This window comes from Verrucomicrobiia bacterium, assembly GCA_036268055.1.
Lineage (GTDB): Bacteria > Verrucomicrobiota > Verrucomicrobiia > Limisphaerales > Pedosphaeraceae > DATAUW01.
Genome location: DATAUW010000034.1, coordinates 57,672 through 115,342, shown reverse-complemented (window position 1 = coordinate 115,342; position 57,671 = coordinate 57,672). Strand labels below are relative to the sequence as shown.

At 55.1% G+C, this 57,671-nt stretch carries 50 protein-coding genes (1 of these 50 only partly in view); 12 read left to right on the top strand and 38 right to left on the bottom strand.

The window, feature by feature from the left end:
* Window positions 1–182 precede the first annotated feature (182 nt).
* From msrB to VH413_17960, 6 genes are all read right to left on the bottom strand, one after another.
* On the bottom strand, window positions 183–758 hold the full coding sequence (gene msrB, locus VH413_17985) for a peptide-methionine (R)-S-oxide reductase MsrB (protein HEX3800588.1): 576 nt from the start codon (window positions 756–758) through the stop codon (window positions 183–185).
* Between the two features lie 39 nt (window positions 759–797).
* Complete coding sequence (gene msrA, locus VH413_17980) at window positions 798–1,439, bottom strand: peptide-methionine (S)-S-oxide reductase MsrA (GenBank protein HEX3800587.1); 642 nt, start codon at window positions 1,437–1,439, stop codon at window positions 798–800.
* Window positions 1,440–1,895: 456 nt separating this feature from the next.
* Window positions 1,896–2,750, bottom strand: coding sequence for a methyltransferase (locus tag VH413_17975; protein ID HEX3800586.1), 855 nt, complete (start codon window positions 2,748–2,750; stop codon window positions 1,896–1,898).
* A gap of 3 nt (window positions 2,751–2,753) precedes the next feature.
* Window positions 2,754–4,364 carry a Na+/H+ antiporter gene (locus tag VH413_17970; protein ID HEX3800585.1) on the bottom strand — a complete coding sequence of 537 codons (1,611 nt, stop codon included), beginning with the start codon at window positions 4,362–4,364 and terminating at the stop codon, window positions 2,754–2,756.
* A 78-nt stretch (window positions 4,365–4,442) separates the two neighbouring features.
* A complete protein-coding gene (locus tag VH413_17965; GenBank protein ID HEX3800584.1) occupies window positions 4,443–5,609 on the bottom strand; it encodes an NAD(P)/FAD-dependent oxidoreductase in 1,167 nt (388 codons plus the stop codon).
* Window positions 5,610–5,628: 19 nt separating this feature from the next.
* Entirely contained in the window at window positions 5,629–5,946 is a 318-nt protein-coding gene (locus VH413_17960; GenBank protein ID HEX3800583.1) for a hypothetical protein, read from the bottom strand.
* 182 nt (window positions 5,947–6,128) lie between these two features.
* On the opposite strand from VH413_17960, the gene VH413_17955 reads away from it, so the two are divergent.
* The gene (locus VH413_17955) at window positions 6,129–7,040 is read left to right on the top strand and encodes a serine hydrolase (GenBank protein ID HEX3800582.1); all 912 of its coding nucleotides are present in this window, start codon (window positions 6,129–6,131) and stop codon (window positions 7,038–7,040) included.
* On the opposite strand, the gene VH413_17950 is transcribed toward VH413_17955, so the two are convergent.
* Window positions 7,037–7,483: a hypothetical protein gene (locus tag VH413_17950; protein ID HEX3800581.1), complete on the bottom strand. Its 447-nt coding sequence runs from the start codon at window positions 7,481–7,483 to the stop codon at window positions 7,037–7,039. The genes VH413_17955 and VH413_17950 overlap by 4 nt on opposite strands.
* 19 nt (window positions 7,484–7,502) lie before the next feature.
* On the opposite strand from VH413_17950, the gene VH413_17945 reads away from it, so the two are divergent.
* The 3 genes from VH413_17945 to VH413_17935 all read left to right on the top strand — a co-directional run bounded on the left by VH413_17945 (window position 7,503) and on the right by VH413_17935 (window position 12,880).
* Window positions 7,503–8,720: a PQQ-dependent sugar dehydrogenase gene (locus tag VH413_17945; protein HEX3800580.1), complete on the top strand. Its 1,218-nt coding sequence runs from the start codon at window positions 7,503–7,505 to the stop codon at window positions 8,718–8,720.
* 206 nt (window positions 8,721–8,926) lie between these two features.
* The gene (locus VH413_17940) at window positions 8,927–11,464 is read left to right on the top strand and encodes a DUF1592 domain-containing protein (protein ID HEX3800579.1); all 2,538 of its coding nucleotides are present in this window, start codon (window positions 8,927–8,929) and stop codon (window positions 11,462–11,464) included.
* A 15-nt stretch (window positions 11,465–11,479) separates the two neighbouring features.
* Entirely contained in the window at window positions 11,480–12,880 is a 1,401-nt protein-coding gene (locus VH413_17935; protein ID HEX3800578.1) for a DUF1552 domain-containing protein, read from the top strand.
* Between the two features lie 5 nt (window positions 12,881–12,885).
* Here VH413_17935 and VH413_17930 read toward each other — a convergent pair whose 3' ends face one another.
* The gene (locus VH413_17930) at window positions 12,886–14,172 is read right to left on the bottom strand and encodes a hypothetical protein (GenBank protein HEX3800577.1); all 1,287 of its coding nucleotides are present in this window, start codon (window positions 14,170–14,172) and stop codon (window positions 12,886–12,888) included.
* Window positions 14,173–14,363: 191 nt separating this feature from the next.
* Here VH413_17930 and VH413_17925 point away from each other — a divergent pair, with 191 nt between their 5' ends.
* Complete coding sequence (locus VH413_17925; GenBank protein ID HEX3800576.1) at window positions 14,364–15,338, top strand: glycosyltransferase family 2 protein; 975 nt, start codon at window positions 14,364–14,366, stop codon at window positions 15,336–15,338.
* A 23-nt stretch (window positions 15,339–15,361) separates the two neighbouring features.
* Here the strand turns inward: VH413_17925 and VH413_17920 are convergent, their stop codons facing one another.
* The gene (locus VH413_17920; GenBank protein ID HEX3800575.1) at window positions 15,362–16,186 is read right to left on the bottom strand and encodes an MBL fold metallo-hydrolase; all 825 of its coding nucleotides are present in this window, start codon (window positions 16,184–16,186) and stop codon (window positions 15,362–15,364) included.
* A 202-nt stretch (window positions 16,187–16,388) separates the two neighbouring features.
* Here VH413_17920 and rpoN point away from each other — a divergent pair, with 202 nt between their 5' ends.
* Window positions 16,389–17,912, top strand: coding sequence for an RNA polymerase factor sigma-54 (gene rpoN / locus VH413_17915; GenBank protein ID HEX3800574.1), 1,524 nt, complete (start codon window positions 16,389–16,391; stop codon window positions 17,910–17,912).
* A gap of 12 nt (window positions 17,913–17,924) precedes the next feature.
* On the opposite strand, the gene def is transcribed toward rpoN, so the two are convergent.
* The 3 genes from def to VH413_17900 are packed head-to-tail and all read right to left on the bottom strand — an operon-like array spanning window position 17,925 to window position 20,604.
* Entirely contained in the window at window positions 17,925–18,509 is a 585-nt protein-coding gene (gene def / locus VH413_17910) for a peptide deformylase (GenBank protein HEX3800573.1), read from the bottom strand.
* Between the two features lie 5 nt (window positions 18,510–18,514).
* Window positions 18,515–19,642: a PfkB family carbohydrate kinase gene (locus VH413_17905; GenBank protein ID HEX3800572.1), complete on the bottom strand. Its 1,128-nt coding sequence runs from the start codon at window positions 19,640–19,642 to the stop codon at window positions 18,515–18,517.
* Window positions 19,643–19,680: 38 nt separating this feature from the next.
* Entirely contained in the window at window positions 19,681–20,604 is a 924-nt protein-coding gene (locus tag VH413_17900) for a ParB/RepB/Spo0J family partition protein (GenBank protein HEX3800571.1), read from the bottom strand.
* A gap of 452 nt (window positions 20,605–21,056) precedes the next feature.
* On the opposite strand from VH413_17900, the gene VH413_17895 reads away from it, so the two are divergent.
* Entirely contained in the window at window positions 21,057–22,175 is a 1,119-nt protein-coding gene (locus VH413_17895) for a non-canonical purine NTP pyrophosphatase (protein ID HEX3800570.1), read from the top strand.
* A gap of 21 nt (window positions 22,176–22,196) precedes the next feature.
* Here the strand turns inward: VH413_17895 and VH413_17890 are convergent, their stop codons facing one another.
* From VH413_17890 to cimA, 5 genes are read right to left on the bottom strand one after another with little or no spacing between them, the layout of a single operon-like run.
* Window positions 22,197–23,069 carry a peptidylprolyl isomerase gene (locus VH413_17890; GenBank protein HEX3800569.1) on the bottom strand — a complete coding sequence of 291 codons (873 nt, stop codon included), beginning with the start codon at window positions 23,067–23,069 and terminating at the stop codon, window positions 22,197–22,199.
* A 29-nt stretch (window positions 23,070–23,098) separates the two neighbouring features.
* Window positions 23,099–23,932: an inositol monophosphatase family protein gene (locus VH413_17885; GenBank protein ID HEX3800568.1), complete on the bottom strand. Its 834-nt coding sequence runs from the start codon at window positions 23,930–23,932 to the stop codon at window positions 23,099–23,101.
* Window positions 23,933–23,934: 2 nt separating this feature from the next.
* On the bottom strand, window positions 23,935–25,398 hold the full coding sequence (locus VH413_17880) for a transglutaminase domain-containing protein (protein ID HEX3800567.1): 1,464 nt from the start codon (window positions 25,396–25,398) through the stop codon (window positions 23,935–23,937).
* A 22-nt stretch (window positions 25,399–25,420) separates the two neighbouring features.
* On the bottom strand, window positions 25,421–28,147 hold the full coding sequence (locus VH413_17875; protein ID HEX3800566.1) for a valine--tRNA ligase: 2,727 nt from the start codon (window positions 28,145–28,147) through the stop codon (window positions 25,421–25,423).
* Between the two features lie 48 nt (window positions 28,148–28,195).
* A complete protein-coding gene (gene cimA / locus VH413_17870) occupies window positions 28,196–29,755 on the bottom strand; it encodes a citramalate synthase (protein HEX3800565.1) in 1,560 nt (519 codons plus the stop codon).
* 183 nt (window positions 29,756–29,938) lie between these two features.
* On the opposite strand from cimA, the gene VH413_17865 reads away from it, so the two are divergent.
* Complete coding sequence (locus tag VH413_17865; protein HEX3800564.1) at window positions 29,939–30,268, top strand: 4a-hydroxytetrahydrobiopterin dehydratase; 330 nt, start codon at window positions 29,939–29,941, stop codon at window positions 30,266–30,268.
* Between the two features lie 25 nt (window positions 30,269–30,293).
* Here VH413_17865 and VH413_17860 read toward each other — a convergent pair whose 3' ends face one another.
* The 6 genes from VH413_17860 to lat form a co-directional block, all read right to left on the bottom strand.
* Window positions 30,294–30,674: a (2Fe-2S) ferredoxin domain-containing protein gene (locus tag VH413_17860; protein HEX3800563.1), complete on the bottom strand. Its 381-nt coding sequence runs from the start codon at window positions 30,672–30,674 to the stop codon at window positions 30,294–30,296.
* An 11-nt stretch (window positions 30,675–30,685) separates the two neighbouring features.
* Entirely contained in the window at window positions 30,686–31,195 is a 510-nt protein-coding gene (locus tag VH413_17855; protein HEX3800562.1) for a hypothetical protein, read from the bottom strand.
* 12 nt (window positions 31,196–31,207) lie between these two features.
* A complete protein-coding gene (locus VH413_17850) occupies window positions 31,208–32,128 on the bottom strand; it encodes a DMT family transporter (protein ID HEX3800561.1) in 921 nt (306 codons plus the stop codon).
* A gap of 66 nt (window positions 32,129–32,194) precedes the next feature.
* Window positions 32,195–33,637, bottom strand: coding sequence for a hypothetical protein (locus tag VH413_17845; GenBank protein HEX3800560.1), 1,443 nt, complete (start codon window positions 33,635–33,637; stop codon window positions 32,195–32,197).
* Between the two features lie 87 nt (window positions 33,638–33,724).
* Complete coding sequence (locus VH413_17840) at window positions 33,725–35,284, bottom strand: aldehyde dehydrogenase family protein (GenBank protein ID HEX3800559.1); 1,560 nt, start codon at window positions 35,282–35,284, stop codon at window positions 33,725–33,727.
* A 9-nt stretch (window positions 35,285–35,293) separates the two neighbouring features.
* Window positions 35,294–36,679 carry an L-lysine 6-transaminase gene (gene lat, locus VH413_17835; GenBank protein ID HEX3800558.1) on the bottom strand — a complete coding sequence of 462 codons (1,386 nt, stop codon included), beginning with the start codon at window positions 36,677–36,679 and terminating at the stop codon, window positions 35,294–35,296.
* A 244-nt stretch (window positions 36,680–36,923) separates the two neighbouring features.
* Between lat and VH413_17830 the strand changes: the two genes are divergently transcribed.
* The 3 genes from VH413_17830 (at window position 36,924) to infA (ending at window position 38,076) form a co-directional block, all read left to right on the top strand.
* A complete protein-coding gene (locus VH413_17830) occupies window positions 36,924–37,370 on the top strand; it encodes a hypothetical protein (GenBank protein HEX3800557.1) in 447 nt (148 codons plus the stop codon).
* Between the two features lie 22 nt (window positions 37,371–37,392).
* Window positions 37,393–37,743: an RNA-binding protein gene (locus VH413_17825; GenBank protein HEX3800556.1), complete on the top strand. Its 351-nt coding sequence runs from the start codon at window positions 37,393–37,395 to the stop codon at window positions 37,741–37,743.
* 120 nt (window positions 37,744–37,863) lie between these two features.
* The gene (gene infA / locus VH413_17820; GenBank protein HEX3800555.1) at window positions 37,864–38,076 is read left to right on the top strand and encodes a translation initiation factor IF-1; all 213 of its coding nucleotides are present in this window, start codon (window positions 37,864–37,866) and stop codon (window positions 38,074–38,076) included.
* Between the two features lie 20 nt (window positions 38,077–38,096).
* Here infA and VH413_17815 read toward each other — a convergent pair whose 3' ends face one another.
* From VH413_17815 to VH413_17760, 12 genes are all read right to left on the bottom strand, one after another.
* Complete coding sequence (locus VH413_17815) at window positions 38,097–38,663, bottom strand: aminodeoxychorismate/anthranilate synthase component II (GenBank protein ID HEX3800554.1); 567 nt, start codon at window positions 38,661–38,663, stop codon at window positions 38,097–38,099.
* Between the two features lie 60 nt (window positions 38,664–38,723).
* Window positions 38,724–39,332 (bottom strand): hypothetical protein, encoded by a 609-nt coding sequence (locus VH413_17810; protein ID HEX3800553.1) that lies wholly within the window; start codon window positions 39,330–39,332, stop codon window positions 38,724–38,726.
* A 3-nt stretch (window positions 39,333–39,335) separates the two neighbouring features.
* Window positions 39,336–40,424 carry a 3-dehydroquinate synthase gene (gene aroB, locus VH413_17805; protein ID HEX3800552.1) on the bottom strand — a complete coding sequence of 363 codons (1,089 nt, stop codon included), beginning with the start codon at window positions 40,422–40,424 and terminating at the stop codon, window positions 39,336–39,338.
* A 48-nt stretch (window positions 40,425–40,472) separates the two neighbouring features.
* A complete protein-coding gene (locus VH413_17800) occupies window positions 40,473–41,426 on the bottom strand; it encodes an LD-carboxypeptidase (GenBank protein ID HEX3800551.1) in 954 nt (317 codons plus the stop codon).
* Window positions 41,427–41,833: 407 nt separating this feature from the next.
* A complete protein-coding gene (locus VH413_17795) occupies window positions 41,834–44,368 on the bottom strand; it encodes a response regulator (GenBank protein ID HEX3800550.1) in 2,535 nt (844 codons plus the stop codon).
* Between the two features lies 1 nt (window position 44,369).
* Window positions 44,370–45,389 carry a chemotaxis response regulator protein-glutamate methylesterase gene (locus VH413_17790; GenBank protein HEX3800549.1) on the bottom strand — a complete coding sequence of 340 codons (1,020 nt, stop codon included), beginning with the start codon at window positions 45,387–45,389 and terminating at the stop codon, window positions 44,370–44,372.
* Window positions 45,386–47,626 (bottom strand): hybrid sensor histidine kinase/response regulator, encoded by a 2,241-nt coding sequence (locus tag VH413_17785; GenBank protein HEX3800548.1) that lies wholly within the window; start codon window positions 47,624–47,626, stop codon window positions 45,386–45,388. The genes VH413_17790 and VH413_17785 overlap by 4 nt, the downstream gene beginning before the upstream one ends.
* Window positions 47,623–48,348: a chemotaxis protein CheW gene (locus tag VH413_17780; GenBank protein ID HEX3800547.1), complete on the bottom strand. Its 726-nt coding sequence runs from the start codon at window positions 48,346–48,348 to the stop codon at window positions 47,623–47,625. The genes VH413_17785 and VH413_17780 overlap by 4 nt, the downstream gene beginning before the upstream one ends.
* 3 nt (window positions 48,349–48,351) lie before the next feature.
* On the bottom strand, window positions 48,352–49,566 hold the full coding sequence (locus VH413_17775) for a CheR family methyltransferase (GenBank protein ID HEX3800546.1): 1,215 nt from the start codon (window positions 49,564–49,566) through the stop codon (window positions 48,352–48,354).
* A complete protein-coding gene (locus tag VH413_17770) occupies window positions 49,563–50,027 on the bottom strand; it encodes a chemotaxis protein CheW (protein HEX3800545.1) in 465 nt (154 codons plus the stop codon). Before VH413_17770 ends, VH413_17775 begins: the two co-directional genes overlap by 4 nt.
* 1 nt (window position 50,028) lies before the next feature.
* Entirely contained in the window at window positions 50,029–51,582 is a 1,554-nt protein-coding gene (locus tag VH413_17765) for a methyl-accepting chemotaxis protein (GenBank protein ID HEX3800544.1), read from the bottom strand.
* A gap of 172 nt (window positions 51,583–51,754) precedes the next feature.
* A complete protein-coding gene (locus VH413_17760; protein HEX3800543.1) occupies window positions 51,755–53,443 on the bottom strand; it encodes an arylsulfatase in 1,689 nt (562 codons plus the stop codon).
* A gap of 342 nt (window positions 53,444–53,785) precedes the next feature.
* On the opposite strand from VH413_17760, the gene VH413_17755 reads away from it, so the two are divergent.
* Window positions 53,786–55,399: an arylsulfatase gene (locus VH413_17755; protein ID HEX3800542.1), complete on the top strand. Its 1,614-nt coding sequence runs from the start codon at window positions 53,786–53,788 to the stop codon at window positions 55,397–55,399.
* Window positions 55,400–55,401: 2 nt separating this feature from the next.
* Here the strand turns inward: VH413_17755 and VH413_17750 are convergent, their stop codons facing one another.
* The 3 genes from VH413_17750 to VH413_17740 all read right to left on the bottom strand — a co-directional run.
* On the bottom strand, window positions 55,402–56,649 hold the full coding sequence (locus tag VH413_17750; GenBank protein ID HEX3800541.1) for an alkaline phosphatase family protein: 1,248 nt from the start codon (window positions 56,647–56,649) through the stop codon (window positions 55,402–55,404).
* 128 nt (window positions 56,650–56,777) lie between these two features.
* A complete protein-coding gene (locus VH413_17745; GenBank protein ID HEX3800540.1) occupies window positions 56,778–57,236 on the bottom strand; it encodes a PepSY domain-containing protein in 459 nt (152 codons plus the stop codon).
* Window positions 57,237–57,312: 76 nt separating this feature from the next.
* Window positions 57,313–57,671: the 3' end of an ATP cone domain-containing protein gene (locus VH413_17740; protein ID HEX3800539.1), read on the bottom strand. 1,102 nt of this gene lie beyond the right edge of the window; only the last 359 of its 1,461 coding nucleotides appear in the window; the start codon falls outside the window, past its right edge; the stop codon is at window positions 57,313–57,315.

The window sequence follows — 57,671 nt, the reverse complement described above, 5'->3', positions numbered from 1 at the left end:
GTTTTATCTTGGGGGACTGTGTCAAGATGCGCCCGGCCAAAAATGAAAAGCGGTTTTAAGGAGAATGAATCGCCCTAAAACCGCATTGAAAATTTCAACCTGTAGTGGCGCTCTACGAGTGCCATCTTCTGAAGGATTCGGCGGTCATAGACCGCCGCTACAGTTCTGACTGATGCACTTCCTTATTTCGACGTGTCTTTGAAGTGCTTGTCTTCCTTGAAGGTCAGCGCGGCGGAGTTCAGGCAATAGCGCAAACCGGTGGGCGCTGGACCATCGTCAAAGACGTGGCCGAGATGGGCGTCGCAGCGAGCGCAGAGAATTTCAGTGCGTTCCATGCCGAAACTGGTGTCCACATGAGTGGCGATATTTTCGGAAGCGACCGGCTGGAAGAAGCTGGGCCAACCGGTGCCGGAATGAAATTTACTTTCCGACGTGAACAGCGGCAATCCACAGCAAATGCAATAATAGACGCCAGGTTTTTTCACATCGAGCAGGTTGCCGCAGAAGGCGGGTTCAGTGCCTTTGGCGCGGGTGATGCGATATTCATCGGCACTCAGTTGTTTTTTCCATTCGGCGTCGGTCTTGATGACTTTGGGTACGGCGGTTTTGGGGCCGAGTTTTCCATTGGTATCGAGCAACCGGACTTCGACGGTGGGACCCTGGGCGGGTGCGGATTTATCGGATGGCGTCTCGGCGGCGAAAGCGGAGAGCGCGATGCCGAAGCTCAAGGCGCCGATGATTGCATAATAGATGTTCATATATTTATCTTTCGATTTTTTTTAGAGAGAGGAACTAAATTATTCCTGCAAGTGGAGCTTGCGGAGTTTGGGTGAAATGACGAGCCGGCAATAAGGGTTCCGGTTTTTGTTCAGGCGATAATAATCCTGATGATAATCCTCGGCGGGGAAAAACGGCCCGGCCTTGGTGATCTCGGTCACGATGGGCTTGGAAAAATCCTTTTGGGCGGCCGCTTTGGATTTCTCGGCGATTTCCTTTTGGGCATCGTTGTTATAAAAAATCGCCGAGCGATATTGGGTGCCGGTGTCGGCGCCTTGCTGGTTCAGCGTCGTGGGATCGTGCGCTTCCCAAAACACTTCGAGGATTTTTTCGAGGCTGGTTTTCCTGGGATCGAAAACAATTTGTGACGATTCCGCGTGGCCGGTGTCGCCGGTGCAGACTTGTTCGTAAGTGGGATTCGGGACGTTGCCGCCGGTGTAACCGGAAGTCACCTTGAGCACGCCGGGAATTTGCTGAAAAATCGCCTCGGTGCACCAAAAGCAACCGGCGGCGAGAGTGATGGTTTCGGCATCCGCGGGAATCACAACTGTGTTGGTGGCCATATGGGTGGAAGTGGAATTATCGGCTGGTTTGGGGTCTTCCGCGCTGCATCCGCAGCAGAAAAGCGAAAACAACGCGATCAACGTATATATATTTTTCATGCTACAGGTTAGTCGCAATTTATCTGAATTCCTTACAAAGGCAAATTGCAAAAAAGCTGGCTCGCAGGATGGGGCGCGTCCGCGCATTACCCCCAAATGGCAAGGTGGCGCTGTTACGCGGTGCGAAGTCCGCAGGGGACGGGACGAAAGAAATATTTTTGAAATCATCCAGGCGTACGCCGCGTTCATTTCATCAAATTCTTTCGTCCCTGGCGGGACTTGGAATGGATGCGGATAAAACCCCAGCAATAAATTGCTGGGCTAAGATCTGTCGTCCCTGCGGGACTTCGGACGGCAGCGCGGCAGCGCACCCCTAACATGCCCTAGATTGTCGGTAGTCCCTGCGGGACGACGGCGGCGTTGGCAGGTGCTTTACCTCGGGGGCAGTGCGTGGATGCGTCCTTCGGAATGTCTGACGCGGCAGTGCTGCCTTACCCTGCAAGGCGACTTGCGCACTTAAGGCGGAAAACCGATGGCCAGTTTGAGGGCGGCGTATTCAGGATGCACGCGGCCATCTTTCTGGCGAATGGTTAGCGCGGGTTCGAGCCAGGTTTGGGTGCGGAACGGAGCCGGGAGGTGCTCGGCGGCCATCATGCCAAAGAGGGAAATCAGCGGCGCATCGCTCTCGCGCAAAACGATGGGACGACGGCGCACGATGGCGAGTTTGGCGGCGAGCGCAGCGGCTTCGACGCGGGCGAGTTGATCCGTCGGAAAAACGCAGGCGAAAAATCCGCCGAGCGCAAGGTGAGCGGCGGCGGCGGCGCAGTAATGCGAAATGTCACCGCGCAGTTCAAAACGGCAGGCGATTTTTTGCGGATGATCGCCTTCGATGCCGGTGCCTTGCGGAAAATAGGGCGGACTGCCAAGGACGAGATCAAATTTTTCCTCGGGGCGAATGAGCGACGGATCGCGAAAATCGCCGTGGCGAATTTCGTAACGATTTTCGAGGCCGTTGTAGCGCGCGGATTTTTTTGCGAGCCGCACGCTTTCAGCCTGCGCCTCGACGGTCACGAACCGCGCACCGGGCAATCGCCACGCGGCCACCATCCCGACCGAGCCGATGCCGCTGCCGAGGTCGAGGGCCGTCTGCGCCGTTGGACACCACGACGTGCCATACCACGCGGTCAAAATATCATCGGTGGAAAAACGATGGCCAGCGCGTAATTGAAAGATGCGAAAGTGTCCGCTGATGGCGTCGAGCGTTTCGCCTTCGCCAGGTTCGATGCCGGCAGGCGGGCGCGGGCCGGGTTTGGCCCAGCCTTTGAAAAAAGCGCGATCGTGGGGGAATGTGGTGGGATCGTGGGAGTTCATCGCTTATTCGGAGTCGTCGGCGAGGCGCGCTTCGGCGAGATCGAGGTCGTATTGGATGCGACGCAAAACGGTGTCGCTGATGACGCGCTCGTTGCGAAGCTGGAGAATAGTTTGGCGTTCGACGACGAGCGCTTCGTGCTGCAAGGATTCGTAGGCGTTGGAAAAATGGCCGGGGCGCGGCGGATTGTCCGATTGATCGCAAGCCTCAAGCTGGCGGATGCGGTCTTCATATTCGACGCGCAAACGCTGGAGCAAATCAATCGGTTGCTTTTCCTGTTGCTCAAGTTCGGTGAGGCGCGACATGGCGGCGAGGTTCGCCTTGAGGCGAGCTTTGCGTTCTTCACGTTCGGTATCGCCGTTGTCCACGACATTGAGCCAGCGGATGATCAGCGGCAGGGTGAGGCCTTGAAGCACGAGCGTGACGAGGATGACGAAGTAAGTGAAAAAAATAATCAGGCTGGTGATGACATCTTTGTCTGCGCCGTTGGGATCATTGATGATGGCCGAGGGCAGGGCCATCGCAGCGGCGAGCGAAACGACGCCACGCATGCCGGTCCAGGCAACAATGGTCACTTCCTGCCAGCGCGGATAGGGATCGCGCGCGCGCAACGCTGCGCTGAGATAACGCGGCAAATAAGTCGCGGCGAAAACCCAAATGAAACGCACGAGAATGACGACCGCGCTGATCAGCGTCGCATACCAGCACAATCGCGAGAGCGGAATGGATTGACCGGCGAGGCCTTTCAAAACGGCGGGGAGTTGCAGGCCGATGAGAATGAAGACGAGGCCGTTGAGCAAAAAAACGATCATTTCCCAAACGGGCCCGGCCTGGAGGCGCATGCGCGAATTCACGATCTCAGGTGTGCGCCAGCCGAGATACAAACCGGCGGTGACGACCGCGAGAACGCCGGAAACGTGAAGTTGTTCGGCGGGCAAATAAGCGGCGAAAGGTGTGAGTATGGAAATCGTGATTTGGACGGGAGGATCGTCAAGGCGGCGTTGGGCTTGCGAGGCGAGCCAACCGGCCAGCAATCCGACAAGCACACCACCCACGCTTACGAACACGAAACTGACGCTCGCCTTGCCGAGCGAGAACGAGCCAGTGGTCAACGCGTTCACGGCGAATGCGTACGCGACGAGCGCGATGGCGTCGTTCACCAGGCTTTCGCCTTCGAGCACGGTGACAATGCGTTGAGGGACGTTGAGGCGTTCGGTGATGGCGGTTGCGGCGACGGCGTCGGGCGGCGAAACAATCGCGCCCAAAATAAACGCGGCGGCGAGCGGCAAACCTTCTATAAGATAATGCGCAAAATAGGCGACCGAGCAGGTCGTGAACAAAACCAGCCCGACCGCGAGCAAACCGATGGGGCGAAGATTCGCATGAAAATCCCGCCATGACGTGAAGAGTGCCGCGGGAAATAAAAGCGGCGGCAGAAAAATCAGGAAGACGAGGTCGGGCTCGAAATGCATCTTGGGCAGGCCGGGAATCATCGCGAGCACGAGGCCGCCGAGGACGAGCAGGATGGGATAAGGAATGCGAAGTTTCCGCGCGAGCAAGGCAAGGCCCGCGACCGCGACCAGCAAAACCAAAATTTCATCCAACTGAATCAACATTCGGCGGAGACTGTAATGGCGAGGCGTATTTTTGCAAAGCCTCACGGAAGCAAGTAGGAATTTTCGCCCGGGGTTAGCTTAAACGAATTGCCCGGCGGCATGGCCAGAAGCCCAGGCCCATTGGAAATTAAAACCACCGAGCCAGCCGGTCACGTCCACGACTTCGCCAATGAAATATAAACCGGGCATTTGCCGCGACTCCATCGTCTTCGAGGAAAGTTCGCTGGTATCCACACCGCCGAGCGTGACTTCGGCCTTGCTGTAGCCTTCGGTTCCGGCGGGCTGGATTTGCCACGCGTGCAATCCCCGCGCGACGTCGTTGAGTTCCACGGCGGAGTAACGATTGAGCGGACGCGACGGCGACACGCGCGCGCACCATTGTTGAACGAAGCGTTGCGGCAAAAACTGGCTTAACGCCGTCTTGAGTTCTTTGTTGGAGTTTCGCTGGGCCGCAAGCAACTCGGCGGCATTTTTTCCCGGAAGCAAATCGAGTGTGATGGGGCCAGTCTCGTCGCGGTAATTGGAGACTTGCAGAATCGCCGGGCCGCTCAGTCCACGGTGGGTGAGCAAAAGGTTTTCGTGAAATGTCGCATCGCCAGCGGAGGCGGCAACTTCGAGCGAGATGCCGCTGAGTTCACCGAAAGCGGCTTGTTCTTCGGCATTGAAAAGCAGCGGCACGAGGCCCGGACGCGTCGCGGACATTTTCAAACCAAACTGTTTGGCAATGCGATAACCGAAGTCAGTGGCGCCGATTTTCGGAAAAGACAATCCGCCGGTCGCGATGACGAGTGAATCGCATTCCAATGATCCGGTGGAAGTTTCCAACTGGTAGTTTGTAGATTTTTTTACATTCAGCACTCGGCAATTCAATTTGATTTCCACACGCGCGGCGTTGCATTCCGCTTGCAACAGCTCAACGATTTGCCGTGAAGTGAAATCGCAAAAGAGCTGGCCTAATTTTTTTTCGTGGTAGGCGATGCCATGTTTTTCGACGAGGGCGATGAAATCGGCGGGACGATAACGAGCGAGGGCGGACTTGCAGAAATGCGGATTGGTGGACAAATAATTTTCGGGGCCGGCATTGACGTTAGTGAAATTGCAGCGACCGCCGCCGGAGATGAGGATTTTTTTTCCGATGCGTTCGGAATGTTCGAGAACCATGACCGAGCGGCCGCGTTTGCCGGCCTCGATGGCGCACATCAAGCCCGCCGCACCGGCGCCGATCACGATGACATCCCGCTTCATCCCTGGAGTTGGCGCGAGATCAATTTGAAAGCGCGCGGTTTTCCGGGCGCGACTGATAATCCTCGATGAGCGCCTTGATGCGTTGCGCATCCGACTTGCGATGCCCGTGGCTTTCGAGCGGATCAGTGCCGCCGCTTGATTCGATCAAAATGTTCGACCAGATGATACCGGTTTGGATGTGAACCGAAGCGACTTTGAAAATGCTCATGCTGATTTCGTCGCGTTTGAACCATGAGCGCTTGCGGCGCAGGACGGCGCGGTCGGTCACTTCGATGACGGTGGGGAACAGAAAATTTCCCTTGGTCCAGCGGCTCGCTTGAAAAATTTCACCAGGCATATAAACGGTTGTTATCCGATGATTCGGGAAAAATGCAATCTCAATCGGCCTGTTTGCAGGCGCGCGGGCCACATTTTACTCGCGTCACTGCGAGTCCATGCCTATAGTTTAGCACTGTTTGTTGCAACTCCAAATCCGGCAAATCTTCACCACGACACTCGATGCCGGGCGATACCACACAAATGATTCGTCAAGACACCGAAGTACGTTTGAAGGAAATTTCCGGGCGCAGCAGCGGGACGTTTGGTTTGGCGGTACTGGATTTGGCCGGGGAAGAATTTTTTTTTATCAACGAGCAAAAGATTTTCCCACAGGCGAGTGCGATCAAGATTCCCATTCTGATGGAGGTTTACAAACAGGCTGGGGAAGGAAAATTCAACCTCTCCGATTTACGGCGAATCAGTAAAGGCGATCGGACGCCGGGCAGCGGTGTTTTGGGCGGCGCGTGGGAACTATTTTCTGCCCTGACGAGCGCCTTTGCGCGGTCAATGCGTTTTGAAAAGGAGACTCCGCGCCTGATGTTCAGGGCGGGGTTGGCGGCGGTTTCCGGCGCGGTGAGTTTAAGCGTGCGCGACCTTTGTGTGCTGATGATTTTGGTGAGCGATAATACGGCCACAAATATGCTTATTGATTTGGTGGGCATGGGAAATGTGAATCGCACGATGGGCAGCTTAGGTTGCGGACAAACGCGTCTGCGCCGCCGCATGATGGATTTGAATGCTCGCGCGCAGGGGAGAGAAAATGTTTCGACTCCCGCCGACGCGGCGAGGCTGATGCGGATTTTATATCGCGGCGAATTTATCAGCCGCGCCGCGTGCGATGACATTTTGGAAATTTTATCGAAGCCCAAAAAGAGCGCGATTCATGCGGGAGTGCTATCGTCCATACAAGTGGCGTGCAAGCCGGGTGGAATTACTGGTGTCGTCACGGAATGGGCGATTGTTTTTCTAAAAGACCGGCCTTACGTCATTGCGGCGATGGAACATTTTGGCGCGAATAAAAAACCAGGGGTGAAACTTCGTGATGTTTCCGCCGTGATTTACCAGTGCTATGCCCGGTTGTGCCATACAACCAATTGCGGCAAGACGCCTTAACGATAAACGCGCGACCAATTTTCCAGCACGCCGTTTGAATCAAAGGTCAGGCGCAGGTATTCGCTTCGGGATTGCTGGGGCATCGGTTGTCGGAAGTCCTGATCCACACCGCCGACACGCAGAGCACCGGCAAAACCCGTTGTTGGCGGGGGCCCCGCGGGATGCGTGAGCCATTCGATGGAAGTGCCGCCGTCCGGCGACGATTTCTCCGAGTTGGGCTTGCCGAGTTCTGTGCGGGCTTGGGATAGCGTGTATTTTCCGATGCGGTTGTTCCACGCAGCCGTGGATGAAGCGCAACCTACCAGTATGCATCCCAACCAACATGAAATTAGAAATCTCATAGCGATGGATATGCGTGGCATTTGCACACAAAAAGCTAGCACCGAAAAAGGATGTTGCAAGGGGGTTGCATCAAGGCCGATTCTGTTTACAGTACGCGCCATGCTTAAAAATATTTTCGCAGTGACTCGATGCCTGGCGTTTCTCGCGCTGGCAAGTTTGGCGGGCGCTCAGGATTTGCCCAAAGTTGTGTTGAAGCCGGCGTTCACGGAATACAAAGCGGATCGTCCGGTGTGGATGAGCGAGGCTCCCGATGGTTCGGGCCGGCTGTTCCTGGTCGAGCAGGCGGGGCGCATTGTGATTTTGCAAAAGGGCAGCGATGGCAGCAAATCGCAGGAGTTTTTCAATATCGTGGACCGCAAGCCATTCGTCGAAAACGAAGAAGGACTGATGAGCATCGCGTTTCATCCGGGGTTCCAGACGAATGGATTATTTTACGTTTATTACAACCAGCAGAACCCGCGCCGCAGCGTGATCAGCGAATTTCGCGTTTCAAAAGAGGATCCCAACAAGGCCGACTTGAAATCCGAACGCATCCTTCTGGAAGTGCCGCAGCCGATTTCCTGGAACCACAAGGGCGGCGAGTTGAGCTTTGGCCCCGATGGTTATTTATACATCGCATTGGGTGACGGCGGGCTTGGTTACGATCCCCACAACAACGGCCAAAACACGTCCACGTTTCTTGCGAAGATTTTGCGGATTGATGTGAATTCGCGCGCGATGGAAGGCTCCGGCCAGAACAAGCACGAGTTACAATATGGCATTCCAAAAGACAATCCGTTTGTAAAAGAACCGCCGATGAACGGGCTCGGCGTGAAGCACGAAATCTGGGCGTACGGTTTGCGCAATCCGTGGCGCTACAGCTTCGACCGTGAAACGGGCGACTTGTGGGCCGGTGACGTGGGGCAGGATTTGTGGGAAGAGATTGATTTGATCGTGAAGGGCGGAAATTACGGCTGGTGCGCGCGCGAGGCGACCCATTATTTCAAGCCGTCGCCTCCAGGCGCGCAATATATTGATCCGGTCATGGAATACCCTCATAACCCCAAGATGCTGCCCGAATCGCTGTTCCCCGATCATACGACCGGGCTATGCGTGATCGGTGGATATGTGTATCGCGGGAAAAAATATCCCTCGCTACAAGGCGTATATATATATGGCGACTTCGCGTTGGGGACGATTTGGGGTTTCCGCTATGATAAAGCAGCAGGGAAGGTCGTGAAACAAGGCATGTTATTGTCACAACCCAGGACGATTTCGAGCTTCGCCGAGGACAACGATGGCGAATTGTACATGCTCAACCTGGACGGCCTGATCGCTTCGATTACGGTGGCGGAATAGCCTTCTTTGGTGAGTTACAGGACTTAGGAAGAGGGAGTTGTGGACAATAGCTTGTCCCCTATATAGTGCCTTGCTTTCGACGCAATTTTAGCCGAAACTGGGGAACCCAAAATGAGGTGTCGCTGCGCGCGGCCATTTTGGCATCCTGGTCGCTATAAAAAGCCGGACTTTTAGAATATTGTCCGGGTTGAGGCGTCGAAAGAGTCATGCATTGGAAGTATATCTTGTTCGTGCTGCTTTTTTGCGGCGTGACGGTTGCGCAAGCAACGGAAACGCCCGCAGTAGCGGACTTTCATGCAAAGATACGGCCGATCCTTGACGAGTATTGCGCCGACTGCCACGAAGACGGTGAGAACAAGGGCGGCATCGCGTTCGATCAACTCAAAACGGACGATTCCATCATGACCAACCACACCTTGTGGTTCGCCGTGTTGAAGAATCTGCGTTCGGGCATGATGCCTCCCGCCAAAAAAAAATCGCGCCCTTCCGCCGACGAACAAGGGCGCATCGTTGACTGGATCAAATTCGAAGAGTTTGGGATCAATCCGCAACATCCCGATCCGGGCCGGGTAACCGTGCGCCGGTTGAATCGCGTGGAATATCGCAATACGATACGTGACCTGCTTGGAGTGGAGTACAATACCGATGAAGAATTCCCCCCGGACGATACCGGTTATGGATTCGATGACATCGGCGATGTGCTCACGCTTTCACCCATGCTGTTGGAAAAATATCTGGACGCGGCAAAAACCATCATCGCCAAAACCGTCCCGCAGACCTCGCACATCATTCCCGAGAATTTGATCGGCGGAAGGAATTTTCGCCATCCGAAACCGGGCGAACATCACTCGATGGAATACGGCTCAACGTCATTGTCCTACTATGAAAAAGACGCCGTCACGAACACCTATCACATCGAGCACGACGGGCGATACGATTTGATTTTGGACCTCGGCGGAAACGAGCGTTATGTGGACAATGAATTTGATTATAATAAATGCCAGATGATTTTCCGCCTCGACGGCAAGGAGATGCTGAAAAAGGAATACGTTCGTGCCACCGGAAAAAACTTTCACTACGAATTGGCGGCGAACCTGGCCGCGGGCGATCACGAAATGGTGTTTGAAGTGCAGCCGTTGACGCCGCAGGAGAAGCAGGTTCGGGCACTGATAATACGGATTGATTCCGTCACCGTGCGCGGGCCGACGGATGAAAAATATTGGGTCGCGCCAAAAAATTATTCGCGTTATTTCCCCAAGGCTGTGCCCAGCGGGGCAGGCGCGCGGCGGGCTTATGCGAAGGAATTGCTGGGGGCTTTCGCGACCAAGGCGTTTCGGCGCCCCGTGGATGACGAAACCTTGCGGCGGCTGGTGACGCTGGCGGAGAAGATTTATGACCAGCCCAAAAAAACCTTCGAGTCCGGCGTATCCGGGGCCATGGAAGCAGTGCTGGCTTCGCCGCAATTTTTGTTCCGCGAAGAAGGCATGGAAACCCAGCGCATCGGGCGTGCGGCATTGATTGATGAATATTCTTTGGCCTCGCGGTTGTCGTATTTTCTTTGGTCCTCGATGCCGGATGATGAGTTGTTCCGTTTGGCAGCGTCGAAGACGTTGCGCACGAACCTCGACGCCCAGGTAAAGCGCATGCTGGCCGATCCGCGTGCGAATGCGTTGGCGGTGAATTTCACCGGCCAATGGCTGCAGGCGCGTGACATTGATACGGTGGCGATTGATGCGCGGTCCATTTTGTCACGCGATGAAAGGCCTGATCCCGATCTGGATAAACAACGCGCGCGTTTTCGTGAATTGTCCAATAAGCCGCCGGAAGAGCGCACGCCGGACGAGAAGAAGGAATGGCAGGCGTTACGCGAAAAGGCACAGAAGATTTTCAAACCGGCACGCATCGAGATGAACGATGAATTGCGCAAAGCGATGAAGCGCGAGACGGAATTATATTTCGCCAACATCGTGCAGCAGGATCGCAACATCACGGAATTGGTGGACAGCGATTACACGTTTCTTAATGAGCGCCTGGCGAAACATTACGGGTTGACCAATTTGAATGTCACCGGCAGCGAGTTTCGCAAAGTGACGCTTCCCGCCGATTGTCCGCGCGGCGGCGTCCTGACGATGGGCAATGTCCTCGTGGTCACTTCAAATCCGACGCGCACTTCGCCGGTCAAGCGCGGCTTGTTCATCCTCGACAACATCCTCGGCAATCCCACGCCGCCGCCGCCGCCAAATATTCCGCCGCTGGAAATCTCCGAGAAGCGAATGGCGGATCATGAGCCAACGCTGCGGCAGGTGTTGGAAATCCATCGCGAAAAACCGCTGTGCAGTTCGTGTCATAATCGCATGGATCCGATCGGCTTGGCGTTCGAAAATTTTAACGCGATGGGCATGTATCGCACGACCGAGCATGGGCAGGAGATTGATCCCTCGGGCCAGTTGATCACCGGCGAATCGTTCAAAAACCTGGGCGAATTGAAACATATTTTGGCCACGAAGCATCAAACCGATTTTTACCGGACGTTCACCGAGAAGATGCTGACCTACGCGCTGGGACGCGGCTTGTATTATTACGACGTGGACACAGTGGATAAAATCGTGGAGCGGCTGCAACAGAACGACGGAAAGTTTTCGGCGCTTTTATACGGAGTGATTGAATCTGCGCCCTTCCAGGAACGTCGAATTACGGATACGCTTGCCCAATCGGCTTCGATTGGGCATGATGCAGGTGAATAAAACGACCCCAAAGCTATGAAACGAAATGCTTCTTCATTGCAAACGGTTGACAGGCAGAGGTTTGCCGGTTTGACTCGCCGCCGGTTTTTGCGCGGCCTGGGTGCGTGCCTTGCCTTGCCCACATTTGCGTCGGTGACGCCGCTGAAACTTTTGGCGGCGTCCGCGGTGGGAAAACCCGGGTTTAGCTCCGGTGGCGCGCCGGTGCGGTCGGCCTTTCTTTATTTTCCGAATGGCGCGATTCCATCCGCCTTTTGGCCTTCGAATGAGGGCAAGGGTTTTGAACTGAGCGACACTCTCAAGCCCCTGGCGGGAACCAAAGATTTAGTTCAGGTGATGGGTGGCTTGGATCAACGCAATGCCATCGGTGGAGCCGACGGCGCGGGCGATCACGCGCGCGGCAGCGGTGTGTTCCTGACCAGTGTGCGCATCAAGAAAAGCGCGACGGATATTCACGCGGGCATTTCGATTGACCAGGCGATTGCTAACCAGATCGGGCATCTTACGCGGTTTCCTTCGCTGGAATTGACCTGTGATAGCGTGAGAAAATCCGCAGCGTGCGATTCGAGTTATTCCTGCGCGTATCAATACAACATCTCGTGGAGTTCGCCGACCACGCCGATGACGCCCGAGACTAATCCGCGTTTGCTTTTTGAACGGCTCTTCGGCGCGGGCGTACCGGGCGAACGCCTGGAAAACATCCGCCGCCGGCAGGCTGAGCAGCGCTCCGTGCTGGACTTCGTGCTCGATGACGCGCGCCGCATGCAAAAGCAACTCGACGCGCGCGACAAGGAAAAGCTCGATCAATATCTTACTGGCGTCCGGTCGGTCGAAACCCGCATCCAAAGAGCCGAGCAATTTGGTGTCACGGTGGATCCGAATGTGGAAACGCCCGTGGGCATCCCGGCGGATTACGGCGAGTACATGCAAATCATGTTCGACATGCTGGTGCTGGCGTTCCAGACAGACTCGACGCGCGTCGCCACGATGTGCCTTGCCCATGACGGCGACAACCGTTCATTCGCGGAGATCGGCATTTCGGAAGGGCACCATGATCTTTCGCATCATCAGGACAAACCGGACCGCATTAAGAAAGTCGCGCAAATTGATTTGTGGTACGCAAAACAATTCGGACAGTTTCTTCAAAAATTGAAGGACACGAAGGACATTGACGGCAAATCGCTGCTGCACAATTCCATGATCGTCTATGGCGGCGGCAATGCGGACGGCAATCAGCACACGCACACGAATTTGCCGATCGTCCTCGCGGGCGGCGGCGGCGGCTCACTTACTCCGGGCCGTTATGTGAAATATGGCGGCCAACCCACCAGCAATCTGTTCCTGAGTATGGCTGACCGGATGGGCGCGACCGGTCTGGATCGCTTCGGCGATTCCACGGGCCGCTTGTCCAACGTCTGATTGCGTCAGCGTGTCGGTTCTTTGGCAAGGGCCGCCGACTGGACACCAATTATCCACAGAAGCAAACCCAGGACAGTCGCAATTGCGCCCGTTCCGATGATGATCGCGGCGGCAAAGCTATCAGGAGCGAAAGGTTTCACGGGCACTTCGGCGCGTTCGATTAGTTCCGCAGTAATGCCCGTCGGCCGGGTGGCCTCGGCGCTTTCCACTTCGCGCATTTTTGTTTCCAAATTATTGCGATCCTCCTCAAGCTGGTTCAAGTTGCTCAAGGCAGCTTGATAATTCGCATTATCCAGTTTGACGCTCGCGACATTGGTGCTGCCGTTCTGGATTTTTTGTTTCAACTCCTCAATGGCCGAACTGAGCCCGCGCAATTCCGTTTGTTTTACCGTCATGACGGACGAAGCCATTTCATCAATCTTTCGGTTCAAATTCCCGATGAGCAAAGCGGCATTTTTCACTTCGCGAGAATCCGGGCCTTGGTCGAGGTTCGCCTTTAGCGATTGGTTCCGGGCATTGGCAAGCTCAAGCATCGGCGTGTTGAGCGGCGAATTCGTGTCCATGGACGACAGGACTTGCGCCAGTTGGTTCGTGGGCAGCTTGCTCAGGCGTTCGTATTCGTTTTTACGCTCTATATATTCGCCTTCCATCTGGATCTTCTTGCTCTTCATTTCATCGTAAGTATCGCCATCGTAAAATTGTGTTTTGTTGGTCAGGCGCGTTTTTGAAATGTCGAAATACAAATGGTCGAGAGCTACCTGCGCCGTCTGGATTTTTTCGGACTCACTCGTCCACTGCTGCTTGAGGCCGCCAAGTTTGTCATTGATCAAGGCCTCGCGCTGAAGACTGATGCGATTGGTATAAATGCGCGCGAATTCATTGGCAATGCGCGCGGTTTCCTCGCGGTCGTCGCTGATGACGCGGATTTTGACGAGCGTGGAGTCGGGCACGGGAAAAATCGAGACCTTGGATAAAAGGCGGGCGCGATTTGCGGAAGTGTCATCGGCGGTGTGATAACGCTGCGACCATTGCCCGGCGAGGCCGAGATTTTTTATTACTTGATCGAGAAAAGTTTCCGAGCGCATCCAATCGCATTGGTTGGAAATCAGTTGAAGGTCGGACGGATGATTCAAATCGCTGGCGTGAACCCAATCAATGATCTTGATCATCGCTTCGGCGCGATAACTTTTCGGCATCAAAAAAAGATAAGCCAGCCCCGCAATGGCGATGAACATCCCCACCGTGGTCAACGGCATCGCGAGCATTTTTATCTTTTCGGCTGAGGTGCTCATTGATTGAAATCCGAGTGTGCGCCCGTCCTGCACCTATGGCAATCATAGACCGGTGAACGATAGTTCGACAGGGCGCAACCGCTTTCGTTCACGCAAGAACAGCGGGTTTTACAAACCGCCGGAATAAAACCCTGCACTCGCCCTCAACTTTGAACTTTGAACTTGGATGTCCGAACTTTAGCTTAGGCGGCGTGAATGAACCACTGCCAAGCGTGACCGTGTTGATCGCCGCCCGACCGGGGCAGGCGGACATCAAGGCGGTCACCGCGAGCCGGTCGCTGGATTATCCGCGCGAGAAATTGGAAATCATCGTCGCGCGCGGAAAACAGCCATCCGTGCAGCGCAACACGGCGTCGCGGGAAGCGCGCGGCGAACTGATTTATTTTTTGGATGACGATTCGATGCCTCCGCCGGAAAACTTGCGGCGTGCCGTTCAAGCGTTCGCCGATCCCAAAGTCAAAATGCTCGGCGGGCCAAATATTTGCCCGGGCGATGCGCCCTTGCTCGAACAGGTATTTGCGCTGGTGCATGCAAGCTGGCTGGCATTTGGTCCGAGTCGGGCACGTTACACGCCGGTCGGCGCGGTGCGCGAATCCAGCGAGAAGGAATTAATTCTATGCAATCTCATGACGCGGCGTGACGCGTTGCTCGAAGCGGGCGGGTTCAACGAGGCGCTTTATCCTAACGAAGAAAATGCGCTCATGGACGAATTGCAAAAGCGCGGCGGCAAGTTGTTGTACGACCCCGAGTTCATCGTGCATCGGCGGCCGCGAAATAATCTGGGCGCATTCGCTAAGATGCTGCGCAACTACGGTCGCGGTCGCGCGGAACAATTTCGCCTGCAACCCACCCTCGGGTCCGCTCCCAATTTCGTGCCACCATTGTTCTGCGTCTATCTGCTGGCATTGATGATATTGTTCGTGTCGGGGCACACTACAATGTTGCCGTGGCTGTTGATTCCACTTTTTTTTTACGGCTTTGCGTTATTGGGACAAGCGGCAGTGCTGGCCGGGCAGGGTGGTTTGCTCGAAAGTGTTTTGGCAATACCGCTCATGTTCCTCACGCATTTATTATATGGCGTGGGATTCTGGCGGGGCTTGTTTACTCCGTTAAAACCGGCGGAACGCGAGAAGATACCCGTGACGATCGAACGAATATCGCTCTAGCCGATTTTGAACTTCGCCGGCGATTAAAAAAACGATTCCTGCAAATAATTCATCGCGCGCGCGGCGAGACTGAGCGTGGAGCAGGGCGTAGCTTGGCTGGTTAATTCCACTTTGACATGATGCGCGCCGATTTTGTGCATCCGCTCGACCATCACACTTTCCGCGAGGCCGGGATGGTTGCATTCCCGGCTCAAATGGCCGAGGTAAAGATGCTTCAAATCCGCGGACATCACGGCTTCGGCGGCATCGGCAGCCTCGGTGTTTGAAAGATGACCGTGGCGGCCGGCGATGCGTTGCTTGAGACTCCACGGACGGCCTGAATCCTGCAACATTTTCAGGTCATGATTCGTTTCGAGCACTAGGACATTGGCGGTGCGAATACGTTCGAGCACGAGACGTGTAGCGTGGCCAAGATCAGTGAGAAAGCCGATATTCCCCGAAGGCGTGCGCAATAAAAAACCCACGGGGTCGGAGGCATCATGGGGAATGCTAAAAGTGTCAATCGTGATGTCGCCGACATCAAACGTCGCGCCCGTGGAAAAAATCCGGCAATCGAAAGTGGTTTGTAATTGGAACTCGATCGCCTCTCGCGTGAGACGATTGCAAAAAATCGGGATATTTAATTTCTGCGCCAGGCCGACCAAACCGGAAATATGATCGGAATGCTCGTGCGTGATGAGAATGCCGGACAAACCCTCGGGCGCACGGCCGATGGCGGCAAGGCGCTGGCGGGTTTGGCGCGCGCTGAACCCGGCATCAATCAGGATGCGGGTTTCGCCGGTTTCGAGATAGGCGCAATTCCCGTTGGAACCGCTGCCGAGAATGGTGAACTGGACGGACACTCTCACACGCTACTGATGCGCGCGCGCCACGGCAATTAATTTTTGGCCAAAAGGGTTAAGGAAGCTCCGGCATCTGCCGATGAAGGAGTAATTCGTGGCTCGTCCAGGCACGCGGTTGGGATTTTCGCAAAGGCATTAGAATAGCTAAAGCAATAAGCAGACCACTTCTTGCTTGAGAATTTACAGATTCAAACTAAGATAACGAGACATGGCACAAGGTTTACATTTGGCCCAGCGGATGACTCAGTCCCTGGTGCTGTCGCCGCAGATGCAGCAGTCCCTTGCGTTGCTGCAGGCGCCGACCCTTGAGCTAAAGGCGCTGGTCGAACAGGAGATGTCCCAGAACCCGGTTCTCGAAGAAGCGCCCAGCTTGGATACTGATCAAGCCGACAAGAAGTCTGAGGATGGCGACGTTCCTGAATCTTCTGATCCGGCTGAACCACCCTCGGATGTCACCTACGAGGCGGATGGAGTTAGCGACGGCGCCGAAGCCGAAGGCAGCAAAGATAAAGGCGAAACCGCCGAGGAATTTCTCGCTGAATTTGAAAAGCTGACGCAAATTGACCAGGATTTTCGCGACAATTACACCGCATCGAACAGCCCCATGAAGGCGTCCGCCGAGGACGAGGAAAAACGACAGTTCATGTTCGATTCCATCGTTGCCGCGACGTCGCTTCAGGAAGTTTTGCTGGAGCAGGTGCGCGATTCTCAGTTGACCGACGAGCAGCGGCCCATCGCGGAATTGCTCATCGGCAATATTGACGACCACGGCTATCTCAAGACGACCCTCGACGAACTTTCTTTTTCCACGAACATTCCCATCGCAGATATCGAAGCGGTGTTGCGCATCATCCAGACTTTCGATCCCCCCGGCGTCGGCGCGCGCGATTTGCAGGAATGTTTGATGCGCCAGCTCGAACGCTCCAGCCAGGAAGACTCGATCGAATATCGCATCATCAAGGATTACATGGATGCGCTCGGCAAACGCCGCATCCCGGAAATCGCGCGCGGGCTCGGCATGGATGTCGAGGACGTGCAGGAGTCCATCGGCCGCATCGCACGCCTCGAACCGCGTCCGGGACGTGCGTTCCTCAGCGACAATAACCAATACATTTTGCCGGAAGTTTTCGTGGTCAAGTCCGGCGACGAATTTCTCGTCACAACCAACAACGAACAAATTCCGCATCTTCGCATCAGCAATACCTACAAGGACATGATGGCGAAGTCGGGCAATTCCGCCGAAGTGCTGAATTACATCCGCGAAAAAATTCGCGCCGGAAAATTTTTGATCAAGAGTTTGCATCAACGGCAGCAGACCATCCTCAACATCGGTATTGAGATCGTCAAACGCCAGCGCGAGTTCATGGAAAATGGCGTGGCGCACCTCAAGCCGTTGACGATGGTGCAAGTGGCTGAAGTCGTAGGCGTCCACGAAACCACTGTCAGCCGCGCGGTCTCCGGCAAATACATGCAGACGCCGCAGGGCATTTTCGAGATGAAATATTTCTTCACCGCGGGCATCCAGACTGCCACCGGTGAGGGCATGTCGAACACCAGCGTGAAAGACATGATCTCCGAAATGTTCAAGAAGGAAGACCCGACAAAGCCATTGTCCGACCAGGAAATCGTCAAGATGCTTCAGGAGAAGGGCATCGTTATCGCCCGCCGCACGGTTGCAAAGTATCGCAGCGAACTCAATATTCTCCCGTCCAATCTGCGCAAGGTTTATTGATCGTCCTCTCGTTCAGCGCGCTTTCCGTTTTTCTTTTTCCAACGCCGCTTTGGTTTCAGACTGCAAATCGTCCAACTCCGGTTGAAGTTTGGTTTTGTCGGCCGCCTTCATTCGATCAATGAACAAAATGCCGTTCAAGTGATCCAGTTCATGTTGGACCGCGCGCGCCAGCAATCCGCCGCAACGAAATTCAATCTGTTCCCCCTTCTCGTTCATGGCGGTTACATCCACCGTTTCCGGTCGCGAAATGTCCGCATAAATTTCTGGAAAACTCAAGCAACCTTCAGGACCCTCGACCGGCGGCGTCACGGGCTTGACGGCGGGATTGATCAACACCAGTGGCATTAATGACGCAGGATCAGCGGACTTGCCATTGAGTTCAAGCGTTGACGGGCGCTCCGTCGCCTCGCGAACGTCAATGACCGTGAGTTGCAACGCCTGGCCGATTTGCTGTGCCGCCAGGCCGACGCCGTGCGAGTCATACATCGTTTCAAACATATCCGCGATCAACTGTTTGACGGCGGGCGTGATCTTCTCGATGCGCACGCCTCTTTTGCGCAGCACCGGCTCACCGTATTTGACAACTCTCAAAATCATTGCCGTTATTTTCCATTCGTAGGCCAATCACGCAACAGCCCCACAAGGTTTTCAATACTCGGACTTTGCGCCGTGCGAACATAATACCCACTTGTGGCCACGCCGGTCAGCACGCACATTTCGTTGTCCAGCCCCAGCAGCTTGCCGAGGCAAAAACCGGAATTAAAATGATCACCCGCGCCGGTCGTGATCAGCGGCGTCGCAATGTAAGGGCCTTCGACCAGCGCGACATCGCCGTCGCTCGCAGCCAGCGCGTAACTCACCGGATGCACCACGACCGTGTTGACCGGCAGTTGATGATTGATGTCCGCCGCGATGCGTTTCAAATCTTCCGGCGCGCCGCCCAATGAATTCAGGCCCAGCACCGTCGCGACTTCCAGCGCTTCCTTTTCATTCAAGCCAAGAATGACATCAAAATATTTTTGAAAACGCACGACCAATTCCAACGCGCGCAAAATATCCTTGCGCGTGCGCTTCTCGGGATCGGCAAGGTCAAAAAATAATTTGCGGCGCGGCCCGTTGAGCGCCGGGCAAAGCTCGGCGAGCATCGCATCCCACACATCGCTCATGTAGGGCAGCATCGTCCAATTCACAAAACCGACCAGGTCGGAAGTCTGAAATTTCGCGGCGAACTTGTCTTTGCCGAAACGCTCCTCGATATTTTTCCAGGTGACTTCCTTGAGCGGATAATGTTTGCCGAGCATGATCTTGCCGTCCTCAAATTCCAGCGCGTCCGTATGGCCGGGCTCGGCGATGGAATGCACTTCAGCGGTCTCCGCGAATGGCTCGAACACCGGATGCAGCTTGGGGTAACCCAGCGTGCCGAGATACGTGACGCGCAAGCCAAAACTCGCGAGCGCATTCGCCATGATCGGACCGTTTCCGCCGAGCTTCGTGCGTTGATTGACGAGTTCGATGTTTGCGCTCTTGCCCGCGGCGCCGGCGAGGCGCGTGGCGAGATTGGCAATCGTCGGCAAGCGCAAAAAATTTTCGGCATTATCGCGTTTATCCACGACGTGGATGATCTCATCCACAAAACCGTCCAGCCCCACGAACGCGCTCATGTTTCGGGCCCGCTCCGCGCCCGCGTCCAGTGCGTGCGCGCATTTTTCTCGTAACTCAGGTGTGTTCATCCCGATAATTTCTAATGGAAAGTTCTCCCGGCGGCAAATCAATCCGCCTTGACGCCAATGATTTGAAGAATGCGCTCAAGGTCGTCATCGTTGAAAAATGCGATTTCCAGCGAGCCTTTGCCCTGCTGATATTTCAAGCGCACCTTCGTGCCGAATTTTTCGCGCAGACGATTTTCAAGATCCACCAGGTTCGCGTCATGCACCAAAGGCATCGCCGGATTTTTCGGAGCAGTACCGCGCGCTTGAAGTTTTGTGATCAGCGCTTCGGTCTGGCGGACATTCAATCCTTCCTTGAGCACGCGGTCGGCGGCAATTTTTTGCTGCTTCTCAGTGGGCAAACCCAGAATGACCTTTGCGTGGCCAACCGAGAGCAGCCCATCGCGAACCGAATCTTGAATCGCCGGAACCAGTTTCAAGAGGCGCAAGGCATTCGCCACTACCGCGCGGCTTTTGCCAACTTTCGTCGCGACCTCCTCCTGCTTGAGTTGAAATTGCTCGATCAGTTGCGAGTAGCCTTGCGCTTCCTCGATGGCATTTAAATTTTCGCGCTGAAGATTTTCGATGAGCGCAAGTTCCAGCACCGCGCGGTCGTCTGCCTCGCGAACGATGACGGGAACTTCCGCCAGGCCGAGCAACTGCGAAGCGCGCCAGCGACGTTCACCCGCGATCAATTCGAAATGCCCGCCTTGCTCGCGAACAATGAGCGGCTGGACGATGCCTTGTTCCTTGATGGAATCGGCGAGTTCGCGCAACGCCTCGTCGGAAAATTTCTTGCGCGGTTGAAAAGAGCAGGGGCGGATGCGATCCAACGGAATCCGTTGCACGCGCTCGCGATTATCCACCGGTGCGGGCGCTGGCGTGCTGGAAGCGGATGCGGAAGGCGGTGTCGCCGGCGGTTTGCCCGCTGGCGCAGCCCCGCCCAACAACGCGCCGAGACCGCGGCCCAAAGCTGGTTTTGCCATAGCGGAACATTGTCTCACGCGTCGGATGATTGTCAACTTTGCGCCGCGCAAACGCCTCCATGGCAGAGGACGCTTGTCACCGTTGAGCCAAAAATAACCCGGCACTGCCATTTGCCGATAATTTTTCTCTCCGTTAAGCGGACTTATCCGAGCTTAAGCGAGCCAAGGCGAATTTATCCGAGCCATCGTTCACTTATCCGAACCAAATCTACCCTTTTGGCTCGCCTAATGGCGTTTTTTATCCATCTCGGCATTGCCCATTCGTTTTATCTGTCCGATGTGTTCTATCAAAGAACCGTCCCCACCATGCCACATTCCGCAAATACAGTCCACCCTTCCATAGGTTACAAATGCACTTCCCCTGGGGAGGGCGAGCGTACTCGCGAGCCCCATTTAATTCCTATCCACGCCCACCCTATTGCCTGCGCCCCGTCGCTGGATTATCCTCCGGCATGAGTAAAAAGAGCGCGAAGATTGCCGCGCTGATCGAGAGCTGCCGCGGGCAGGATTTGAACGCCCATTACCTCGGCTATTTCGCGTGCTTCAACGAAGGTCTTTTTTACGAGGCGCACGATGTATTGGAAGAACTCTGGCTTGCTGACCGGCAAGGTCCGAATTACGCCTTCCACAAAGGCCTCATTCAACTCGCCGGCGCGTTCGTCCACTTGCAGAAAAACCGGCTGCGCCCTTCCTCGGCGCTTTTCAAACTCGCGCAAACGAACCTTAAAAAATATCCGGCCCACCATGAGCATTTGGATGTCGAACGTGTCTTGGATGTCATTGAAGAATGGATGCGCGAACTGGAGGAAAAGCAATTTTCAGTGAACCCATTGATCGGCGGCAAAGCGCCGCAAATAAAATTAAAACCTCGCGCGACCTTGCTCATCGCGACCCGCAACGCCCACAAGGTTGGAGAAATTCTCGCCATCCTGTCAGAACGATTTCACTACCTGACGTTGCGTGATTTCCCGGATGCGCCCGAAGTAGTTGAAGACGCCACCACGTTCGCGGGTAATGCCACAAAGAAAGCGGTCGAGCTTGCGCGCTGGCTGGCAAAACAACCCGGCGCGAACGCATTGGTCAGTTCCAATCTTTTTGTGCTCGCGGACGATTCCGGTTTGGAAGTGGACGCCCTCAACGGCGCGCCCGGAGTTTATTCCGCCCGCTTCGCCGCGCTGGATACAAATCAGCCGGGCAATTCTCCCGATGCCGACAACAACGCCAAGCTGCTGCGACTATTGCGTGATGTCCCGCCCGGCAAACGCACGGCGCGTTTTCGTTGCGTACTGGCATTGACGCCTGCGATAGATCTCATTGAACAAAATACTTCACCCGTTTGTTCCGCGGACGAATTTGAATTTCAAACTCAATTATTCGACGGTGCTTGCGAAGGAGAAATTGCCTTGAAGTCTTCGGGTGCGGGCGGCTTCGGTTACGACCCGCTGTTCATTCCCACGGGCCATTCACAATCCTTCGCTGAGCTGGGCGAAGAAATTAAAAACGCCTTGAGCCATCGCGCCAAGGCGCTGGCGAAACTGCGGGCTTATTTAAATTCACTCGTTGCGTGCTGAATCAACCAGAGAAGCCAAACATCAATACAAAATCTGCACGCGATAAAAACGGCTGCTTAGATTCGTGGCAGAATCCGTGTTCGTCACCACCGCACCCGTGCCGACAATATTCGTGAGCGTTTGCCAAACCGGCGGAAGATTAGTCGTGTATTCGAGCGCGTTGGTCAGGCCGTTGATTGAACTCCAACTGATTTGCCGCGCTCCATTGGTTAGCAATTTTAGTTGCGGATTAAGAATCGAGATATTCACATAATAGAGGTCCGAAAAAAAGACATTCCGGAAGCCGCTAAAATTCACTGGAAGACTATCGAGAGGAGAGCCCAGGTCTTGTAATCCATTTCCGTAAGAGCGTCCGATAAATCCATTCAACACATTGGTGCCGCGAACCACATGCCCAAAAACAGTGAACAGATCATTGGTGTCGGCGGCATCCAGAGACGCATTGTTGGTTAAATTAAAAAACCACGAGGATGTGGCGGAATTAGTATCGCCGCCAAGTTTAGCCATCGCAATTGTGCCATAAGTGTTGCTGTAGCGAGTGCCGACGGCGAATTCATCCGGGATGGGAGCAAAACTGGGGATGCCGACGATGGTCTCGTTAGTGCCCGTACCTTGAACCGCAAATGCGCCGCCTTGTATGACGAAATCCGTGACACCGCTCACGCTCAGCGGACAGCGATGCAAAAAACTGTTTTGATAATAGCCATCTTCCACATACCGCAGAAAATTTTTGACAGTAACGGGTTTATCTTTGTCATAAAGCTCCACTTCAATATCACCGACGCTGGTGTTATCGCTGAGGGTTATGTGAAAAATCACCAGTGAACCAGCCAGGGAACTTTTCGCGGCAAATGCGCACAACAACAAGACTACAAGGCAATGCAAGTTTTTCATGAGATAAACGACAATTTGCAATAGCCGAATTAACGAATGGCCTCAAGTTTTTTCCGAAGCCGCCCGTTGCTCGTGATCATGCCGTAAGCGTATTTACCCTTGATCGGAAAATTCCAAAATTCGCCGCCCGCGCATTCGACAATCAGCCCGCCTGCCGCGATATCCCACAGGCGGATGCCGCGTTCAATATAAGCGTCAAACCGGCCCGAGGCCACATAAGTCAAGGCCAGCGCCGCCGCGCCCATGATGCGGACTTTGCGGACGCGCCGGACGAGTTGATTGAAATAGGGCAGGGTGTTCTCGAGACTCGTATGCGTCTTGGCAAAGCCAATGGAAACAATCGCCTCCCGCAAACGATGACGGTCGCTGACGTGAATTATTTTTCCGTTCAAACGTGCCGGCTGGTCGCGAATGGCCGTCCACAACTCGTCGGAAAACGGGTCGTACACGACGCCCACCGTCGTTATAAAATCATCGGGATAAATCGAGTCTGGATTCGAGTCTGGATCGTAGGGTTCTTCCCGCGAGACTTTAATTTGCAGCGCGATGGAGATGCACGCGTGCGGAATGCCGTAGGTAAAATTCACCGTGCCGTCAATCGGGTCCACCACCCAGCGCGCGCTGGCGTCGGGATTCCCGGTGATGCCTTCCTCGCCCAGCAACGCCACGCGCGGAAATTCCGCCGCCAGAATTTTCCCGATGAGCTTCTGGCTGCGAACATCGAGGTCGAGCTTGATGTCGTGCGCCGTCGTAGAATTGATTTTTTTCTCGGAGTTCAGGTTCTTGCGCATCAATTTGCCAACGGCGCGTGCAGCTTTGACCGCGCAGGCGAGCGCGCGCTTCGGATCAATGGGATGGTGCATGTTTAAGGAACGGTGGATGGCGGAATCATTTTATACGTGAGCTTGTACGAAAATTGGTCGAAATAAATATTCGTGCCGTTGTGCTCGATCTCGGCGCGCTGGAAATCCACGTCGTCCGAGCGGAACGATTGCTTCGGCGGATTTAGCTGCTGCTCGTGATCGCTGTTGGCGATCATGCGATACCGGTCGAGGCCGCCAAAATAAAAATCGCGAATCTCAATTCTTTGCGCCGCCGTGAGCGTGGTGATATAGCGCATGGCATAATTGCCCATGTACGGGTCAACCGGAACCCACCCGTAAGGCGCGAGATAAATCTCCGTCCAGTCGTGGATCGTGGTGCCATTAGGCGTGAGGTCCCAGCCGGTTTGCCAGCGCGCCGGAACACCATTGTAACGGCAGAGCGTGATGAACAACAACGCCTGCTGCCCGCAATCACCGTAGCCGTGCGACCGGCAATAATCGCTGATGTTGCGGATCGTGGAATATTCGAGCGCGTAGCTGTATTGCAAATGGCTGGATTGCCAGTCAAAAATCTTTTTCGCTTTCAACATCGGATTGGTTTCCCCGCCGACGATGCTGGCCGACAGCGCTTTTATCTCCGGCGTGAAAACGACATGCTGCGCCTCACCCGTAAACAGTTTCACCGCCTCGTCATTCGGATCGTACGGCTGGATTTTTTCAGGTTGCAGATCGAAGTGAACGCCACGAATGGTATATTCATACTCAATCGCAAACTTTGTCGAAACATTGCCGGCGGAAGGTTCCTCAAAATAAATCGAACGAATCGGGCTGCTCTCCACATCAATAGACTTCGGAGCCGCCGCGCTGGAGATTAATTTGAAATCGGATTGAAACGCATTTTTTCTCGGAATGGGAATCCACGCGCGGATGGTTTCGTCCTTCGGCGTGGTATTGCTGGCGACCGTCACCGTCGTGTTGATGTGAAAAGTTTTCGGCAGCACGTAAGGACTTTTTTGTTCGAGCGACGCCTGCTTGATGGCGGTCACTTCACTGAGTCGAAAAAGTTCCTTTTGACGTTTGTCTTTTCCATCCATGCGGCGCGCGTCGAACTCGGGATGGCGAAAATAAAGATTGTCCACCGAGTCCTTGAAATAAAACTCGCTCCCATCAATCGGACGGCCATCAAACCAGCCCAGCTTGATCCATTTATCAAATTCAGCGCGCGTTAAATCCCGGACGGAATCCGAAAGTTCTGCAAACAACCGTTCCTGTGTCAGCGAATAATCCATCTTAATGCGTCGAAGACGATCCGCTTCAAATTCGAGAGTCTTTGTTTCAGCCGGCGAATAATTTCCACTCGCAATCGCCGCACGAAGAACCGTGGCCGCCTGTTTGAAATCCCCCTGTAATTCAAGCTGCGAAGCCTGCGCCGTGACGTTCGTTTGCGACCAGGCCGCAAAGGCCAGCCACGCGTAAATGACGCCTGCGAGAAAAAACTTTTTCATAGAAGCGCTTGCGGCGCGCGAATCAGCCGTTCAAGGCATCCAGCGCCGTCTGGATATGTTGCGCCTTTCCGCGCCAATCCACCAGACGTTTTTCATGCTCGCGCAGGACTTCGGGCGGCACTTTTTGAGTGAAGGCGGGGTTCGCCAATTTCTGTTCCACTTTCAAAATTTCGGCGTTTACTTTTTCAAGTTCCTTCGTGAGCCGCGTCTTTTCAGCGGCGACATCAATGAGCCCTTCCATCGGCAAATATAAATCGGCAAGGTTCGTATGCGCCGCGAGCGTTCCCTTGGCCGGAATGTAATTGGGCGCGACATCGAGCGCTTCCGCATTCAACAAAATTTTCAACACGGCAACATCATGCGAAGAAATTTCGCCATGAGGCTTAAGGACGAACTTCACCTTTTTGCCGGATTGAATGTTGCCCTCGCGCTTGAGGTTGCGCCCTTGCGAAACGAGTTCGTATTTCGCATTCGTGAAGGCGAGGAACGAATCGTCAAGTCCGTAGAATTCGCAAAACTCGCGCTCGAACGCCTTCGGCCACGGCGCATACATGATGCTCTGACCGCCCTGATCGGCGGGCATGTCGTCATTAAATCCCATGTCGTGCCAAAGTTCTTCGGTGATGAACGGCAAAAACGGATGGAACAGCCGAAGTGTATGCGACAAAATAAAATCAATGACCGCGAGCGTGTTCGCCTTGCGCGCCTCGTCCGGGCCTTGGAACGCGGCCTTGCTCGCCTCGACATACCAATCGCAATATTCACTCCAGAAAAAGCGGTAGAGCGTTTGCGTCGCCTCGCTGAAATTATAAGCTGCGAGCGAAGCCGTCACTTCGCGGATCGCCGCGTCGAGCTTCAGCAAGATCCATTTGTCATCGCTGGTCAATAGCGCGGGATTAATCTCACCCTGCACGGTAGTGTTCGCGCCGCCCATCATTTGACGAAAGCGGCAGGCGTTCCAAAGCTTGTTGCAAAAATTGCGCCCGAGTTCGACGTGCTGTTCGTCAAACAAAATATCCTGGCCCAGCGGAGCGGAACGCATCACGCCAAAGCGCAAGGCATCCGCGCCAAACTTCGCGATCAAATCGAGTGGGTCGGGAGAATTGCCGAGCGACTTCGACATCTTGCGACCCTGCTTGTCGCGGATGATGCCGGTGAAATAAACATTCTGAAACGGCATCTCGCCCATGAACTCGTACCCGGCCATGATCATGCGAGCGACCCAGAAGAAAATAATGTCGGGGCCGGTAACCAGGTCCGTCGTCGGATAAAACTTCTTGAGCGTCGGCGTACTTTCCGGCCAACCCATCGTCGCAAACGGCCACAACCATGAACTGAACCACGTGTCGAGGACATCAGAATCCTGCACCCAATTTTCCGCATTGGCCGGTGGTTCGATCCCGACGTGGAATTTCGCCGCATCGCGGTCATTGTAATTTTTTGCACCGGCCTCGCCGGTTTTCTCAATCGGATACCACACCGGCACACGATGACCCCACCACAACTGGCGGCTGATGCACCAATCCTGGATGTTGCCCATCCAATGATCATAAACTTTCGCCCAGCGGTCTGGATAAAATTTCATCTCGCCACTCGCCACGCACGCGCGAGACTTTTCGAGACTCGGATATTTTAAAAACCATTGTTCGCTCAAGCGCGGTTCAATCGGGACATCAGCGCGCTCGCTGAAACCGACGTTGTTCGTGTAAGGCTCTTCCTTGTCCAGCACGCCAAGCTCAGTGAGCTTTTCCACCGCGAGTTTGCGCGCCTTGAAACGATCCAACCCGCGCAACTCCGCGCCTGCAAGATCGTTCATCGTCGCGTCGGGATTCATGATGTCAACGACTGCGAGCTTATGGCGCAAGCCAATTTCAAAGTCCGCCTTGTCATGCGCCGGAGTGACCTTCAGCACGCCGGTGCCGAATTCAAAATCCACATGCTCATCGCCGATGATGGGAATGAGTTTTTGTTCGCGCGCAAATTCAACGGGCAACGGACGAATGACATGTTTGCCGATCAAATGCGCGTAACGCGGGTCCTTCGGATTTACGGCCACGGCGGTATCGCCGGGAATCGTTTCGGGGCGTGTCGTGGCGATGGTCAAAAACGTGCCCGGCAACTCCGCCACTTCAACCTTGAAATAATAGAGCGAGCCCTTCTGCTGCTTCATGATCACTTCCTCGTCGGAAAGTGCCGTGAGCGAAGCCGGACACCAATTCACCATCCGCTTGCCGCGATAGATCAAACCTTTTTTGTAAAGCTCGACGAAAACTTTTTGGACGCAGCGCGAATACTCCGGGTCCATCGTGAACCGCTCGCGCGTCCAATCACACGACGCACCCAGTTTCTTGAGTTGCTCGATGATGATGCCGCCGTGTTTTTCTTTCCAGTGCCAGATTTTCTCAAGAAATTTTTCACGGCCAAGATCGTCGCGATGGCGAATCTCGCCGCTTTTCTTGAGCGATTTTTCAACGGCAGTTTGTGTCGCAATGCCCGCGTGATCCGTGCCCGGCAGCCAGAGAACTTCCTTGCCTTCCATGCGGGCCTTGCGCGCAAGAATGTCCTGGATGGTATTGTTCAACACGTGGCCGAGCGTCAGCACGCCCGTCACATTCGGCGGCGGAATGACGATGGAATATGCGGGTTTCTTCGAGGCGGGGTTCGCCACGAACAGTTGTTTGTCCAGCCAGAATTGATACCACTTCGCCTCGACGGCTTGCGGTTCGTATGCTTTTGAAATCTCAGACATGAAAATTCGATGAGTTAAATGCGAATGAAAAGATGAGCGCCGGCGAACTTATTTTTGCAGGAGCCCGTACTCCATGCTGTCCACCAGCGCGCCCAGGCTCGCCTCGATAATATTGTCATGCACGCCAACTGTGCCCCATTCGTTCGTGCCATCGCCCGACTCGATGAGCACACGAGTCTTGGCGCCCGTGCCAAGACCGCTGTTAAGGATGCGCACCTTGTAATCGGTGAGTTTGATTTTTTTGACGCGCGGATAAAAACGCACCAGCGCCGCGCGCAACGCCGAGTCCAGCGCATTCACCGGGCCATCGCCCTCGGCAACCGTGTGCGCCACTTCGCCCTTCACCAAAACTTTGATCGTCGCCTGGCAAACCGAAAGCGAACCGTCACGCCGCACGGTCGTTTCGTAACCGGCAATTTTAAATGGCGGTTCCTCATGCTTGAGCGCCTTGCGGATGAGCAATGCGAGCGAACCTTCAGCCGCCTCGTATTCGTAACCCTGATGTTCAAGCTCCTTCACACGATTCAAAATCGCCTTGAGTTCCGGCGTCTCGTTCGTGACTTTGAAACCCAGTTCCTGCGCTTTCATCACGATATTGCTGCGCCCCGCGAGGTCGCTGATCAACACCGTGCGTTTGTTGCCGACGGCCGCCGGATCAATGTGCTCGTAACTGCTCGCGAGTTTTTGCACAGCGTTCACATGCTGGCCGCCCTTGTGCGAAAACGCCGCCGAACCCACCCACGGCAAACGCGGGTTGTGGCCCATGTTCGCGATTTCATCCACGAACTGCGAAAGTTCCTTGAGCTTCGGCAGCGACGAACGCGGCACGCAAGTGCGGCCGAGTTTCAACGCCACGGCGGGAATGACGCTCGTGAGATTGCAATTACCCGTGCGTTCGCCATAACCATTGATCGTGCCCTGGACTTGTACCGCGCCCACTTCGAGCGCGGCCAGCGCATTCGCGAGGCCGAGGCCGATGTCGTCGTGAGTATGGATGGCGATCTTCGTGTTCAACTTCCCGCATGCCATCGCGGTAACTCTGGCAATCTCCGCCGGCAAACGTCCGCCGTTGGTATCGCACAACGCCACAAAATCCGCGCCGGCTTTTTCCGCGGCCTGCCACGTCGCCAACGCGTATTCGGCATCTTCAGTATAACCATCGAAACTGTGCTCGGCATCGTAAATGACAAATTTGCCGTGGTCTTTGAGGTAACGCACCGTGTCGCCGATCATCGCGAGATTTTCCTCGGGCGTCGTCTTAAGCACTTCCTTCACATGCAGGAGCGAAGTCTTGCCGACGATGGTCACGACCGGCGTTTCCGCTTCGAGCAGAATGCGCACTTGTTCGTCATCTTCGACGGGCACGCCTTTGCGCCGCGTTGCGCCGAATGCCGCGAGCCGCGCGTGCTTAAATTTCTTGCGCTTCGCCTGGGCGAAAAATTCGATGTCCTTGGGATTCGCGCCGGGGAAACCACCTTCGATATATTGAATACCAAAAGCATCAATTTTTTCAGCAATTCGGAGTTTGTCCGCCACTGAAAAGTTGATGCCTTCGCCCTGGGTTCCGTCACGCAGGGTCGTATCGTATATTTCGACTTGTGGTTTCATAATCCCGCCATGCGGGGAGCAATATCTACGATAAAAACGGCCTTATTGCAAAGAACATTGTACGTCGGACGGTTGGCCGAACGCGTAGCACAAGCGCACGCGGCAAAAAGCGTTCAACTCCATTTGACCGCAAAACAGAACGAGGCCATAGTGCTGCCAACTTCACTATAACCTTAAAAAACTATGGATGACTTGGCCGAAAAAGAATGCGTTCCTTGCAAGAGCGGCACACTTCCACTGCGCGGTATCGCCTTGACGAAATTAAAGACCCAGTCCGGCGGAGGCTGGAAGGTGGTAAATGGCCATCACCTTGAGCGCGAATATAAATTCAAAGATTTTCGCGAGGCGTTGGAATTCACCAACAAGGTTGGCGAACTTGCCGAGAAGATCCAGCATCACCCCGACATCTTTCTTTCATGGGGCAAGGTGAAGCTGGAAATATGCACGCATAAAATTGACGGCTTGACCGAGAGCGATTTCATTTTCGCCGCGAAGGTGAATAATTTGAAGTGAGCGAAGTTTCAGGTCGCTGACGGTTTCAAGCCCGCTCCGAGCCCAGGGGATTTTTTGCGAACGCATAATCAGCGACGATTTTTCCGCCGACCAGATGTTCCTGGATGATGCGTTCCAAAACTTCCGGCGTGCAGGAGTGATACCAAACGGCTTCGGGATACACGACGGCGATGGGGCCCTGCACGCAGACGCGAAGGCAATTCGCCTTGGTGCGATAAACCAGCGGCTCGGGTCCGATAAGCTTCAATTCCTTCAAGCGGCGTTTCAAAAATTCCCACGATTCGAGTCCGCGTTCTTTGGTGGAGCAAAGCGGTTCGGTTTGATCGGCGCACAGAAAGATATGGCGGCGATAGGATTCGAGGCCGAGGGCGGCGCTGGCTTTTTGCAGTTCTTCGGAGGAATTCATGCGGGCAAATTTTAAGTGAAGGAATCGGTGCTACGCAAAGTCGGTTCGGCGGCGGCAAGCAGGATGCGGCTGATTTCGATGACCGGCGGCCCGGATTTTTTGGATTCAAGCCACACGCCGCCGAGATTGCAATGCGCCGCGCGAAATGAATACGGCTCGCGATGGTAAATGCAAATATCAATCGGCAAAACGTCCGTAGCCGGCGCCGGCACGCTCGTGATGTCGTCGGGAAAAGAAAAACCAAGGATCACAAAAAGTTTGTCGGTATCGGGTTGATGCAGGGTGAGCGTGGAGCTGCGGGGAAATTCGCCTTCCTTGCGCGGCATGATCACGACATCAGCGATGCCGCTGCGAGCGGCTTTCACCAGTTGCACGCGAACGGAAAAATGATTCCCATGTGCGAGCGACGCGCCTTTAAGCTCGATCAGCCAATCCGGGGATTCTGTCTGCAAAAATTCCGGGGGCAACTCGTCAGGTTCTTCCTGTTTTTTCTTCGCGAACAGCCGTTTGAACAAATTCATACTTACGACACCTTACTTCAATAAGCTGAGACCGACAACGCCGCTTACGGCAATCAGCCCGCCAATAATAGAGCGCATGCTGGGCCGCTCGTTTTCCATCACGAGTGAAAAGGGGATGGCCACCAGTGGCGTCATCGCAACAATCGGCAGCACCACGCCGGTGGGTGTGGTCCGAAACGCCCATTGATAACAACTCACGCCGATGGTTTGGCCCGCGAGGCTGTTGGCGAGCACCCACGGCCACAACCGCCGCCATTTCTCGCGCGAAGGCAGCGTCGGATTTTCTCCCGACAAAACCAGATGCCCTTTCACCTCACGCCATTTCACGATTAGCAAACAAATGCCCGCGACGGCCAAACCGCCAATCACCCGCTGATACGCGGTTGTGCCACCATCGAGATATTCGTCATGCGCTTTGAGCACCGCGTAACCTTTGCGGCTTAACACCGCGCCAAACGCGTTGCCGCCAGCGGCGGCGAGGCCAAACAAAATCCCGGTTATTAATGTGCGCCGCGGAAGGTTCAGTTTTTTATCCGGCGCGAGCGAAATGCCAATGCCAATGAGAATGATCGCACCGCAAGCCATTTCTCCCGCCGAAAGTTTTGTCCCGAGCCACAGCCATTCGATGGCGGCGGCAAAAGGCGCGGTGAGACATTGCACCACGACCAGCGTGAGCCGCGAGCCGAGCCGCGGCAGCGTTTGAAAAAGCGCGACATCGCCAACCCCGATGCCGACGATTCCGCTCAGGAGAAAAACCGGGAAACCTTCGCCCGATAATCCCTTGCCGAAAGTCCACGCCCAGATTGAAAGAAAGATCGCCGCGAAAGTCAGCCGCCAAAAATTCGCCTCGGTGCCGCCGATTAATTTCGCCGACCGACTGGCGCAAATCACCGAGATCGAGAAAAAAATGGTTGTCAGAAACGCGGGCAGCATGAGGTCGTATTATCCGGCTGGATGGTATTCGACCACGCCCTGGATTCCAGAAATATAAATGACCCTCTACGCGGAAGCGGTTTGAAAATGGCTCTTTCGCGGGTCGGTGGCGGAGATGACCACGCTCACCGACTTTTGATTGAAGCCCTTGAACCCGCCGTGGCGCTGCAAATTTTCCAGATGACTGCCGAGCGCGCCCTCCTTCATGAATTTCTCAAACTGCTCGCCGGTGATGAGCTTGGCGGCCAGCAAGCGTTCCGCCCGCGAACGGGCGACGGCCCAGCGTTCGCCTTCAGTGAAAGCCTGGCGCAGAAATTCAAAATTCGAAAACGGATTCATCGTATTGATGCCTTGCGCCTTCAACTGGTCGCGCAACAACTGATAATCAAAACGCGCCTCGAGATGATGCATGCCCGCGCCGAGGAAACTTTCGCCATGCAAGCCGACCCACAAACCGACCGTACCAAGCTTGGGAGCCGGGGGCAAACGCTTGCTGGAAAAATCAATTTGGGTTTCATCAGGCATCAAATCCACGTCAGCGAAAACGACAATGCCCACGGTGGGCTGCTCGGAGATTTGCGCGCCCCAGCCCGCTTCGGAACCGGCATAATAACGCTCGCGTTTTTCAAAACCGAGCTTCACCAAAAAATCAATGAGGTCCACGAAATGTTCGCGCGACGAGCGGAACGTGTGATGATCATGGTTGCCCCAGCCCAGGCCGAGTTGGTCCTGGCGGAATTTCTGGATGCGCGCGGCGCGATTGCGGCCTTCCCAATAAGTGCGCTCGGAAGCAAAGAAAAAGTCGCAACTCAGGTCGCGTCCCACGAGCGGGATGCTTTGATTTAAAATATCGTTGGCCAGGACAAAGCCTTCGGCGTCGTTCGCAAAAATACGCTTGCGGGTATGCCAGAGTTCGCGGGCTTTGACGATGGCTTCAAGTTCGCTGGCGCGCAACGGCGCGATGACAAAACCTCGGTAGGCATGGCGTTCGACCGCTTCGAGCCGCGTGCCGTTTTCCTGATGCACGAGCATGCGGCGATAATGCGAAAAGGACGCGCCTTCAATTTCGTGGGCGAGATTATTTTTGGCGGCAAAGTCGGCGACGAATTCGGGACGAAGAGCGATCACCGACGGATTTTGAACGTGGCCCGCGCGCAGAATCACCCGCGGCAAAGTGGCGCGAGGATGATGCAGGACGGTATCGGTCTTCGGAGCTTCGGCTTCGGTATCGAGAACAAAGCCGACTTCGCAAAGAGCTTTTTCATCACCGGGCGACAGGACAAGATGATCAATCCACTCGAAGAAATCGGTGCCGGTTTCCTCGCGCATGCGCAGGGCAAGCTCGCGCGCGAAACTATTGCGCTCAAGAAACGCGGAGATGCGTTCGTGAAGAAATTTTTCCGCATCAAACGCGAGCGGCCAGTCGAACCGTTGCGGATCGTAAGGGCTTTCCTCACGCAGGGAGTTGCTCAACGCACCGCCAGGAGTTTCAGTAGCTGGGCTGATCATAGTCTTCTCACGGTTAGGTTTAATCTATCACAGTTTCCGAAATATTAAATTTGGCATCGTGCCACAATGTTTGCGCGCTGCCGGGCGTCAGCCGAATTGAATGCCTTGCGCCAACGGCAACTCGGCTGAGTAATTAATGGTCACCGTTTGGCGGCGCATATAATTCTTCCAACTGTCGCTGCCGCTTTCACGTCCGCCGCCGGTATCTTTTTCGCCGCCGAATGCGCCGCCGATTTCCGCGCCGCTGGTGCCGATGTTCACATTGGCGATGCCGCAATCACTTCCCGTCGCGGCGAGAAAGCGTTCGGCTTCGCGAAGTTCATTGGTGAAAATCGCGGAACTAAGCCCTTGCGGCACGGCATTGTGCGCGGCGATGGCTTCGTCCAGATTTTCGTACGGAATCAAATAGAGAATGGGCGCAAAGGTTTCCTCCTGCACGATTTTGAAATGAGCTTCGGCGATGGCGATGCACGGACGAACGTAGCGTCCACCCGGAAACGCCGTCCCGCGCAACGGCTCGCCGCCATACAAAATTTTTCCACCTTCGCGCTTGAGTTCGGTGATGGCCTGTTGCATCTGCGCGACGGCCTGGACACTGATAAGCGGGCCCATCAATGTGTCGTCAGCGAGCGGGCTGCCAATCGGCACCTGGCGATAAGCCGCCGTCAGTTGTTCAGTCAATTTTTCAAAAATGGATTTGTGTGCAAAAACGCGCCGCGTGGAAGTGCAACGCTGCCCGGCCGTGCCCACCGCGCCGAAAACAATCGCGCGAACGGCGAGGTCAAGGCTCGCGCTGGGCGCAACGACGATGGCATTGTTGCCTCCGAGTTCGAGCAAACTGCGTCCGAGCCGGCGTCCAACCGCTTCCGCCACGATTCGCCCCATGCGAGTCGAGCCCGTTGCCGAGACGAGCGGGATGCGGCGATCGTGAATGAGCTTCGCGCCAATATTAATACCATCACCGCTTACGAGAGAAAAGATGGCAGGATCAATTCCATTGGCGCGGCAAACGCGTTCGGCAATGAGCGTGGTGGCGATGGCCGTCAGTGGAGTTTGTTCAGACGGTTTCCAAAGCGTCGCATTGCCACAAACAGCAGCGAGCGCGGCGTTCCACGCCCACACGGCGACGGGAAAATTGAAAGCCGTGATGACACCCACCACGCCGAGCGGATGCCACTGCTCCATCATGCGATGCTGCGGACGCTCGCTGGCGATGCTGAGCCCATAAAGCTGGCGCGAAAGGCCGACCGCGAAATCGCAAATATCAATCATCTCCTGCACTTCGCCTTCGCCTTCGGCGGGAATCTTGCCGGCCTCCAGCGTGACGAGCCGGCCGAGGTCGCGTTTGGAATCGCGCAAGGCATTGCCGAGTTGGCGGATGATTTCGCCGCGCTTGGGCGCAGGAATGATCTGCCATTTTTGAAACGCGGACGACGCGCGTTGAACGCAAAGATCGTATTCGGCGGGCGTGGCTTGCCGAATTTTCGCGAGAACTTTGCCGTCAACCGGCGAAACACTTTCAATGATGGCGCCGCTGCCAATCCATTCGCCACAGAAGACACCGGGGTTCGTCGGCTTGAGCCCCAATTTTTTCAGCAACGCAGCCGTAGAGGAAACTGGTTTTGATTTGGCGGGAGATTTTGGCATGGCGAAAGATTATGCAACTTTTCTGCACGCGATGTCCATGATGCGCAACGCGGCTTCGATGGCATCGTCCTTCACATCAAGCACGGGACGCAGGCGGATGGAACGCTCGCCACAGCGCACGACCAGCAGGCCGAGTTCGTAAGCGCCCTTCCAAAAAGCATCGCGCCGCGCGGCATCCGGCAAATCGAACGCCAGCAGCAGTCCGCGTCCACGCACGGCGGTGATGACAGAATGGCGACGTGAAAGTTTTTGCAGCGCGGCAAGAAATTTCTCGCCCTGCCGCCGCGCATGATCCACGAGTTTCTCCTGCTCGATGATGCGCAGATAATGAGTCGAGCGGACAAAGTCGGTGAAGTTGCCGCCCCAGGTCGAATTGATGCGGCTCGGCAGGCGAAAGACATTGTCCTTCACTTCGTCGAGACGCGGCCCGGCCATCACGCCGCAGACCTGCGCCTTTTTTCCAAACGCAACCAAATCAGGCGCGAGATCAAAATGCTGGCAGCACCAATTCCTGCCGGTCAAGCCCATGCCGGTTTGGACTTCATCAAAGATGAGCAACATTTCGTTTTCATCGCAAATGCGGCGAAGGGTATGCAGCCATTCACCGCGAAAATGATTATCGCCGCCTTCGCCCTGGATGGGCTCGATGATGATAGCGGCAATATCCGCGCCTTTTTTAGCGATGAGTTCGCGAATTTGTTTCTCAACCTGCTTCTCACGAGCCGCGACATCTTTATTGCGTTCACTAATCGGCAAAGAGAAATCAATGCTCGGCGCCGGAACGCGCGGCCAGGGGAACTTGGCGAAATACTGAATCTTGCGCGGATCGGTATTCGTGAGGCTCATCGTGTAACCGCTACGTCCGTGGAACGCCTTTTCAAAATGGAGGATTTCCGTCCCGCGTTCGCCGCGACCGGCGGCGATGTTCTTGCGCACTTTCCAATCCATCGCCGCCTTGAGCGCATTTTCGACCGCCAACGAACCGCCTTCGATGAAAAAATAACGGCTGAGCGCCGGTATTCCCACCACGCGCGCGAAGGTATCCACAAATGTGGCAAAGGGAACCGAGTAAACATCCGCGCTGGCTACCTTGATCTTGGCTGCGGCGAGAAGGTCGGCTTCTACTTCAGGTCGTTTAAAGTAAGGATGGTTATAACCAACGGGCATCGAGGCATAGAAACTATAAAGATCTATGATTTCGCGGCCACTCGGCTGATCCACGAGGATTGAACCGCGGCTCTTTTTGATATCAACCACGAGCTTGAAACCATCCACCAGGATATGCTTTTGCAGTTCGGCAATGACCTCGCCGGGCGCAATGGCGGCGGGCAATTTCTTCGCCGCAGTTTTATTTGCGGTGGTTTTCTTCGGGCGGATACGGGCAATCTTCGACATAAACGAGTTACTCAGTAACTGAGAAATTCAACTGCTAATTGAAGGTAATTTAACTATATTGTGGATACAAGAAAAATGGGGCGCGCAACGAATTCGTTTTGTAATTCAAAACACGACGCCTAGCCTGACGAGTAACTCGTCTGTGAATTATCGGTGTTGGGAAATTCAATTCATTATTGTGTAATGTTGTTTTGGCCGCGCCGAAGTTTTTATTTGAAGATCGGCGCATCGCGCGACAATTTTTATGAAATTTGATCAGCGATGGGAGGATCTAATCATGTGTCCGGCGGAAAAAAGTGACATCGCGTTCCACCGCTACGATAATTATATTTTACCAACCGTGCGTGAGATTGTGAAATTTTTTGGACGAAAATCCCACCGTCGCATACAAAGAAATGGTCGAGATTTACGCTTTCCTGAATGCCGGATGAGAATCGATGGGGACCGTCAAATTAGCGGTTATAAAGGGAAAAACTACCCAAAAGCCTTAACCTTTGCCTTCCGAATATTCGCAAATTGCGAAAGCCAGATTAAAAAACCGTTTGCTATTGGAGGTTTTCAGTGTATTGTGCCTCCGCAGATAGATAACTCGTGTATTTCGAGGCTAGGAAAATCTTCAGTTGAAAGTGTTTTCAGTGATGATTTGAAACCCGATGGTCGGGAACGGTCTGGGAAGAAGCAGTCAGTCTAAAAGTAAAGTCAGTCATATCATCATGAGCACTAAATTGTATGTTGGAAATCTTTCCTACAACACAACCGAAAATCAGTTGCAAGACCTCTTCTCCGCGCACGGTCCGGTGACCAGCGTGGACTTGATCATGGACAAATTCAGTGGCCGCCCCCGCGGCTTCGGCTTTGTCACCATGGAAACCAAGGAAGCAGCCGACGCAGCAGTCGAAGCCTTGAATGGCAAGAATGTTGACGGCCGCGACCTCACGGTCAATGAAGCCCGTCCCCGTGAAGAACGCGCTCCCCGCTCCGGCGGTGGCGGCGGCGGTTACGGTGGTGGACGCGGCGGCAGCGGCGGTGGAGATCGTGGCGGTCGCCGCGAATACAGCCGTTAATCATTGAATTGATTTCGCAGTGTGGGATTCCTCGCGGAGTCCCACACTTTTTTTGTTTCGTTTCGAAGCCTGTCCTTCGACCCTGAAACCTTCACTCATCGGCAGGGAAAGAAAGGCCTTATGGAAGAACCTATCGAGATTGAAGGAAGAATTTTGGCGGTGCTCGCCGGCACGATGTTTCGCGTCGAACTGACCAATAAACATCAGGTGCTCGCGCACATCTCCGGCAAGATGCGCAAACGCTTCATTCGCTTGACGGTCGGTGACCGGGTGCGCATGGAAATGTCCCCGTACGATTTGGACAAGGCGCGGATCGTTTACCGGCTGCAATAAGCCGGCGAAGGTTGAGCGGATCAGCCAAGTTTCAGGAAGTTTTTCAGGATCGTCCGCCCGTTCTCCGTCAAAATACTTTCGGGGTGAAACTGCACACCCCAAATGGGATGCTGTTTGTGCCGCACGCCCATGATTTCGCCTTCGTCCGTTTCCGCAGTGACTTCCAGGCAATCGGGCATGGTGTCTTTTTTGATGACCAGGGAGTGATACCGCGTTGCGGCAAAGGGATTTTCCATGCCTTCAAAAAGGTCCTGCCCGTTATGACGAATGGGAGACGTTTTGCCGTGCATCATCCGGTAATTCACGATGACTTCGCCGCCGAAAGTGTGGCCGATGCATTGATGGCCAAGGCATACGCCGAACAAGGGGATCTTCGGACCGAACGTGCGGATGATCTCGTTTGAAAGCCCCGATTCGCGCGGAGAACAGGGGCCGGGCGAAATCAAAATGCGTTCGGGCTTGAGGTCGCTGATTTGGTCGAGCGAAATCTGGTCGTTGCGATGCACCTGCAATTCCACCTGCATCTCGCCGAGATACTGCACGAGGTTGTAGGTAAACGAATCGTAGTTATCAATCACCAGCACCATATATGGCACACATGGTAATTCAACTTTTGCGATTTGGAAACCAGAAATCGGCCAAAGGCATCAGGCGGATTTTTTTGCTTTGCGAGTCCGGCGCGGTTTGAAGAGTTCCATTTGCGGTTCCCGGAAAAAATCATAATTTTTCAGGACACGAATGGTTTGCAGCAAATCCGATTTTTGATAATTGCGGTTTGATTCGGTCTGCTGAATCAAATCACCGAGGATGGTGTGAAAGAGAATGATGGCGTCAATGCCCTTGGCGCGGAGGAGTTCAATGCTTTGCGCGCGCGCCTCTTCGCCCTGCGGCAACGCGGGTACGATCAAAATTTTCGTGAGCGAACCGTCATCGCCAAAACTTTCCGCGGCGCGCTTGAACGAGCCGGGTTCAACGAAGCGAAAAATTTCGGGAGCGTTGGCAAGCACGGCGGGGCTGAAGGTTTCCGTGTGCCAGCCTTTAACGACCACCACGGCTCGTTCGACCCCGGGCAAATCCTGGGTGGCCAAAATAAAAGGCAGCGGCACTTCGCGGTCGCGCGGTTGGGGATTGAGCACAAAGAAATCAATCTCGTCATCCTCCCGCCGCTGCGGCGCGATATATTTGCGCTGCTGCCGGACGAGGAAACCGTTCAACTCGAAAAACTCGCGGACAATGGTTTCGCTGACGGCAGACATGGCTCAATCCTTTGAATTTAAAATTTCCTCGATCAAGGCGATGGGCACTTTGTGGCCGAATTCGACTTCGCCAATATTTTTTGCCAGAACGAATTTCACTTCGCCCGCGCTGACTTTTTTGTCGAGCTTCATGGCGTTGCCGAGACGAGTGAGTTGCGTGCGAGTCGGTTGGTATTGGGTGGGCAGGCCGGCGTTTTTGAAAAGAGAGGCGATGCGTTGGACATCGGCATTCGGCAGGCTGAGCTGGCGCTGGGATAATTTTGCGGCGGCGATCTGGCCAATCGTAATGGCCTCGCCGTGCAGATATTTTCCATAGCCGGAAATCGCTTCGATGGCGTGGCCGATGGTGTGGCCAAAGTTGAGGATGGCGCGAAGACCGGTTTCGGTTTCGTCCTCGCCGACGACGTAAGCCTTGATCTCGCAGCAACGCGCAACGACGCGTGCGAGCGTGGAAGGATCGCGTTTGAGCAGGCGAGGCATGTCCCGTTCGAGTTGGAGGAAAAATTTTGCGTCGCTGATGATGCCGTATTTGATGACCTCGGCGAGTCCGCTGCGGTATTCGCGCTCAGGCAAAGTTTTCAACGTATCCAGATCGCAGAGCACGAGGCGCGGTTGATGAAAAGCGCCGACAAGATTTTTTCCCGCCTTGAGATTCACGCCAACCTTGCCACCAACTGAACTGTCCACTTGCGAAAGCAGCGTCGTCGGCACCTGAACGAACGCGATGCCGCGCAAATAAGTCGCCGCCACAAATCCTCCGAGGTCACCGACGACGCCGCCGCCTAAAGTTACAACGAATGATTTGCGTTCCAGCCGATGCTTTGCAAATTGGTCGTAGCAATATTCAACGGTCTTGATGCTCTTGGCAGTTTCGCCGGCGGGCACGGTGATGGTCACGACTTCAAAGCCAGCGCGGGTGAGTGAACTTTCAGCGGCTTTGGCGTAGAGCGGCGCGACATGCGCATCGGAGATGATCGCACACCGACGACCTAATTCGAACGCGGCGCATTCGGAACCCAGCCGCGCGAGCAGACCGCCGCCAATTTTTATATCATAACTGCGGGCGGCCAATGGAACATTCACTTTGCGCATGCGATGATTTAAAGGGGTGAAGACGGCGGTCGCAATCAAATAGAATCATCAGCGCACGGACGGGTGGGTGATGACGAGATCGCCATTTGTGGCATCGAGCAAGGCCCGCCCGCCAACGGGAATGGTAGCGTTGTGTGGGACGTGGCCGAACGGCAAGCCGATGACAACGGGAATTTTAAGCGGACGCAGGCGCTCGCGGAAAACATCCTCAACTGTTTGGCGAAATTCGCCGCCGGATTTGGCACGCGGGTCGCCGCAATCGTCGCAGGTGCCGACGGCGACACCGGTGACTTGTTGCAGCAATCCGGCGTTCGCGAGATGCGTGAGCATTCGATCCATTTGATAAGGCTTTTCGCCAACGTCTTCGATGAAGAGAATTTTGCCGCGAAACGAAGGTTGATATGGCGTCGCGAGAGTCGTCATCAGGACCGAAAGATTTCCGCCGATGAGTTCCCCGGCCACGCGGCCACTCCTGACGACCTCGACGGTTTTCTTATCGTATCCGGCGCACAAGGAACCGGCGGCGACGGGTTGAGTCAGAATTTTCAGCCAGCTCTGACGGGAAAATTCCGGGTAATTTGATTCCGTGAAAGCGGCGGCGACCGTCGGACCGTGGAAAGTGAGCAGGTTGGATTTTTTAAGCAGGGCGCAATGGAACGAGGTGATGTCGCTGTAGCCGACAAAGATTTTTGGGCTCGCGCGAATCGCGGAATAATCCAAAAGCGGGAGGACGCGACCGGCGCCGTATCCGCCGCGCAGACAAATGATGCCGTGAATTTTTTTGTCTGCGAACATGCGCATGACATCGCCGGCGCGTTCACGATCCTGGCCCGCGAGAAAGCCCCAGCGCTTGCGCGTATGACGGCCAAGCTTCACGGCGAAGCCCATTTTTTCCAACGCGGCGACGGCATGATCCACGGTGTTCGGATCCGGCGGGGGACTGGCGGGGGCGATGAGTCCGAAGGTATCACCAGGGTGCATTCGGTTGGGCAAAGTCGGCATAAATTAATCTGCGGGCGAGAATGCACGGCGCACTTCAATCGGTCAACGGTGGAGAAGGTGAAAAGCCGGGCGATGATTTAAATTCTTCGGCAAATATTAAGAAGACTTGTTATTCCAGTGAAACGAGCTTGCATTTTTCCAGTCAAAAAGACTTCACCCGCACTCAGATGGTTCAGAAATGGAAAATAAAACCAGTATGGCAAATGAAGTCGCGCATTTGCCATACTGGGTTCTAATAAGAAGCAAACCGATTGTCGAATGAAATATATAAATGAAAAGTAATCTTAACCTACTTTTGAAAGTAATTCCGACAAGCGCCACTTTTCGGAACCTTTATTCGATTTCGAAAAAGGTCATAGGAGATTCGAATGCGTTCGTCTTAAACAAAATATTTTCGCGCGGCAAAATTATTTTTCCTGCGCGCGCAGGGGAATCAGTTCGGCCTGCGTTTTGGCATAAGTGCGGTCGAGTTCATCCGCCACGCGCGGGGCGCTTTTGTCATCGCTCGAGCGCGCGATTTCTTCAAGCTTCTGGCAAAGTTCCGCGATGCGGTTCGCGCCCAGGTTCAGGCTCATGCTTTTGAGCGCGTGTGCGTGAAAGGCCAGCTTCGGCGGGTCATCGAGAAATTCTTTGATCTGCGCGATGCGTTGCGGCGCGCTGTCGAGAAACAGGTCAATCAATTCCTTCAACATGGACGTGCCATCGGCGGGCATGGTGCGAAGCTCCTCGATGAGCGATCGGTCGAGAACATCTCCAGTGATGCCTTCCTGGATGAGAAAAATCGTGTCGGACCGATTGGCGAGGCGCGCGCCCCAGCGTTCGAGCGCGGCTTGCAATTCGCCGATGCGCACCGGCTTGGAAATATAATCATCCATGCCCGCTTCCAGGCATTTTTCGCGGTCGCCGAGCAGGGCGTTGCCGGTCATGGCGATGATGCGCGGACGCTTCGGCTCCGGCCAGCGCTGGGCGATGGCGCGCGTGGCTTCGATGCCATCCATCTCGGGCATCTGCACGTCCATGAGCACGATGTCGTAGGCTTTCTGCTCGAGCGCGGCGAGAACTTCAAGGCCGTTGTTGGCGAGGTCAGCGCGGTAACCTAATTTTTGCAAAACACTCGTGCCGACTTTTTGATTGATAATATTGTCGTCCGCCAAAAGCAGCCGCAGCGGAAAACGCGAAGCCAAAGTGCCGTCGAGCGAAGGCGAAACGGGCGCACGTTTTTCGCGCTGAAGCTGGATGCTCATGGCGCGATACAGGGCATCGAGCAGTTGCGTGGGGCGCACCGGCTTGTGAACGAAAACGGAAATCCCCACGGCGGCGGGACGTTGATCGTCACTTCGCAAACGCACGGACGACAGCAGCAGCAGGGGCAAAAGTTTCCCATGCGGCAGGGCGCGAATTTCCGTCGCGAGCGTCAGGCCGTCATTGCCGGGCAGTTGCAGATCGAGGATGGCGGCGTCGAAAGTGTTTTCGCGAATACGATCAAGCGCGGTGGCGGCTTCAGTAACAATCTCAGGAATGATGCCCCATTGCTGCGCACGATGGGCGATGATCCCGCCATTAGTGGCATTGTCTTCGACGATGAGCAGACGTTTGCCGGCGAGTTGCGGTTGGAAACTTTGCCACGGCGGTGGCAACGCGGCCAAGGCGGCTTTCGCGGCGATGGTGAAATGAAAAGTTGCGCCTTTGCCGGAATCGCTCTCGACCCAAACCTTGCCGCCCATCAATTCGCTGAGGCGTTTGCAGATGGCAAGGCCAAGACCAGTGCCACCGTAATGGCGAGTGGTGGAGGCGTCCACCTGTTGAAAAGATTTGAAGAGGCGATGCTGTTTGTCCACGGGAATGCCCATGCCGGTATCCCGCACGGAAAAATGCAACAGCCATTCCTCGGGGTGGCGGAGAAAATCCGTATCCTTCTCATGGCCCGGTTCGGGACGGCGCTCGGCGCGGCCGGCAGTTTTGACATTGATAACGACTTCACCGCTGTGGGTGAACTTCACAGCGTTGCCGATGAGGTTCACAAGAATCTGGCGAAGGCGCGTGACGTCGCTGACCAGAATTTTGGGAATGGAATCCTCGACGGAATACGCGAGGTCGAGATTTTTTTCGGCAGCCTTGGGCGCGAGCAAGTCCAGCGCTTCCTCAATGCAAGTGTGAAGCTCGAAGGGATGGCTTTCGAGTTCGAGCTTGCCCGATTCGATTTTGGAAAAATCGAGAATGTCGTTGATGATCGTGAGCATCGCGTCCGCGCTGCTGCGCGTGGCCTCGACATATTCGCGCTGCTCATCGGCCAGTTCAGTGTCCAGCAACAGCGCGGTCATGCCGATCACGCCGTTCATGGGCGTGCGAATTTCATGGCTCATGTTCGCGAGAAATTCGGATTTCGCGATGGTGGCGTCTTCAAGTTTTTGATTGAGCGCGAGCAAGGTTTCGTTGTTCTCGACGAGTTGCTGCTGGCTTTCGCGTAAGGCGCGATACGCTTCGTCGCGCTGCAACTGGTTCAGATAAGCTTTCGAGTGATAACGCAGGCGCGCGATCAATTCGACCTTGTCGGGAAGCTTGACCAGATAATCATTCGCCCCGGCGGCGAAGGCTTGGCCTTTTACCGCGGGATTTTCGTTGGTCGAAAGCACGATGATGGGCGTGTCCTTCGTGCCGGGATTCGCGCGAAACTGATTGACGAGCGTGAGTCCATCAATCTCCGGCATCACCAGGTCCTGAAGAATAACCGTCGGCTTGATCTGGTTGGCGACGAGGATGGCTTCCCGTGCATTCGCGCAATAATGAAAATCAATGTCGCGCTGCGAAGCGAGGCTGCGGCGGATGGCTTCGCAGACCATCGCCTGATCGTCCACGAGCAGCACCATCACATGATAATCCGGCAGACGAAAGGGCGGCTTGGCGTCGGGGGCGGGTGAATGATTTGTGGCCGGGTCGCTCATCTCAATGTTTTTGATCCAACAGGATATTAAGGCGCGCGCCGATTTTGTGAAGCGGCAAAACTTCAGTCGCGCCTTTCAATTCAATCGCCACCTTGGGCATGCCGAAGACCGCGCACGTGGCCTGATCTTGAACAATCGTGTGATGCCCGGCGTCGTGCAGCGCCTTCAATCCTTCCGCGCCGTCCCGGCCCATACCGGTGAGTAAAATTCCAATCACATCGCCGCGCCAGAATTGGCGGATGCTTTTGAAAAAAACATCAATCGAAGGGCGGTAAGCGGAATCAAGCGGTTCGGTGACGTAACCCAATTTGGTTGAAGTCACGAAAACAAAATGATTTTCTTTGCCCGCGAGCAACACCGTCCCGGCGCGCGGATGTTCGCCTTCGGCGGCGAGGCGAACAGGCAATTTAGTTTGTTGCGCCAGCCAGTGCGCGAGGCCGTCCATGAATTGAGAATCCACATGCTGCACAATCAGGATGGCTGCCGGGAAATTTTTTGGAAGCTCCGACAATACTTGCGCGAGTGCGGCCGGGCCGCCGGCGGATGCGCCGATGGCGATGAGATGGGGACGATGAGCCGGATGCGCGGCTTCAGCGAGGCGCGGTTCACCGACACGTTTTTGATCTGCGCCAAGCAGGCGGCGAATGGTTTGGATTTTTCCAAGCAGTGGATTCGCGCCGCCCGGACTGCGCGGGTCTTCGAGCGTGGGCGTGTTTACGGCATCCAAAGCGCCCGCACCCATCGCTTCAAAAACTTTAGAAGTATGATGGCTGACGTCGGCGGTGACGACGACGATGGCGCAGGGATTTTCCGACATGATGCGCCGCGTCGCTTCCACGCCGTCGAGTTTCGGCATGATCAAATCCATGAGGATGAGATCGGGAGTGTCCTGCGCGCAAAGTTCCACGGCTTCGGCGCCGTCCCGCGCGATCCATGCGAGTTCATGTTCCGGCGCTTGCAATAAAACACGGCGCATCGCTTCGACGGCGATGACCAGGTCGTTGACGATGGCGATCCTCATGCGCCGGCCTCGCCGATCAAATCCACCACGGCGCGCAGCAGCGCTTCGTCGTGAAAATTGCCCTTGGTCAAATAATAATCCGCGCCCGCCTCGAGTCCGCGCAAACGATCTTCCTCGCGGTCCTTGTAGGAAACGATCATCACGGGCGTGGATTTCAAGTCGGAATCTTTTTTGATGAGCGAGGCGAGTTCGATTCCATCCATGCGCGGCATGTCCACGTCGGTGATGACGAGATCGTAGTCACCGGTGCGAACGGCATTCCACCCATCCATGCCGTCCACGGCCACCTCGGCGATGTAACCATGCGCGATCAGTAATTTGCGTTCCAATTCGCGGACGGTAAGCGAGTCATCCACGATAAGGACGCGCTTGTTTTGTGGCTCAATGACGGGCGTGGTTCCGCGGCTGACTTGATTGAGGCGTCCGTCGGAAATGAGTTTCTCAATCGAATGCACCATGTCCTCGACGTCCACGATCAGCACAGGTGAACCATCTTCCATCAGCGCACCGGAACTGATGTTTTTGACTTTACCGAGCCGCGAGTCGAGCGCTTGCACGACGAGTTCGCGTTCGCCGAGGAAACGATCCACGACCAGGCCGTAGCGCGTGTTGCGATCACCAAGCACGACCACAGGAATAAATTCGTCGTGAGTGTCCGGCTCGCCGCAATCGAGCACCTGATGGGCCGTGAGCAATCCGATCTGTTGATCGCCGGCGGCGAAATAGGCGCGGCCTTCGAGCGTGGAAATTTTATCGCGGGTCAGCTTGAGCGTGCGGCTGATTTGCGAAAGCGGAATGGCGTAGGGCTCGCTGGCAATTTCGACCAGCAACGTGCGCAAGACGGAAAGCGTGAGCGGCAGATGCAGTTGAAAGCGCATGCCTTTGCCGGGTTGCGCGTTCATGCGGATATTTCCGCGGACGCTCTTGACCATATTTTGCACGACATCGAGGCCGACCCCGCGCCCGGAAATCTCGGTGACAGTATCGCGCATGGTGAAGCCGGGAAGCAGGAGAAATTCAAGCAACTCCGGCTCGGTCAATTTGTCGGCAATGATCGGTGTGGTGAGGTGCTTTTGAAGAATGTTAGCGCGAAGCTGTTCCGGTTGAATGCCCGCGCCGTCGTCCGCGACAATGATGAGCAACATGCCGGCGCTGTGGCGCGCTTCGAGGCGGATGATGCATTCGACGGACTTGCCGAGGCGAAGGCGTTCCTCCGGCGTTTCACAACCGTGATCAACGGCGTTGCGCAAAAGATGGCCAAGCGGGGCTTCGAGTTTTTCGAGAATGTCGCGGTCCACCTGCGTGTGTTCGCCGTGGATTTCCAGGCGCACTTGTTTGCCAAGCTGCCGCGCGAGATCGCGAACCATGCGCGGGAAGCGGCGGATGCCATCGCCAAACGGGCGCATGCGGCATTGCAAAACTTCGCGATACAGGCGATGCGAAAGATTGGCCGAGCGGCGGTCGAACATTTCGAGGTCGGCCACGCGGTCGGATAGAAATTGCCGGCATTCGCCCGCCTTCTTGATGGCTTCATGGAGTTGATCCACCACGCTTTCAGGCAAGCCCTGTTTGGCAATGGCATCGGACAAACCGTCGAGCGCGCTCCGCAATTCGCCCTGGATCCGCTTGAGGCGTTGCAGCGAATCCGCAAACGGATGAAGCCAGCGGGATTCGACGAGCGATTCGCCGGCGAGGCCGAGCAGACGATTCAAGTTTTGCGCGGTGAGACGCAGCACACGATCCGGCGTGCTGTTAGTAGTCGCGAGCGCCTGGCTGAGAACCGGCGCGAGTGGTGCAGGTTGGGAACTGGTGACGGCATTTCCCGCGGTGATGTCGGCGAGGATGGCGAGAAAATGGCGGGCACGGGCCGCGTGACGATTTTCTTCAGCAGAGATGTCTTCGCCAGATTGTTTGGCAATGTAGAGCAGCAAATCAACGCCTTGAAAAAGCACGTCAATGTGTTCCTGGCCGATGCGCATCTGGCCGTGCTGGGCGGCGACGAAACAATCCTCAAGCGCGTGCGCGACGCTCACGGCCGCCTGCTGATGGACAATGCGCGCGGCGCCCTTTAGCGAATGGGCGGCGCGCATCAAGGCTTCGAGTTGCTGCGGCGAACCGGGACCGCGCTCGAGTTCGAGCAGGTTGGCGGTGATGATGGCCGTCTGATTTTCCGTCTCCATCCGAAACAAGTCGGTGAGCGAAAGCAAACTTGTATCGGTGGGCTCAGCGGGTTTCACGCGAGGCTCCGGTTGAGGGTGGAGAATAATAATTCGGCATCAAGGCAGCCGACCCATTTATCCCGCCACGCGAGGAGGCCGGTGGCGAAACCGGGATTTGCGCGGGCGACCATGACGGGCGGCGGCTTTAATTCCTCGGCGTGATAGCGATGGATGCCGTGGATTTCATCAACGGGAAACGTGAGAATGGTTCCCTGCCATTCGGCGATGACGAGCCGGTGCTGGATGGAATGAATTTTTTCATTCGTTCGTTCGATGCCGAGAAGGCGTCCCAGTGCAACGCAAAGCAACAATTCGCCGCGGACATTGATGAGTCCGAGCACGATTCCGTGGCGGCGATGAGGCAGAGAATGAACGCGACGGCGTTCGGCGACTTCCTGAAAATTTCGCGTCGGCAACGCCAGCCATTCGTGCCCGACACGGAAAATGACCACCGAATTTTTGCCGGGCGTGGAATGAATTTTTTCGCGTGAAACATGTTCGGTCCACTCGCGGCGATAATTGGCGGGGAGTTCGCGGTCGAGCAGTTGCGCGCCCGCGCCCGCATAAACGGCGCAGTTGCGGCAATGGCCCACGCCCGGCAAATGCTCGCAAGAGCTGTCGCCCGCGACGCCGATTTTGTTCCAGCAGTCGGCAGCCTCGGGCGTGCCCGCAGGTGCAACCGTGTTCGGCGGCGAAGCTTGGGCCGCAGGCGAAGGTGAATTGGATTCGCGTGGTTCCACGGGTTATGCGGTTTTCACATCGGACTTTTTCAAGCGCTCGGCACGCTGATGGAGAATGCGCGCCTGCGCGGCATCGCCATTTTTTTCCAGCAACGTGGCCCATTGGACGAGGGTTTCGTAATGGCCGGGATCGAGATAAAGTGCCTTGCGATAAAATTCGGCGGCCTCGGCCTCCGCCCCGGTGGCTCCGCGAACCAGGCCGAGTAAATAATAAGCCTCGGCGGAAGCACCGTAACGACGGAGAAACTTTTCGCAGATGGTTGCGGCTTCAGCGAGGCTGCCTCCGTCGGCAAGCTGGCGCGCTTTCGCGAGATCAGCGGCGGACACTTCGCGTACCGTTAGCGCATTCGGCGGAGCGGCGGGATTATCGGTAAAGTTTTTTGGAGACTTGGCAGCGACGCCGTTGCGCGCGGCAATGGGAATATTTTCGCCGGGAACTTTGCGGCAGGCGAAACTCAAAGGCATCTGGGCCGAAGTGAAACCGGCGTGAATGGCAATATTGACTTCGGCGGAGCCGACGAAAAGGACACCGGTGGGCGTGAGCAGGCGATGTAATTTGCGCATGACCCTGTCCTGGGTGGCGCGATCGAAGTAGATGAGAAGATTGCGGCAAAAAATATAATCATAGACCCCGACTTGCGCGAGGCACTGTTCATCCAGCAGATTGCCGATTTCGAAATGAACCTGCCGGCGGATGGCGGCGTTCAGCAAATGTCCATTTTCAGTGGCGGCAAAATGATCTGCGCGAAAGGCAAGGTCTTTGCCGCGAAAAGAATTCCGGCTGTACTCCGCCTGCCGGGCATGAGCGATTGCGTTGGGACGGATGTCAAAGGCGTCAATCTGGAAACGCGTGGACGGAATGGCGGCATCCATTAGCGCCATTGCGATGGAATAAGGTTCTTCGCCGGTGGAGCAGGGCAGGCTGAGCACGCGCAGATGACCGTTGGGATGCGCGGGAAGCCATTCCCGGCGGATCAACTGAACGAGCGCGCGAAACGGTTCGCGGTCGCGGAAGAACCAGGTTTCGGTGACGACGACCAATTCTACCAGCGCCTGCCATTCGTCGGAGGACGTTTGGAGCAATCGCAAATAGTCGGCGGGTTGCGAAAGTTTGAGTTCGCGCATGCGCGATTCGACGGCGCGTTCAATCAATGATGCACCGACGGTCGCCTGATGCAGGCCGATCTTTTGCCGGAGCAATTCTGCGATCTCACTCATGTGTGCTCGACAGTTTCACAAAATAAAACATTCCGGACATTTTGCGGCAACAGGCGTTGCTCACGCACCCAATGGATTGCGCCGCGATTATCCATGAGCACCGGACCGAGGTAAGCGGGTGTGCCAAGATTCAAGCCGGTATCCACAAAATCTTTTTTGTCGCGGCGAATGATTTCCGTGGCGTGCTCGGCGATGAGGCCAAGCGGGCGGAATTTTCCGGTGTCGTCGGGGTGATGAATAATGATGATGCGCGTGCTTAGGCGTTCGCTCGCGGGCTGGCCGAGGGTGAGTTCGGTGAGGTCCACCGCGGGAACGGGCCGCCCGCGATAATTGAAAACTCCCGCGATGCCGCGCGGCGCGCCGGGAATTTTTTTCATCTCGACCAGCGGCAGGACTTCGACGACGTGGCTGGCCTCCAGCGCGTAACGGTCATTGCCGAGTTGGAAAATCAGGAAGAGCACTTTAGCGTTCCTCCAACTTGAAGCGCGATACGCTGCTCTGCAAACCGCGCGCCGCGCCGTTGAGTTGTTCGATGGATTGATTGGACTGGCGAAGCGATTCGGCGGTTTGGTGCGCGGCTTCGCTGAGTTGCGTGAGCGTCTCGCTGATCTGTTGCGCGCCGGTGGCTTGCGATTGCATGCCCTCGTTGACGGTTTGAAAACGCGGAGTGAGCGCCTGCACTTGCGCGATGATGCGCGCGAGTTGGATGCTGACGAGACGGATCTCTTCCACGCCGCGGCGGACTTCCTCGGAAAATTTATCCATGCCCATCACGCCGGCGGTCACGGCGGACTGCATCTCCTTCACCATTTTTTCGATGTCGTAAGTGGCGACGGCCGTTTGATCGGCCAGGCGGCGAATCTCCATCGCGACCACGCCGAAACCGAGTCCATATTCGCCGGCCTTTTCCGCTTCAATGGCGGCATTGAGCGAAAGGAGATTTGTCTGGTCGGCCACCTTCGTGATGGTGGTGACGACGGAATTGATGTTGCTGGTTTTTTCGTTGAGGACGGCGAGCTTGCCGGTGATGGAGCCGGAGGCATCCATGATATGGCGCATGGTGGATTCCATGCTGGCGATAGCCGCCTGGCCGCTGCCGGCGACTTGCGTGGCTTCATGCGCGACATCGCTGACTTCGTTCATGGTCTTAACCAGTTCGAGCGATGTGGCGGAAATTTGTTTTGAAGTCGCGCCGATCTCGGCCGTGGTCGCGGCGATTTCCGTCGCGGTGCTTTGTTGCTGCTTGGCGGTGGCGGCGATTTCCGTGGCGGTTGTGTTGACCTGAATGCCGGAATGTTGCACCTGGCCGACGAGGACGGAAAGATCTTCTGCGAGACGATTCAAGCCTTTGCCGATGATGCCGAATTCATCCTCGCGCTCGATGGTGAGGCGATGGGTGAAATCGCCGACGCGCATGCGTTCGAGCGCGGCGACGAGTTGCGCGAGCGGTTTGCTGACAACGCCGGATTGATACCAAATGGCGATGACGCTCGCGATGAAGATCACCAGCATCACGAGAAACGCGCGCGCGGACATTTCCCCGGCGGCATCATTCTCCGCGCTCTTGGCGCGTTCGACCTGCTCGGCGAACTCCGCCAATATCTGGTCGCGGTGCTGTTGGCTGGCCTCGGCCACGTCAAGCTCATTGTCCTGGTTGGTTGACGGTGGCTTGATGGCGAATTCGCGAATCGTTCTCAACGAATTGCGCAAACCGTTGTACTGGCCGAATTGGGTCTGGATGTCATTGAGCGTTTCGGCCAGATCGTGTTTTGTATCTTCTTCGGCTTTTTTGTCGTTCTCGCTGCTGGGATTGAGGAGCAGGCGCATCTGCACGTAACTCAATTTTTCCAATTTCCAAAGCACCTTGGCGGCTTCGGTATCAAGCTGGTCGTTGAGGACGACGACTTGAGAACGCTGGCGTTCGACCCACCAGGCGATGGCCGCGCCGACGAGCAGGAGCATGATGAGAATGGCCAATGAGGCATTTAAACGGCGCCAGATGGTCAATTTTTTCATCGCGGGTGAAGGCAAAAATCCAAGTGGGCCCGGGACGCGCGGCCCGCAGAAACATGTTGGTTAAGTTTCAAGCAACCAAATAGATAGGCGTTTTTGCGGGGAAAAACAAGAGAGTTCTATCTGCGACGGCGTACAAAAATCAACCTCGCTTTCGTTGAAAACGGATGACGGGCTAATCATTACTCGCGGGCACGATGCGGCGCACGCGAGGTAATTGTTCGGGCGGCACGACATGACAGCGCGCGGCCCAATCCGCGTAAAGAGACGATAATTCTTTCACTTTTTCCGGTTGATCGGCGGCGAGGTTGTTGTGTTCGGTGCGATCGGTTTCGACGTTGTAAAGTTCCCACGGATCGCCGTGACGCGCGACGAGTTTCCATTCACCGAGCCGGACTGCGCGATTACCTTCGTGCTCCCAGAAAATCGGTTTGGGATGCGGGCGCGTCTCGCCTTTAAAAATCGGCAACAGGCTCTGGCCCTCCAAGGCGGGCGACGGATGGCCGTTGAAGGTTTCGGGAAGTGTTGCCCCGGCGACTTCCATCAGCGTCGGCATGATGTCAGTGACGTGTCCGATTTGGCGTGAGATGACGCCGCCCGCGTGAATCACTTCCGGCCAGCGAACGATTAGCGGAGTGGAGATGCCGCCTTCATGGGTGAAATGTTTGTAGAGCAGGAAGGGAGTGTCGCTGGCATTCGCCCACGGCACGCCGTAACTTTGCCAGACATCTTCGGGCCCGGCGAAAACGGAGTGATTGCCGTTGCCCACCTTGACGATGCGGCCGTCGCGCGTTTTGCTGGGAATATCATACCACTCGGGCTGGATGATTTCGGCGCAAGCGCCATTGTCAGACATGAAAATCACGAGCGTGTTTTTCTCAATGCCCTTTTGCTTGAGCTGGTCAAGAATGCGTCCGACGCCGCGATCCAGATGTTCAACCATCGCCGCATAAGTCGCCATGCGGTTGGCCTCCCATTTTTTATCTTTGACTTTGCCCCACTCCGGCACGCGCGGGTCGCGCGGAGAGAGCGGCCAGGATTTGTCAATCAGGCCGAGCGCGATCTGGCGTTGATAACGATTGGTGCGGATGGCATCCCAACCCGCCAGATAACGCTCGCGATATTTGGCGATGTCCGCTTCCGGCGCCTGCAATGGCCAATGCGGCGCGGTGTAAGCGGCATAAATAAAAAAGGGTTTGTCCTTGCCCGCATAATTATCAATGTCCGCAATGGCGTGCTCGGTGATGACATCGGTGTAATAAAAATTCGTGGAGTCAGGCTGGATGGGGGTGTTGCCGCGCACGAGCGAAAAAGGATCATAGTAACTGCAAACGCCGTGGATGGTGCCAAAATATTCCTCGAATCCTCGTTGCAACGGCCAGTCGGTTTTGTCTTCCCAAAAAGGAACATTGGATTCGTGATCCAGCTGTTTTTTGCCATCGAAAAAAATGTGGCACACATGCCATTTGCCGACCATCAAGGTGTGGTAATCGGCTTGTTTCAAAATCTCGGCCATCGAAATGCAGTCGTGGCTTAGTTCGCCGCGATAGCCAATGATGCCGCGGTCTTCCATCATTTCGCCAATGCCGGCTTGTTGGGGATACAATCCTGTTAGCAACGATGCGCGAGTCGGGCAGCAACGCGGCGTCGTATAGAATTCGCTCAGGCGCATTCCTTCCGCCGCGAGCCGGTCGAGATTCGGAGTGGGAATTTCCGAACCGTAACAGCCAAGGTCCGAATAGCCCAAGTCATCGGCGAGGATAAAAACAATATTCGGGCGCGGCGCGTTGGTCTCGGCGGCATTGGTCGCGCGGCTCGTTATGAGCAGGCAGGCAACGAAGAAAAAAACTTGTGCCAGTTTCAAAAGTCGTTGAATTGGCGGATTGATAGTCATAGGTCTGATGACATTATAATATTTCTATTAGCCGCTGGATTCAACCGTGAAGCCGTTGTGGGACAACTTTGCTACGGGTCATTTTTGAGTGAAACCGGGTCATTAAAATTTCGGCGAATTTCCGTTTGCGCGTTTCGATACTTGTGACTGCGTGTGGGAGAATGAGATTCGCGGGTCGATTAAATTTTACGTGCGGCTTTGAGGCACGCCTGACGCAGACAAAAAACACATTGATGTGCGGCGGCAATTATTGTTTGGTTGCGGTATAGCACGACCACGGCACGAGCACGCGCTGTGAACAACTGCTGCACGATGAAACGAGCACTATTCAAATTCCTGGCGTTCGGATTTGTCATGGAGATTTTGCTTGGGGGACTTTCTCTCCACGCGGCATCCGAGCGGCCGAATATTGTTTTGATTTTGGCCGATGACTTGGGTTACTCGGATATCGGGTGTTTTGGCTCGGAGATTTCCACGCCTAATATTGATCGCCTCGCCAAGAGCGGCGTGGCGCTGACGCAATTTTATAATCAGGCGCGGTGCTGCCCGACGCGCGCGGCGTTGCTGACCGGACGCTATCCGCATCAGGTCGGCATCGGCGACATGATCGATGAATATGCGGCGGAAGCGCGCGAGGCGGCGAACACTCCGGCTTATCAGGATCATCTCAGCACCAACAGCCCCACGATGGCGGAATTGTTGCGCGCGGACGGATACGAGACGATGATGGCCGGCAAATGGCATCTTGGAAAGCGTCCGGAAGAATGGCCTGTTCATCGGGGCTTCGATTTGTCTTTTGTCCAAATTAATGGCGCGATGAATTATTTCGGCGGCGGTTCCGGCGACGGACCCCGCGCGCCGATGGCCTTGAACGACCAAACTTATACACCCCCGCACGACGGCTTTTATTCCACCGACGCCTTCACCGATCATGCGATAGAATTTTTGGAAACGTCCACGAAGACTTCGCCGGCCAAACCATTTTTTCTCTACATGCCTTACAATGCGTCGCATTGGCCATTGCAAGCGCCGGAGTCGGATATAGAAAAGTATCGCGGGAAATATGACCTGGGCTGGCAGGCGATTCGCAAGGAGCGATTGAAGCGGATGACCCAGCTTGGAATCGTTCCCGAAGGGCAGGACATGTGCCCGATGGACCGGGGAAAAAACAAGCCGTGGGACCAATTGACCGACGAGCAGCGCAAGCAGTGGGCGCGGCGCATGGAAGTTTATGCGGCGCAGACGGAACATCTGGATCGGGCGATCGGGCGATTGCTGGATGAATTAAAAAAGCTTGGCGTCGAAAAAAATACGCTGGTGATTTTTTTATCGGACAACGGCGCGGCGGCAGAAGATCCGAACGGGGGCAATAAATCAGTGCCGATTGGCGACCGCGATTCCTTTCGCGGCTACGCGCGTCCCTGGGCGACGGTGAGTAACACGCCCTGGCGGCGGCACAAGGTCACGGCTTACGAAGGCGGCATCAGCACGCCATTGATTGCCCGCTGGCCGGCGGGAATTCCGCAAGACAAAGAAGGGACATTAGTTCGCGAACCCGGTCATGTGCTGGATTTACTGCCGACATTTTTGGAGTTGGCGGGCACAAAATATCCCGGCGATGGCGCGGTGAAATTGGAAGGCCAGAGCATAGTGACGATGTTGAAGGGCGGGCACGGCGTTGCTGATCGAACATTTTTCTGGGAGCACGAAGGCAATTCGGCGATTCGCAAAGGAAAATGGAAACTGGTGACGCTCGGCCCCAGTGGCAATGAGTGGGAGCTTTACGATATTTCGCAGGATCGCATTGAAATGCACAATCTAGCTGACGCTCATCCTGACATCGTTCACGAATTGCGCGATGACTACGATAAATGGGCGGCGCGTTGCGGGGTGATTGATTACGCGAAACTCAAGGCGCAACACTAAATCTAAGGCGAACTCAGCCGATAAAAACGCGTGGGATAGTCGCTCACTTGCGTGTCTATCCAGGAAATATTCGTGTCGCCGAATGTGCCGCTGGCCACAACCGTCCAGATTGAAGCCGGTGTGGTTAAAACTTCACTGGTCGAAATCTGATAATTGGTTCCCGTGGGTCCGCTGAAGCGTAATTGAAAACCTCCATTCAGTAAATGCGCGTCAGTGATCAATGGCGTCGTCCGAAAAAGATCGCTGAAGTCATTCACGGCATCGAGAGTATTATAGCCGGTTCCGGTCAGGGACGTTTCGGCGGGAGGAATGGCATTCGTCAATAGCGGCAGACCGAAGATTTCTTCCATCGTTTTCAAATCGGATGAATGGCTCATTATCTTTTGGCTCGCGTAACCATTTCCCCGCGCCCAGGGCGAAATGATAATCGCTGGAATGGGATGATTGGTATCATCCTCGTATTCGGATTCATCATACCAAATAACAATCATGCCGTTGTCCTGATATTCCGCCGAAGCCATGATGCGGGGAAGGATGATCGAAAGAAAATTATCGCCCTGCGCAATGCCCGCATCCTCACCGGTGTAAGTGATGCCGTTATAAGTAAACCCTCCGGGCAATGGGCTGTGCTGGTCATTGAAGGTGTTTGGGCCGATCCAATTATAACGACCGGCGACATGATTGCTTAAATCGGAAAATAATTGTTCCAGCGGATAAATATTTTCGGCCTGTGTATCGGAGAAAAACGCCATGGGATTGTGGCGAACCGCATAATCGAAATCGCTCGCTCCGTTGTAAGCGTTGGTAAAATTTGTGTCGTCGCCGGAAGCACTGACGATCGGATTCGTGGCGAATTGAAAATCTTCCTGATAATTCTTCCAGGAAATGCCCGCGGCATCCAACTGCCCGGTCAGATGCGGCGCATTGAATACGTTATTGAAATTCGTGCCGGGATCGCCGTCGGTATGGATGCCGAAATCCGTCCCGGCTTCGGACCAAATATAATTTGCTTCCGACGGATGGACTCCGACTCCCACATTGTAATAGTGAACGCAATACGTCGTTTGCAGGGCGTTGGAATTGCCGGGCGTAATCAGGCTGTTGATGAAAGGCGCGGCGGGATTTTTAAAAATGGCATCCGTCCCGTCGGAAATCGGTTCGACGAGATTGTGATTCTCCATGCTGATGACGAATACCGTTTTAATGGGCGGCAGAGTTTGTGCCGTCAGCGAAACGCCAAATAACATCATCAAGCAGGCCGCCCAAATTACGGAAACCAAAAAATTCCCAGCGGGCCGCTCAACGATTGGCCGCAGTTCCATCTCATGCTGGCAAAGCCATGGTTTGTGCCCGGTGAACATTTTGCCAGACTCTAAACCTATTTGCCCTTTTCGTCATCGGCTTCTTTCTTTTCCGACTCAGGAGATTCCTTATGAACGCCGACCACGCTTCCGGTGATGGCATCCACATTCACCTCAGTGATATCCTTCATCCCGGGAGTCGCCATGTCAAATGACCAGATCAATTTGCCATGTTCTTTTTCCAATTCCGCTTCCTTGACGGAGCCGTCGGGAACGCGGTTCATGGCGATTTTTACCGCGTCGTCTTTGCTGATCTTCGCCTGGGAAAGCAATTCAGCCTGATTTGATTGGTGCTCGGAGCGTTCTTCACTTTCTGATTCGCAACCGGCAATGAGACTGACTGCAAGCAAGGCAACAATAGCAAGTTTTGGATTCATATTTTTGTGAGGATTCAGATTATTGGTTAGAGCTTCGACGCTGAGATTAAACTGCTTCTGAATGACAACAGCATGAAAGAGACGTGACAGTTTTTTCATGCAATCCGGATCGAAGAATAACGATTGGATTTCGCAAAAAATTGCGGCGGTTTGGAACAGCGGAATGGCCGCTAAACTACTCGTTGTGCGGAATCTTGATCGTGCTGCCACCGACGAATTCGCGGATGACGGCGTCGCCGGGAATCAGGTCGTGCGACATAACCTGGTCTTTGGTCAGGCCGTTCACGGATTCGAGCAGTTGGCGGACGCGGTCGTAACGGATGCGCGCATCGAGAAATCCGGTATAAGAATTTAGCGCGTCAGCGCCCGGGAAATATCCGCCGGGGCCCATGAAGAACGGCTTGAGCGCGGGCAAGTCAAAAGGAAATCCGCCGTCAACGATGTGGTCGGCGAGGCCCATGAGCGGGATGATGCTGAACAATTCTCCGGCGCGAACGTAGTGCCAGTGAAGCATCGTGGTGATGGGACTGTAAT

Bases quoted from the DNA above. Each gene is read 5' to 3' on its own strand.
- msrB (HEX3800588.1), bottom strand. From the start codon at position 758: ATGAACATCTATTATGCAATCATCGGCGCCTTGAGCTTCGGCATCGCG.
- msrA (HEX3800587.1), bottom strand. From the start codon at position 1,439: ATGAAAAATATATATACGTTGATCGCGTTGTTTTCGCTTTTCTGCTGC.
- VH413_17975 (HEX3800586.1), bottom strand. From the start codon at position 2,750: ATGAACTCCCACGATCCCACCACATTCCCCCACGATCGCGCTTTTTTC.
- VH413_17970 (HEX3800585.1), bottom strand. From the start codon at position 4,364: ATGTTGATTCAGTTGGATGAAATTTTGGTTTTGCTGGTCGCGGTCGCG.
- VH413_17965 (HEX3800584.1), bottom strand. From the start codon at position 5,609: ATGAAGCGGGATGTCATCGTGATCGGCGCCGGTGCGGCGGGCTTGATG.
- VH413_17960 (HEX3800583.1), bottom strand. From the start codon at position 5,946: ATGCCTGGTGAAATTTTTCAAGCGAGCCGCTGGACCAAGGGAAATTTT.
- VH413_17955 (HEX3800582.1), top strand. From the start codon at position 6,129: ATGATTCGTCAAGACACCGAAGTACGTTTGAAGGAAATTTCCGGGCGC.
- VH413_17950 (HEX3800581.1), bottom strand. From the start codon at position 7,483: ATGGCGCGTACTGTAAACAGAATCGGCCTTGATGCAACCCCCTTGCAA.
- VH413_17940 (HEX3800579.1), top strand. From the start codon at position 8,927: ATGCATTGGAAGTATATCTTGTTCGTGCTGCTTTTTTGCGGCGTGACG.
- VH413_17935 (HEX3800578.1), top strand. From the start codon at position 11,480: ATGAAACGAAATGCTTCTTCATTGCAAACGGTTGACAGGCAGAGGTTT.
- VH413_17930 (HEX3800577.1), bottom strand. From the start codon at position 14,172: ATGAGCACCTCAGCCGAAAAGATAAAAATGCTCGCGATGCCGTTGACC.
- rpoN (HEX3800574.1), top strand. From the start codon at position 16,389: ATGGCACAAGGTTTACATTTGGCCCAGCGGATGACTCAGTCCCTGGTG.
- def (HEX3800573.1), bottom strand. From the start codon at position 18,509: ATGATTTTGAGAGTTGTCAAATACGGTGAGCCGGTGCTGCGCAAAAGA.
- VH413_17905 (HEX3800572.1), bottom strand. From the start codon at position 19,642: ATGAACACACCTGAGTTACGAGAAAAATGCGCGCACGCACTGGACGCG.
- VH413_17900 (HEX3800571.1), bottom strand. From the start codon at position 20,604: ATGGCAAAACCAGCTTTGGGCCGCGGTCTCGGCGCGTTGTTGGGCGGG.
- VH413_17895 (HEX3800570.1), top strand. From the start codon at position 21,057: ATGAGTAAAAAGAGCGCGAAGATTGCCGCGCTGATCGAGAGCTGCCGC.
- VH413_17890 (HEX3800569.1), bottom strand. From the start codon at position 23,069: ATGAAAAACTTGCATTGCCTTGTAGTCTTGTTGTTGTGCGCATTTGCC.
- VH413_17885 (HEX3800568.1), bottom strand. From the start codon at position 23,932: ATGCACCATCCCATTGATCCGAAGCGCGCGCTCGCCTGCGCGGTCAAA.
- VH413_17880 (HEX3800567.1), bottom strand. From the start codon at position 25,398: ATGAAAAAGTTTTTTCTCGCAGGCGTCATTTACGCGTGGCTGGCCTTT.
- VH413_17875 (HEX3800566.1), bottom strand. From the start codon at position 28,147: ATGTCTGAGATTTCAAAAGCATACGAACCGCAAGCCGTCGAGGCGAAG.
- cimA (HEX3800565.1), bottom strand. From the start codon at position 29,755: ATGAAACCACAAGTCGAAATATACGATACGACCCTGCGTGACGGAACC.
- VH413_17865 (HEX3800564.1), top strand. From the start codon at position 29,939: ATGGATGACTTGGCCGAAAAAGAATGCGTTCCTTGCAAGAGCGGCACA.
- VH413_17860 (HEX3800563.1), bottom strand. From the start codon at position 30,674: ATGAATTCCTCCGAAGAACTGCAAAAAGCCAGCGCCGCCCTCGGCCTC.
- VH413_17855 (HEX3800562.1), bottom strand. From the start codon at position 31,195: ATGAATTTGTTCAAACGGCTGTTCGCGAAGAAAAAACAGGAAGAACCT.
- VH413_17850 (HEX3800561.1), bottom strand. From the start codon at position 32,128: ATGCTGCCCGCGTTTCTGACAACCATTTTTTTCTCGATCTCGGTGATT.
- VH413_17845 (HEX3800560.1), bottom strand. From the start codon at position 33,637: ATGATCAGCCCAGCTACTGAAACTCCTGGCGGTGCGTTGAGCAACTCC.
- VH413_17840 (HEX3800559.1), bottom strand. From the start codon at position 35,284: ATGCCAAAATCTCCCGCCAAATCAAAACCAGTTTCCTCTACGGCTGCG.
- lat (HEX3800558.1), bottom strand. From the start codon at position 36,679: ATGTCGAAGATTGCCCGTATCCGCCCGAAGAAAACCACCGCAAATAAA.
- VH413_17830 (HEX3800557.1), top strand. From the start codon at position 36,924: ATGAAATTTGATCAGCGATGGGAGGATCTAATCATGTGTCCGGCGGAA.
- VH413_17825 (HEX3800556.1), top strand. From the start codon at position 37,393: ATGAGCACTAAATTGTATGTTGGAAATCTTTCCTACAACACAACCGAA.
- infA (HEX3800555.1), top strand. From the start codon at position 37,864: ATGGAAGAACCTATCGAGATTGAAGGAAGAATTTTGGCGGTGCTCGCC.
- VH413_17815 (HEX3800554.1), bottom strand. From the start codon at position 38,663: ATGGTGCTGGTGATTGATAACTACGATTCGTTTACCTACAACCTCGTG.
- VH413_17810 (HEX3800553.1), bottom strand. From the start codon at position 39,332: ATGTCTGCCGTCAGCGAAACCATTGTCCGCGAGTTTTTCGAGTTGAAC.
- aroB (HEX3800552.1), bottom strand. From the start codon at position 40,424: ATGCGCAAAGTGAATGTTCCATTGGCCGCCCGCAGTTATGATATAAAA.
- VH413_17800 (HEX3800551.1), bottom strand. From the start codon at position 41,426: ATGCCGACTTTGCCCAACCGAATGCACCCTGGTGATACCTTCGGACTC.
- VH413_17795 (HEX3800550.1), bottom strand. From the start codon at position 44,368: ATGAGCGACCCGGCCACAAATCATTCACCCGCCCCCGACGCCAAGCCG.
- VH413_17790 (HEX3800549.1), bottom strand. From the start codon at position 45,389: ATGAGGATCGCCATCGTCAACGACCTGGTCATCGCCGTCGAAGCGATG.
- VH413_17775 (HEX3800546.1), bottom strand. From the start codon at position 49,566: ATGAGTGAGATCGCAGAATTGCTCCGGCAAAAGATCGGCCTGCATCAG.
- VH413_17765 (HEX3800544.1), bottom strand. From the start codon at position 51,582: ATGAAAAAATTGACCATCTGGCGCCGTTTAAATGCCTCATTGGCCATT.
- VH413_17755 (HEX3800542.1), top strand. From the start codon at position 53,786: ATGAAACGAGCACTATTCAAATTCCTGGCGTTCGGATTTGTCATGGAG.
- VH413_17750 (HEX3800541.1), bottom strand. From the start codon at position 56,649: ATGATGTTATTTGGCGTTTCGCTGACGGCACAAACTCTGCCGCCCATT.
- VH413_17745 (HEX3800540.1), bottom strand. From the start codon at position 57,236: ATGAAAAAACTGTCACGTCTCTTTCATGCTGTTGTCATTCAGAAGCAG.